56 protein-coding genes and 1 riboswitch (1 of these 57 running past the window's edge) are annotated in these 57,671 nt (G+C 45.3%); of the genes, 26 read left to right on the forward strand and 30 right to left on the reverse strand.

The genetic code is table 11. The features are described from left to right. On the forward strand, positions 1–192 hold a 192-nt coding region (locus ABIX36_RS03335), incomplete at its 5' end, for a hypothetical protein (RefSeq protein WP_348080744.1). 127 nt (positions 193–319) lie between these two features. On the opposite strand, the gene ABIX36_RS03340 is transcribed toward ABIX36_RS03335, so the two are convergent. From ABIX36_RS03340 to ABIX36_RS03355, 4 genes are all read right to left on the reverse strand, one after another. Continuing rightward, positions 320–2,056 carry a hypothetical protein gene (locus ABIX36_RS03340; RefSeq protein WP_348080745.1) on the reverse strand — a complete coding sequence of 579 codons (1,737 nt, stop codon included), beginning with the start codon at positions 2,054–2,056 and terminating at the stop codon, positions 320–322. A 20-nt stretch (positions 2,057–2,076) separates the two neighbouring features. Further along, positions 2,077–3,063 (reverse strand): FecR domain-containing protein, encoded by a 987-nt coding sequence (locus tag ABIX36_RS03345; RefSeq protein WP_348080746.1) that lies wholly within the window; start codon positions 3,061–3,063, stop codon positions 2,077–2,079. A 3-nt stretch (positions 3,064–3,066) separates the two neighbouring features. Next, complete coding sequence (locus ABIX36_RS03350) at positions 3,067–3,639, reverse strand: RNA polymerase sigma-70 factor (protein ID WP_348080747.1); 573 nt, start codon at positions 3,637–3,639, stop codon at positions 3,067–3,069. A gap of 162 nt (positions 3,640–3,801) precedes the next feature. Continuing rightward, positions 3,802–4,476, reverse strand: a complete 675-nt coding sequence (locus ABIX36_RS03355; protein WP_348080748.1) for a DUF6134 family protein — start codon at positions 4,474–4,476, stop codon at positions 3,802–3,804. 200 nt (positions 4,477–4,676) lie between these two features. Between ABIX36_RS03355 and ABIX36_RS03360 the strand changes: the two genes are divergently transcribed. From ABIX36_RS03360 to ABIX36_RS03375, 4 genes are all read left to right on the forward strand, one after another. Beyond that, positions 4,677–5,081 carry a BlaI/MecI/CopY family transcriptional regulator gene (locus tag ABIX36_RS03360; protein ID WP_348080749.1) on the forward strand — a complete coding sequence of 135 codons (405 nt, stop codon included), beginning with the start codon at positions 4,677–4,679 and terminating at the stop codon, positions 5,079–5,081. Between the two features lie 11 nt (positions 5,082–5,092). Then, positions 5,093–5,383: a hypothetical protein gene (locus ABIX36_RS03365; RefSeq protein WP_348080750.1), complete on the forward strand. Its 291-nt coding sequence runs from the start codon at positions 5,093–5,095 to the stop codon at positions 5,381–5,383. Then, the gene (locus ABIX36_RS03370) at positions 5,364–6,695 is read left to right on the forward strand and encodes a M56 family metallopeptidase (RefSeq protein ID WP_348080751.1); all 1,332 of its coding nucleotides are present in this window, start codon (positions 5,364–5,366) and stop codon (positions 6,693–6,695) included. Before ABIX36_RS03365 ends, ABIX36_RS03370 begins: the two co-directional genes overlap by 20 nt. A gap of 363 nt (positions 6,696–7,058) precedes the next feature. Then, positions 7,059–7,751, forward strand: a complete 693-nt coding sequence (locus ABIX36_RS03375) for a hypothetical protein (RefSeq protein ID WP_348080752.1) — start codon at positions 7,059–7,061, stop codon at positions 7,749–7,751. 50 nt (positions 7,752–7,801) lie between these two features. Here the strand turns inward: ABIX36_RS03375 and ABIX36_RS03380 are convergent, their stop codons facing one another. Beyond that, positions 7,802–8,614 (reverse strand): hypothetical protein, encoded by an 813-nt coding sequence (locus ABIX36_RS03380; RefSeq protein ID WP_348080753.1) that lies wholly within the window; start codon positions 8,612–8,614, stop codon positions 7,802–7,804. A 256-nt stretch (positions 8,615–8,870) separates the two neighbouring features. Here ABIX36_RS03380 and ABIX36_RS03385 point away from each other — a divergent pair, with 256 nt between their 5' ends. The 6 genes from ABIX36_RS03385 (at position 8,871) to ABIX36_RS03410 (ending at position 15,256) form a co-directional block, all read left to right on the forward strand. Further along, on the forward strand, positions 8,871–9,890 hold the full coding sequence (locus ABIX36_RS03385) for a sensor histidine kinase (protein ID WP_348080754.1): 1,020 nt from the start codon (positions 8,871–8,873) through the stop codon (positions 9,888–9,890). Beyond that, positions 9,887–10,600 carry a LytTR family DNA-binding domain-containing protein gene (locus ABIX36_RS03390; protein ID WP_348080755.1) on the forward strand — a complete coding sequence of 238 codons (714 nt, stop codon included), beginning with the start codon at positions 9,887–9,889 and terminating at the stop codon, positions 10,598–10,600. The genes ABIX36_RS03385 and ABIX36_RS03390 overlap by 4 nt, the downstream gene beginning before the upstream one ends. Positions 10,601–10,675: 75 nt before the next feature. After that, complete coding sequence (locus ABIX36_RS03395) at positions 10,676–11,656, forward strand: TIGR01212 family radical SAM protein (protein ID WP_348080756.1); 981 nt, start codon at positions 10,676–10,678, stop codon at positions 11,654–11,656. A gap of 157 nt (positions 11,657–11,813) precedes the next feature. Continuing rightward, on the forward strand, positions 11,814–13,028 hold the full coding sequence (locus ABIX36_RS03400; protein ID WP_348080757.1) for an acyltransferase: 1,215 nt from the start codon (positions 11,814–11,816) through the stop codon (positions 13,026–13,028). 32 nt (positions 13,029–13,060) lie between these two features. Beyond that, entirely contained in the window at positions 13,061–14,398 is a 1,338-nt protein-coding gene (locus tag ABIX36_RS03405) for an alpha/beta fold hydrolase (RefSeq protein WP_348080758.1), read from the forward strand. Between the two features lie 12 nt (positions 14,399–14,410). Beyond that, positions 14,411–15,256, forward strand: a complete 846-nt coding sequence (locus ABIX36_RS03410; protein ID WP_348080759.1) for a hypothetical protein — start codon at positions 14,411–14,413, stop codon at positions 15,254–15,256. Between the two features lie 61 nt (positions 15,257–15,317). Here ABIX36_RS03410 and ABIX36_RS03415 read toward each other — a convergent pair whose 3' ends face one another. From ABIX36_RS03415 to ABIX36_RS03450, 8 genes are all read right to left on the reverse strand, one after another. Then, on the reverse strand, positions 15,318–15,791 hold the full coding sequence (locus tag ABIX36_RS03415) for an SRPBCC family protein (protein WP_348080760.1): 474 nt from the start codon (positions 15,789–15,791) through the stop codon (positions 15,318–15,320). Positions 15,792–15,838: 47 nt separating this feature from the next. Beyond that, positions 15,839–16,675: a sulfurtransferase gene (locus tag ABIX36_RS03420; protein WP_348080761.1), complete on the reverse strand. Its 837-nt coding sequence runs from the start codon at positions 16,673–16,675 to the stop codon at positions 15,839–15,841. A gap of 157 nt (positions 16,676–16,832) precedes the next feature. After that, positions 16,833–17,306, reverse strand: a complete 474-nt coding sequence (locus tag ABIX36_RS03425) for a ribonuclease H-like YkuK family protein (protein ID WP_348080762.1) — start codon at positions 17,304–17,306, stop codon at positions 16,833–16,835. A gap of 752 nt (positions 17,307–18,058) precedes the next feature. Then, positions 18,059–18,997, reverse strand: coding sequence for a DUF4435 domain-containing protein (locus ABIX36_RS03430; RefSeq protein WP_348080763.1), 939 nt, complete (start codon positions 18,995–18,997; stop codon positions 18,059–18,061). Continuing rightward, a complete protein-coding gene (locus ABIX36_RS03435) occupies positions 18,990–19,928 on the reverse strand; it encodes an AAA family ATPase (RefSeq protein ID WP_348080764.1) in 939 nt (312 codons plus the stop codon). Before ABIX36_RS03435 ends, ABIX36_RS03430 begins: the two co-directional genes overlap by 8 nt. A 165-nt stretch (positions 19,929–20,093) precedes the next feature. Continuing rightward, positions 20,094–20,516: a 7-cyano-7-deazaguanine synthase gene (locus tag ABIX36_RS03440; RefSeq protein ID WP_348080765.1), complete on the reverse strand. Its 423-nt coding sequence runs from the start codon at positions 20,514–20,516 to the stop codon at positions 20,094–20,096. Continuing rightward, complete coding sequence (locus ABIX36_RS03445; protein WP_348080766.1) at positions 20,513–21,712, reverse strand: PfkB family carbohydrate kinase; 1,200 nt, start codon at positions 21,710–21,712, stop codon at positions 20,513–20,515. Before ABIX36_RS03445 ends, ABIX36_RS03440 begins: the two co-directional genes overlap by 4 nt. A 485-nt stretch (positions 21,713–22,197) precedes the next feature. Continuing rightward, the gene (locus ABIX36_RS03450) at positions 22,198–23,856 is read right to left on the reverse strand and encodes an SUMF1/EgtB/PvdO family nonheme iron enzyme (RefSeq protein WP_348080767.1); all 1,659 of its coding nucleotides are present in this window, start codon (positions 23,854–23,856) and stop codon (positions 22,198–22,200) included. A gap of 216 nt (positions 23,857–24,072) precedes the next feature. Here ABIX36_RS03450 and porV point away from each other — a divergent pair, with 216 nt between their 5' ends. Both porV and ispF read left to right on the forward strand, forming a co-directional pair. Further along, positions 24,073–25,239 (forward strand): type IX secretion system outer membrane channel protein PorV, encoded by a 1,167-nt coding sequence (gene porV, locus ABIX36_RS03455; RefSeq protein WP_348080768.1) that lies wholly within the window; start codon positions 24,073–24,075, stop codon positions 25,237–25,239. Between the two features lie 2 nt (positions 25,240–25,241). Continuing rightward, positions 25,242–25,724 carry a 2-C-methyl-D-erythritol 2,4-cyclodiphosphate synthase gene (gene ispF, locus ABIX36_RS03460; RefSeq protein ID WP_348080769.1) on the forward strand — a complete coding sequence of 161 codons (483 nt, stop codon included), beginning with the start codon at positions 25,242–25,244 and terminating at the stop codon, positions 25,722–25,724. Between the two features lie 131 nt (positions 25,725–25,855). Here ispF and ABIX36_RS03465 read toward each other — a convergent pair whose 3' ends face one another. The 9 genes from ABIX36_RS03465 to ABIX36_RS03505 all read right to left on the reverse strand — a co-directional run bounded on the left by ABIX36_RS03465 (position 25,856) and on the right by ABIX36_RS03505 (position 35,793). Then, entirely contained in the window at positions 25,856–29,218 is a 3,363-nt protein-coding gene (locus ABIX36_RS03465; protein ID WP_348080770.1) for a glycosyltransferase, read from the reverse strand. A gap of 39 nt (positions 29,219–29,257) precedes the next feature. After that, entirely contained in the window at positions 29,258–29,419 is a 162-nt protein-coding gene (locus tag ABIX36_RS03470; protein ID WP_348080771.1) for a FeoB-associated Cys-rich membrane protein, read from the reverse strand. Positions 29,420–29,493: 74 nt separating this feature from the next. Beyond that, positions 29,494–29,862: a glyoxalase superfamily protein gene (locus tag ABIX36_RS03475; protein ID WP_348080772.1), complete on the reverse strand. Its 369-nt coding sequence runs from the start codon at positions 29,860–29,862 to the stop codon at positions 29,494–29,496. Positions 29,863–29,878: 16 nt separating this feature from the next. Beyond that, entirely contained in the window at positions 29,879–31,072 is a 1,194-nt protein-coding gene (locus ABIX36_RS03480; RefSeq protein WP_348080773.1) for a hypothetical protein, read from the reverse strand. A gap of 221 nt (positions 31,073–31,293) precedes the next feature. Continuing rightward, on the reverse strand, positions 31,294–31,617 hold the full coding sequence (locus ABIX36_RS03485) for a GIY-YIG nuclease family protein (protein ID WP_348080774.1): 324 nt from the start codon (positions 31,615–31,617) through the stop codon (positions 31,294–31,296). Positions 31,618–31,679: 62 nt separating this feature from the next. Beyond that, positions 31,680–32,510, reverse strand: coding sequence for a GMP synthase (locus tag ABIX36_RS03490; protein ID WP_348080775.1), 831 nt, complete (start codon positions 32,508–32,510; stop codon positions 31,680–31,682). A gap of 100 nt (positions 32,511–32,610) precedes the next feature. Further along, positions 32,611–33,708: a carboxylate-amine ligase gene (locus ABIX36_RS03495; RefSeq protein WP_128535375.1), complete on the reverse strand. Its 1,098-nt coding sequence runs from the start codon at positions 33,706–33,708 to the stop codon at positions 32,611–32,613. A 198-nt stretch (positions 33,709–33,906) separates the two neighbouring features. Next, complete coding sequence (locus tag ABIX36_RS03500) at positions 33,907–34,959, reverse strand: hypothetical protein (RefSeq protein WP_348080776.1); 1,053 nt, start codon at positions 34,957–34,959, stop codon at positions 33,907–33,909. Positions 34,960–35,085: 126 nt separating this feature from the next. Next, a complete protein-coding gene (locus tag ABIX36_RS03505; RefSeq protein ID WP_348080777.1) occupies positions 35,086–35,793 on the reverse strand; it encodes an alpha/beta fold hydrolase in 708 nt (235 codons plus the stop codon). A 128-nt stretch (positions 35,794–35,921) separates the two neighbouring features. Between ABIX36_RS03505 and ABIX36_RS03510 the strand changes: the two genes are divergently transcribed. From ABIX36_RS03510 to ABIX36_RS03560, 11 genes are all read left to right on the forward strand, one after another. Further along, positions 35,922–36,734 (forward strand): alpha/beta hydrolase-fold protein, encoded by an 813-nt coding sequence (locus ABIX36_RS03510; protein ID WP_348080778.1) that lies wholly within the window; start codon positions 35,922–35,924, stop codon positions 36,732–36,734. A gap of 417 nt (positions 36,735–37,151) precedes the next feature. Then, positions 37,152–38,747 carry a PAS domain S-box protein gene (locus ABIX36_RS03515; RefSeq protein ID WP_348080779.1) on the forward strand — a complete coding sequence of 532 codons (1,596 nt, stop codon included), beginning with the start codon at positions 37,152–37,154 and terminating at the stop codon, positions 38,745–38,747. Between the two features lie 82 nt (positions 38,748–38,829). Continuing rightward, positions 38,830–39,294 (forward strand): hypothetical protein, encoded by a 465-nt coding sequence (locus ABIX36_RS03520; protein ID WP_348080780.1) that lies wholly within the window; start codon positions 38,830–38,832, stop codon positions 39,292–39,294. Between the two features lie 512 nt (positions 39,295–39,806). Further along, positions 39,807–41,618, forward strand: a complete 1,812-nt coding sequence (typA, locus tag ABIX36_RS03525; protein WP_348080781.1) for a translational GTPase TypA — start codon at positions 39,807–39,809, stop codon at positions 41,616–41,618. 225 nt (positions 41,619–41,843) lie between these two features. Further along, entirely contained in the window at positions 41,844–42,923 is a 1,080-nt protein-coding gene (locus tag ABIX36_RS03530; RefSeq protein ID WP_348080782.1) for an Ig-like domain-containing protein, read from the forward strand. A 149-nt stretch (positions 42,924–43,072) separates the two neighbouring features. Continuing rightward, positions 43,073–44,404: a flippase gene (locus ABIX36_RS03535; RefSeq protein ID WP_348080783.1), complete on the forward strand. Its 1,332-nt coding sequence runs from the start codon at positions 43,073–43,075 to the stop codon at positions 44,402–44,404. Then, complete coding sequence (locus tag ABIX36_RS03540) at positions 44,401–45,054, forward strand: FkbM family methyltransferase (protein ID WP_348080784.1); 654 nt, start codon at positions 44,401–44,403, stop codon at positions 45,052–45,054. Before ABIX36_RS03535 ends, ABIX36_RS03540 begins: the two co-directional genes overlap by 4 nt. Before the next feature lies 1 nt (position 45,055). Beyond that, entirely contained in the window at positions 45,056–45,829 is a 774-nt protein-coding gene (locus ABIX36_RS03545) for a class I SAM-dependent methyltransferase (RefSeq protein WP_348080785.1), read from the forward strand. A 44-nt stretch (positions 45,830–45,873) separates the two neighbouring features. Then, positions 45,874–46,794: a sugar transferase gene (locus ABIX36_RS03550; RefSeq protein ID WP_348080786.1), complete on the forward strand. Its 921-nt coding sequence runs from the start codon at positions 45,874–45,876 to the stop codon at positions 46,792–46,794. A gap of 240 nt (positions 46,795–47,034) precedes the next feature. Next, a complete protein-coding gene (locus tag ABIX36_RS03555) occupies positions 47,035–47,277 on the forward strand; it encodes a hypothetical protein (RefSeq protein WP_348080787.1) in 243 nt (80 codons plus the stop codon). A gap of 175 nt (positions 47,278–47,452) precedes the next feature. After that, positions 47,453–48,547, forward strand: a complete 1,095-nt coding sequence (locus ABIX36_RS03560; RefSeq protein ID WP_348080788.1) for an AI-2E family transporter — start codon at positions 47,453–47,455, stop codon at positions 48,545–48,547. A gap of 17 nt (positions 48,548–48,564) precedes the next feature. Here ABIX36_RS03560 and ABIX36_RS03565 read toward each other — a convergent pair whose 3' ends face one another. The 4 genes from ABIX36_RS03565 to ABIX36_RS03580 form a co-directional block, all read right to left on the reverse strand. Further along, on the reverse strand, positions 48,565–49,530 hold the full coding sequence (locus tag ABIX36_RS03565) for a hypothetical protein (RefSeq protein WP_348080789.1): 966 nt from the start codon (positions 49,528–49,530) through the stop codon (positions 48,565–48,567). Between the two features lie 95 nt (positions 49,531–49,625). Beyond that, complete coding sequence (recO, locus tag ABIX36_RS03570) at positions 49,626–50,351, reverse strand: DNA repair protein RecO (protein WP_348080790.1); 726 nt, start codon at positions 50,349–50,351, stop codon at positions 49,626–49,628. Further along, positions 50,341–50,709 (reverse strand): diacylglycerol kinase family protein, encoded by a 369-nt coding sequence (locus ABIX36_RS03575; protein ID WP_348080791.1) that lies wholly within the window; start codon positions 50,707–50,709, stop codon positions 50,341–50,343. The genes recO and ABIX36_RS03575 overlap by 11 nt, the downstream gene beginning before the upstream one ends. 332 nt (positions 50,710–51,041) lie before the next feature. Next, positions 51,042–51,245 (reverse strand): hypothetical protein, encoded by a 204-nt coding sequence (locus ABIX36_RS03580; protein ID WP_348080792.1) that lies wholly within the window; start codon positions 51,243–51,245, stop codon positions 51,042–51,044. 230 nt (positions 51,246–51,475) lie between these two features. Here ABIX36_RS03580 and ABIX36_RS03585 point away from each other — a divergent pair, with 230 nt between their 5' ends. Beyond that, positions 51,476–52,252 (forward strand): SDR family oxidoreductase, encoded by a 777-nt coding sequence (locus ABIX36_RS03585; protein ID WP_348080793.1) that lies wholly within the window; start codon positions 51,476–51,478, stop codon positions 52,250–52,252. 61 nt (positions 52,253–52,313) lie between these two features. Here the strand turns inward: ABIX36_RS03585 and ABIX36_RS03590 are convergent, their stop codons facing one another. Then, positions 52,314–52,529, reverse strand: coding sequence for a hypothetical protein (locus ABIX36_RS03590; protein WP_348080794.1), 216 nt, complete (start codon positions 52,527–52,529; stop codon positions 52,314–52,316). Between the two features lie 33 nt (positions 52,530–52,562). After that, positions 52,563–54,218: a M28 family metallopeptidase gene (locus ABIX36_RS03595; RefSeq protein ID WP_348080795.1), complete on the reverse strand. Its 1,656-nt coding sequence runs from the start codon at positions 54,216–54,218 to the stop codon at positions 52,563–52,565. A gap of 178 nt (positions 54,219–54,396) precedes the next feature. On the opposite strand from ABIX36_RS03595, the gene ABIX36_RS03600 reads away from it, so the two are divergent. Next, positions 54,397–55,686, forward strand: coding sequence for an HAD-IB family phosphatase (locus tag ABIX36_RS03600; protein ID WP_348080796.1), 1,290 nt, complete (start codon positions 54,397–54,399; stop codon positions 55,684–55,686). 78 nt (positions 55,687–55,764) lie between these two features. Here the strand turns inward: ABIX36_RS03600 and ABIX36_RS03605 are convergent, their stop codons facing one another. Next, positions 55,765–56,232 carry a universal stress protein gene (locus ABIX36_RS03605; RefSeq protein ID WP_348080797.1) on the reverse strand — a complete coding sequence of 156 codons (468 nt, stop codon included), beginning with the start codon at positions 56,230–56,232 and terminating at the stop codon, positions 55,765–55,767. Between the two features lie 67 nt (positions 56,233–56,299). Beyond that, on the reverse strand, positions 56,300–57,637 hold the full coding sequence (locus ABIX36_RS03610; RefSeq protein WP_348080798.1) for a voltage-gated chloride channel family protein: 1,338 nt from the start codon (positions 57,635–57,637) through the stop codon (positions 56,300–56,302). 24 nt (positions 57,638–57,661) lie between these two features. Beyond that, a riboswitch (Fluoride riboswitch) is annotated at positions 57,662–57,671 on the reverse strand; it runs 55 nt beyond the window's last position.

A 57,671-nucleotide genomic window follows, 5' to 3' on the forward strand; every position in this document is an offset into this window, starting at 1 on the left:
GTTACAGTACCTATGGCTAAAGTGAAGATGGTTGCTATGGTTAAAAATGTTGTTTTCATGATTCCTAATATTTTGATTGTGAGTGCTATTTGTGTTTTTCGTTTTATTAAATACACCCATATGACGCACCCATTTAGGAAACGTTACAGCGAAATACGGCCAATTAGACGTACGGCGGGATTACATCGGTGAACGGGTGAAATAGGTCGGCGAAAAGTGTTTGGAAAATGTGCGGATGTGCAGATTACAGATGTGCAGATGAAATTCAGCCATTGGAGATCAGCGTTTGAGCCGGAGTACCTGGTGCAGGTTGGCTTTTCTAAAATAAATTCAGTCCCACATTCCAGCCATAAAACCAATTGGCTCTTTTATTCGGGTTGAAATTGGGATGCAGGTCTTGCAGTAAGGCGTAACCCTTTACCGCATTATATTGCCCGGTATAGTACAGGTTTACCGATGGACCGCCAGTAAGCGCCAGGCTCTTGCTTAGCCTGATGTTAATATTCGCGTCGAAGCGGTTAAGCAGGTTGGTATAGTGCCAGGTACCCTGGTACAGGTAACGGCTGCTTAGCTCAGGATTAAAGTTGAGCCATTTATTCAGCCCCAGCACGGTACCAAAACCCATCCCCATCCCGTAAATTTTGGCGTTCTCATTCAGCCTCGCGCCTCCGCTATAAATGGTATAAAAATTATCACTGCCCGATTTTAGGGAAAGGTTGGCGTTCAGCGTTTCGTTAGCACCGAGGGTTACTTTATGATAACCGTTCCGCACAATATTAATGAGCCCTACGCTAAACCCTTTGGAGGTATCTGCAATATTGATCAGCCCCACCTGCAAGCCGCGCAGGTGCCTGGCATAGTTAAAAAGTCCGCCCAATTGAATGCCCTCAAACCTGCTGCCTGCTACGTTACCCAATCCGGCTAATTGGATCCCGCTTACATTGTTATTAGCAATATTCCCAAATGGCGCTAATTGTACGCCCCATACTTTGCCGCGCACATGGTTATAAAAGCTTAGCTGAAAACCGTGCAGGTTACGTTTTACGCTATTGTGCAGCAGAGCAAGCTGCACCGCGTTCACATTGCCCAGCACATTATTGTAAAGCCCGGCTATCTGTACCCCGCCAACATTGCCGCCCACAACGTTAAATACCCCCGCAAATTGAAAGCTACGCACATTGCCCTTATCCAGGTTAAATATTATGCCCAGCTCTGCGCCATCCACGCCGGCGTTGTAACCACCTACCGCGTTAAGGGAAACAGTGTTCATTATCTGCCCATTCATAGCACCATGGGTGCTTACATTGGGTATAGCCGATGCCTGGAATGGCGCGTTGGCTATCAACCCCTTCAGGTTTGCTGCCTGGACCTTTTGTTTGGTGGAAAGGAAGAGTTTACCAAAAGAGGTTGTTTCTATCCCTTCAGGGTCATCATTTAAAGCGTAGTACAAAACGCTTTTACCCGTCACTTTGGTAATATTAACATCCCGCAAAAAGGTAATTGTGGTGTCTTTATAAAATTCCTTGCTAATGGTGACCTGCAGTTGCATCCCCCCGTTTTTTAGCTTCAGTTCAAAAAAACCGTCGGCATCGGTCAAAGTGCTTTGCAGCAGGTTGCGTTCGTAAACGCTGGCGTTGGGCAGTTTTTTTCCGCTGGCCTCGTCTACAATAAAGCCGTTTATTACAAATTCTTCGCCTTCGGTTGCGGTTTTATGGCTGAGTAAATTCAGTTGCAAAGGCGCGTACCGCAGAATGATAAACTCTGCAGCCTCTTTATACTCAAAGCGGCGCGCAAGCAGGTGGTCAAGGACTTCTTTTATTGTCCAGTTGTCGGCATCCAGGCTTACCAGGCTATCCGCTTTCAGCAGGTTGCTGTTGTACGAGAAGTAAAACTTGCCCTTTTCCTCCATCGTTTTCAGCATAACACCCAGCGGCTTGCCTTTGATGTGGATGGAAATATTCCGGCTCAGCAACGATTGCGCAAATAGCCGCGGACTGATAGCCGAAAGCAAAACACAGGCAGTAACAATAAACAGCGAACGCTTAAATTGATGCATGGATAGGATTAAGAAATATATTATTTAAGGATGATCTGCCCGTTTTTCCGTTCTGCCGAGATCTTAAATGTTTCGCGAATAACCATCAGCACCTGCTCCAGCGACTGGTCTTTAAACACCGTAGTAATGGGCATTTTTTCTATTGCCTTATTACCTATTACAATGTTTGCACCATAAATGGCGTTCAGTGCCGGCACCAATTCGCTCAGCGGGGTTTGATCGCATACCAGCTCTTTATTTACATAATAGCTGTAGAGCTTTCCTTTTACGCTTTGTTTGGAGAAACCGGTTTTGCTGTTATCTATCTCGGTTTTCTCGCCGGGGTTAAGGTTGATGTTATTCTGTTTTTTTGCAACATTTACAATACCGGTAGCTACAATTACTTCGGTTTTACCATCCCTGCTTTTTATATTGAAAGACGTACCAACCACCCGAATGGTTACATCGTTCACCTTAATTATAAAAGGTTTTGTTTTATCGGGTGTAACGCTGAAAAACGCCTCGCCCTGCAAGCTAACGGCACGGGTATCCCCTTTAAATTTTTCAGGGTACGATAGCTGCGATCGCTTATTCATCGTTACAACGGAGCCATCGGCCAAAGTATCTGTCAATACCTTATCATTACTCGCCACCGTCACCAGGGCCGCTGGTTGGTTAAAATAATTCACCGCTAAATATCCAACGGTACAAATCACCATAATAGCTGCCGCAATGGTCAGCCAGTTTGTTTTTTTAGGTTGAAGTGCCACCACTTTTGCCTCGCCGTTATCGGGCGTCCGTTTAATGCGGTTTTGCAGGCGGTTGTAGGCGGCATCTTCATCAACGGTGCTGGTATTTGCCAGTTGCAGGCTTTCGTCCCAGATCCTTTTTAACTGATTAAAATGAGCCAGGTTTACCTCATCGGCAGCCAACCATTCTTCCACCTCAGCGGTTTCGGCAGGCGTAGCTTCGCCAAGCAAGTGTTTCACCAGCAGATCATCGCTTATATGATTATTGCTCTTACTCATCTGTTAGCGGTTTATCCATATCAAAAATAGCAGCGTTAAAAATTCGGCCAGTTTTAGGCGCATCAGCTTCAGGGCCTTACCCATTTGGTTCTCAATGGTTTTTACCGAGAGCCCCATCTGGTCGGCAATTTGCTGATACCTTAATTGTTCAAACCGGCTCAGCTGAAAAATGATGCGGCATTGTTGCGGCAATTCGTTCATCGCCTGCCGGATGTGCCGTTCCAACTCATTGGCCATTATTTTTTTTGCTGAGTGGTCTTCCTGCTGTTCCATTTGCCCGGTATAATACACCTCAAAGTTGGCCTTCACTTTTTGGTGCTTTAAGTAGTTTAAACTCTCGTTATGCACCGACCGGTACAGGTAAGCTTTTAAAGAACCATCTGTTTTCAGCTGTTCTCGCTTTTCCCAAATGCGGCAAAAAACGTTCTGCACCACCTCCTCGGCCAGCTCATCATCTTTCATAAAAGTGTAGGCGTAGGCGTGCAGGCTTTTAAAATGGTCTTTAAATACCCTTTCAAATACCTTCTCGCTGCCCTGTTTTAGTAAAGTTATAACCGTGCTGTCGCTGTATTCCACCCTTAGCGGCTTATTATATGCGCTAAATATAGTGGGTTTTGTCTGAATCAGAATTTACAGAATCAAAGAATGAACAGAATTTATTGTCAAAGTGTTATCGCGTTCGCAAAAGGCTATTCTGAAAATCCTCTAATTCTGTAAATTCTGATTCAGACACTCTTCCTACGCCAACTGGATCTGAATCGTATAAAGCGAATGATGAATATCCACCTTGCTGCAAATGCCGTTGGCGTAGGTGTAATAATTATAGCTGCCATCCGGCAGATCGATCCGGTAAACGTGACTGCCGGTTTGCTTCACCTTTAAAAACTGCTGAAAATTATCCGAGTATACCTGCGCGTTATCGGCGGGTTCATGAGTATATAGCAGCATCAGGTTGGCGCTTATATCTTTTTGCTTAACGCTACCACTCTTACCTTCAGCTAAGGTTTGATAGGCATTGCCTATGGCAGTGGTTTGGCGGTTGGCTTTTTCTTTGCCATTCACGTTACGTAATACATGCGAGCTAACCAGCCTGCCGTTTTGGAAAGACGACTCCTCGTTGCAATTCACCCTGATGCTAAAAATGAAGCGCATTTTTACTTCAGATATCATTCTTAAATAAAGGTTCTCGCCGCTGCGTTTCTGGTACAGATCAAGGTGACCAACAACTTTACCGCTGTGCAACACATTGTATTTTGTAGTTTGCTCCTGCGCAAAGGTTGGCGCGGATAATGCCAGCAGCAGCATTAAAACTGCGGCGGTTTTTATGGTGCCCGTATTCCTGTTGGCCCGGTAACGGCTTAGTGCCGGTATGGCGTATTTCTTAACCAGCCATGTAATTAATGCTATCATCATTATGTGTATGTTTTGCTTTTATACACGTAGTACAATGATGGAAGGGTTTACCCCTATTGCCCTCTCAAATTTAACAGGATTTAGGGATTAAGAGATTGGACAGGATAAATTTCCTTACAGTCAACGAGCAAGATTTAAAAAAATAAAATTATTTTACCTTAACTATTGCAACGTACGTTTTCAATGCATACCTTTGGTTTATGATGTTGTTTAAGAAAGATAAACCCGCTGATAGCTTACCAACAAAAACCGAAATGGATGTGCTGCAAATACTTTGGCAGGATGGCCCTTCAACGGTGCGTTTTGTGCACGATAAGCTGAACGAGCAAAAAGAAGCGGTGATATATACCTCTACCCTGAAGCTGATGCAGGTGATGAAGGAAAAAGGTATGTTGGAGCGCGACGAAACCAACATGAAACACATTTACAGCGCCGCGCTGGAAGAAGACAAAGTGAAAGGCAACATGCTGGGCCGCTTTGTAGATTCGATGTACAATGGCTCGGCAAGCAGCCTGATGGTTGCACTATTGGGTAACGATAAAACATCAGAAGAAGAATTGCAGAAAATAAAAGAGTTGCTTAACAAAATGGACAAAGCCAAATAATACCCATCACCATGCACCTGCTTACACTCATCACCACCAACCGCGTTATCCAGGCATTTAGCTGGATGCTTATCCACTCGCTATGGCAGGGCTTGCTGCTGGCGATGGTTACCGCGCTGGTTTTGATGGCCACCCGCAAGGCAAGCGCGGCTGTAAGGTACAACCTGGTGCTTGCACAGTTCGCGCTTTTTATAGGGACGTGTGTTTACACCTTTATATGTGTTTGGAACCAGGAGACAGCAGAGGGACTTACGCAGGAGCTTACAGGCAAATTAGCGGCGGATGCTACCCTTATTGTTTAATATCGATACCCAAGGCATCAGGCGGTTTGGCTATGCCTGTATCAGCTACTTTACCGTGAACGCGCCTATGGTGGTGCTGGTTTGGTTTATCCTGTTCCTGTTCCGGTCGGTAAAGTTTATGGGTGGGCTGGTTTTTATTCAAAGGGCCAGGCACCGCGATATTGCTGTACCTAATGCCTACTGGCAGCAGCGCATGGCGATACTTTGCGAAAAACTGCAGTTAAAACGAGCAGTACAATTGCTGGAATCGGGCTATGTAAAAGTGCCTTTTGTAATAGGCCATTTAAAGCCGGTGATACTGATGCCAATGGGCTTGTTGGCAGGGTTTCCACCCGAACAGATAGAGGCTGTACTACTGCACGAACTGGCACACATCCGCCGGAACGATTACGTGGTGAACTTTTTGCAAGCCATCGCCGAAACGGTGTTCTTTTTTAACCCGGGGCTGATGTGGATCTCGTCTCTCCTGCGGGATGAGCGCGAAAACTGCTGCGACGACATTGCCCTGGCGCAAACCAAAAACAAGCGGGAATTTGTACAGGCGCTCATCAGCTTTAAAGAATACTCGCTGTATGGCGCGGGTTACCAGGTGGCATTCCCCGGTAAAAAGAACCATTTATTACAACGGGTGAGCCGAATTTTGCAAAACCAAAACAAGGCCCTGGGCACTGCCGAAAAGGTTTTCTTTATGGCGGGTGTGTTGATCCTGTCGGCAATGGTGGCAACAGCGGCTATTACACAAATCGGGGGGATCGCTCATCGCGAAGCAAAACCAAAAATGGAAGTTACACAGCAGGCTGTTCAACCGAAAAATGCAGTATCGGAGCCAGTAAGCATCGTTAAGAAAGAAGATAAGAACAAAGCAAAAGAGCCGCTTCCTCTCATTCAAAAAACTGAACCTGCGGCTTTTGATAATGCAATGGTATCGGCCAAAGAAAAAGCAGATATGGAAATCGTTTTAAAGCAAAAGTATGCTTCTGAACTGGCTAAGATGGAAGCAGACCGCGCTAAGGAAGTTTACGATAGAGCCTTATATGAGAGCCAATCAAACACCAGCACACCCACAAAACAAAAGGACCAGGCCGAACTTGACCAACTGCAAGCCAAACGCGATAAAGAACAAGCCGAACGCGATATGAAGCAGGCCGCTATTGACCAGGCACAGGCAGCCAAAGACCAGATACAGGCCAAACGCGACCAGGAGCAAGCCATCCGGGATCAGCAACAGGCCGGTAAAGACCAGCAACAAGCCAAAAAAGACCAGCAACGAGTACAGCAAAATCAAAAAAACAACGTTAGCGTTCAACTGTAAACACAACACCGCTAAAACTTTAGCGTGGGGAAAGCGCGCCCTGCCCTGTAGAAATAGCACTTAATAAATCCAACCGGCACCGCATTTTTTAAAACTTACCAATGGTGAGGCGGAATTGTATTGCCCAATTTTCAACCTTTAGATCAAATAAAATGAAAACCAAATTTTTAAAACATGGCCTGTTATTGGCCGCAATGGCCGCAACTACCCTAAGCTATGGGCAGGCGAAGAAAAAAACCGTTCGCGATAATTCGCCTAACAGCAATTACATGACCCCCCCCCCGCACCAACGGGCAAGAGGTAGAGGAGTTTCGCACCAACTGGAATGGTGTGGTTTACAAAGCAAAATTTGTGAACGATAAAATGACGGAGCTTTATATAGATGGCGAACAGATCCCCGCCGCCAAATGGGGCGATTACAGCGCCGTGCTCACCAAAATAAAGGAGCAGATAAAGCGGGATAAAATCCAGGCTAAGAAAGACCAGGAACAGGCCGCCCGTGACATGGTGCAAGCCAAACGCGACCAGGAGCAAGCCGGTCGTGACCAGCTGCAGGCTAAGCGCGATGCGGAACAAGCGCAAAAAGACGCCTTACAAGCCAAACGTGATGCCGAGCAGGCACAAAGAGACCAGGCCGGTGCAGGCGATGCACAAGTACAAGCCAAACGCGATCAGGAACGTGCACAGCTTGACCAATTACAGGCGAAAAAAGACCAGGAGCAGGCAGCAAAAGATATGGTGCAGGCAAAACGCGACCAGGAGCAAGCCGCCAAAGACCAGATCCAGGCTAAAAAGGATCAGGAACAAGCGCGTCAGGATCAACTGCTGATGAAAGCTTTAATTGGCGACCTGGTGAAGGATAAAGTGATAGGTAGTGAAAAGAGCCTGCACGACCTCACCCTCAACACGGAGGAGATGACCGTGAACGGCAAAAAACAGCCTGAAGCTGTTTTTACGAAGTATAAAGAGAAGTACAAACGCTTCACACATCTTAACTTCAGCTATGGTAATGCTGATGGAGTGCGTACTTACCAGGGTTTGCATATTAGCAATTGAGATTAAACTAATTCACCACAGCGTCATTGCTATGACGGGCTGATTATTTTTTACTTGCCAAACTTTGTTAAAACGTTAACTGCGGCTGCGGGCATTTTTACTTTGTAGCGGTACATGCCGGCGAAGTTGTCCTCCTCTTTTAAAAACTCGTGGTTCTTTTTGCTTATCCAGAAGGTTTCGGTAGCGTGGCGGCCAGCGTTATCGCTTTCATTGAACAAGATCCAGCAATCAACCTTTTGGTTATCGTAGGTGGTTATTATTTCGCTGCCGGTCACTTTGTAGATGATGTACTCAGGTTTGCTGTAGCCTGCATCGTAAAAGTTGATGGCGAACGTTTTACCGGCAGCCAAAGGCAGCATCTCAAAGGTTTCCATATCCAGGTTCCAGTTGTAGCAGGGAGCAGTAAAATCCAGCGAGAAGGTTTTGGCGGTGTTTACCGCCACGGTATCGGCCCCCACAATTTTTTGATTGCTCCAGTTGAAAGATTTGTTTTTACCGTTTACGGTTTCCGAATGGTAGATGGGCGAAAAGTCGCTTGCCTTGTTTATCGAGTATACGGTACGGTAACTGGCGGTATCTCCACCATACCAATGTTGGTTGGTAACAAATATCTTTTGCCCGTTTTGGGTTTCTACTTTAGTATCGCGCAGCCAAAGCCAAAACCGCATTACTTTAGGGCTTTTTGGGTTTTGGAAATAAACCATGTACTGGCGCAAGCCCGGTTTCAGGCTGGCGGTGTTCAGGCGGTTATCTTTCAGACGAATAGTATCTACCTGTTGTGCCAGCGTATATTTCGGCTGTGCCGATAAAAATAAAGTAAGCAGGCTAATTAAAATTGCAGGTATGGTGCAGTTGGTTTTCATGTTATTGAATTGTTAATGGTTTTAAGTTTTTCATTTATCAAGGGCGAATTTGTGCCTCTGCAAAAGCATTCCGAAAACGTTTCAACCCTATGCCCACTATATTTAGCGTTTGGCTTGCTCAATTCAACAGGTGGTAAAACAGCGGCCTAAACCGCCAATTGATGTAAGCGTTGATAAAACAACCCTTTCTATTGAATAAATAAGGCCCGGCGTTTAAAACTATCGCGGGGCACCAAAAAGCTTTGTATTTTTAAACATGAAATTATTCTCTGGTAAGCTTACCGCCATCCAGTTGCAGCAGGCCGTTTGGGTATCTGTTTTTGTGGTGATCATGCTCTCCCTGCTGCCGATGGACCCATTTGGGCAGGCGTTTGCTTATGCTGTTATATACACCGCTTTTTACGCGGCTATTATTTATGGTAACATCCTTTGGCTTTTCCCACGACTTTACCAAAAAGGGCGCTTTGTATGGTATGTGCTGGCGGTTATTGTATTCCTTTTTGCGGTGGGCATCATCCGGGGCTTTATTACGCTTACGGTTTACAATACCTTCTTTGCCCCCAAGCCCACGGCGATGACATTTAAAGTATTGGCGAGTTTTATTGTAGGCGGCATACTCATCTTCCTGCTCAGCTTTATCTTCCGCATTGCGATAGCTTATTTCGATCTGAAGCGGCAATCGGAAGAGATGCTCGCCCAAAAAACACAGGCCGAGCTTAACCTGCTGAAATCGCAGGTGCAGCCGCATTTCCTCTTCAACACGTTGAATAATATTTATTACGAAGCTTATTTGGAGGCGCCACGCACGGCGGGGCTGATAGAGCAGCTATCCAACATCATGCGCTATTTTGTGGATGAAAGCCCAAAACAGGTGGTATCCATCGGTACCGAGGTCCAGTTTATCGAGAACTACATCGAGCTGGAAAAGATCCGTATCCGGTACGATATCAGCATTAATTTTACAAAAGAATGCGATGCCGCCAAGAGCATCCCACCTATGCTGCTGATGGCTTTTGTAGAAAATGTTTTTAAGCACGGCATTGATAAATCAAGCGTGGATAACAGGATAAACCTCGCGCTGATACAAGAAAACGGCAGGCTGCTGTTTACGGTGGAAAACACCATACCCGATGTACCTTTAAACCCAAACTCTACCGGCTCGGGTATCGGGAATTTACGTAAGCGGCTCATCCTGCTGTACCGGGATGATTTTGAGCTATCCACACAAAATAATGGCGATATTTACCATGCCCACTTAAACATCCCGCTGAAATGAACCTGAGGTGCATCATTATAGACGACGAGCCAAATGCCGTGAACCTGCTGGAGGTGCTCATTGGGCAAACTACCCAGTGGCAGCTTTTAGGTAAATGCTACAATGCTTTAGAGGCGATAGAATTTTTAAAAAAGCACACTGTAGATTTCATTTTCCTGGACATCAATATGCCACACCTTACGGGGATGGAACTGGCGGGACTGTTGCCAAAGGACACCAAAATTGTGTTCACCACTGCCTATGCCGAGCACGCCGCCGAAAGCTACGCCTACCAAACCATTGATTACCTGCTTAAACCCATCACCCTTAAACGCTTTGTAGCCGCCACTCAAAAAATTGAAGCCAGTTTCGACAAACAGCCGCCTTCTACGGAGACAACCACCGCCAAACCGGAGGCCGACTACTTCTTTTTTAAATCCGGCAAAACACTGCGTAAGATCTTACTGGACGAAGTGCTCTACTTCGAGAGCGAAAAAGAATACGTTCGCCTGGTAACCGGCATCGAAGAACTGCTGATATACCGCCGCTTAAAGGATATTGAAGAGCAACTGCCGCAGCCTTTTGTACGGGTGCATAACTCTTACATTGTAAATACTCGCTTGCTTAACAAGATCCAGGATAACCACATTTACATCGGCACCAAACAGATCCCCGTAAGCGACAAATTCCGCGAAGGTTTTATGGAGATGATACGGCAGCGGATATTTTAGCCAAGTTACCCTCTTAGCAGGAGACTGTAAGCAGTGCTTAAATCGGTATAATCTAAAATGATTACCTTTGCACTAATGCAATCAGTATCAGAAATACAATCGGTGCCATCAGCTTTAAAATCGGTGGAATCCCCGTGGGAGAAGGGCTATAACAATTATGGCCCATGGCTTAAAGAGAAGTACAAAGGGCATCGTGTGTTTAAGGTTATTGTAGATGGCGGCTTTACCTGTCCCAACCGCGATGGCAGCAAAGGCTACGGCGGCTGCACCTATTGCAATGTAGATTCATTCACGCCATCTGTTAGTCGCAATGCCCCAACCGTGCGCGAGCAGGTGATACAGGGTATGGAACGCGCCCGCAAGGGCAACAAGGCCGATAAATTCATCATCTACTTTCAGCCGAATACCAATACTTATGCCCCGGCACATTATTTAAAAATGATGTATGACGAAGCGTTAAGCTACGGTACCGAGGATATTGTGGGCCTGAGCGTGGGTACCCGCCCGGATTGCATCGATGCCGAAAAAATAGCCTTACTGGAAAGTTATACCGATAGGTTTGATGTAGACCTGGAGATGGGCATGGAAAGCATTTACGATGAAACGCTTAACCAGATCAACCGCGGCTGCAGCCACGATGAATTGCTGAAAGCACTAAAACTTACCGAGAACACCAAACTGGATGTTTGCGTACATACCATCTTCGGTTTCCCATGGGAAAGCCACGAGATGATGCTGAAGTATGCCGACGAGATCAATCGCCACGCGCAGATAAAATTCGTAAAATTCCATCACCTGCATATTGTGGAAGGCAGCGTAATGGGCGTAAAATACAAACGCGAGCCATTTAAGCTTTTTGGGCTGGATGAGTACGCCGAATTTTTATGTGAGCTATTACCACGCGTTCGCCCCGATATCATTATTCAGCGCCTCTTCGGCCTCAGCGACCGCGAACTACTCATAGCCCCTAACTGGGGACTGAAAAAAAGCGAGATCCAATATTACATCGACCAAAAGATATTAAGCAAAGGCATCGTCCAAGGCTCGGCACTTTAAACCCTTTCTTCCAATTTGTCATCATCCAATGCAAACATAGGATGACAAAGTTTATTTTCTGTTAAGCCACAATCTACCGGCGTTTTACTCCTTGGCTCAAATTTTGCACATCCTCCGATATTAAAATTATCTTTAGAGACGAAAAAACTGATCCGTTTTGGCGCAAAAACCTTTACTTAACTATATTCCGGCTCTAACGGGGGTACGCGCACTGGCCGCATACCTCGTTTTTATATCTCATTACGCCTACGCGTTTGATGAGAACTTTCCCCATGCTGTGCAACGTTTTCTTAGCGAATTCCACATTGGGGTAACTATCTTCTTCACGCTTTCGGGTTTTTTAATTGCTTTCCGGTATTTCGATAGCTTCGAATTAAGCAGCGCTTGGTTTAAACAATACCTTAAAAATCGGGTTGCGCGCATCTACCCCATGTATTTTTTGCTTACCCTGGCGGCTTTCGTTTCCTTCTATTTTACGCACGATGAAAAAGTGACCAACGGTTTCGCCAGCCCCATAGGTCTATTCCTGATGCATATCACTTTTGTCCGCGGTTTTTTTGATCAGCTTAAATTCACAGGCATAGCCCAGGGCTGGAGTTTAACGGTAGAAGAATGCTTTTACTTTTCAGCACCGTTTATCTTCTACTTCGCGCAGCGTTACCGTAAGTTTTACATACAGCCCCTTATTATTACAGGCATAGGCGCGTTACTGGTACTTATCTTCCGCGATGTAAACTGCTATGGTTTCTTCGGCAATTTTACGTTTATGATGCTGTACACCTTTTTGGGGCGTTGTTTTGAGTTTTTTGTGGGGATACAACTGGCGCTTATTGTCCGCAAAAAAACGCTGGACGGCAGCAGCAAACAAAAATTCACCTACCTGGGTTTTGCATTGATATTTGCCTGTGTATGGTTGATGAGCATCCTGCCTATACCAAAAGGCAAAATTGCGGGGCTGCATCATCCGATGGGTATTATCACCAATAATTACCTTTTGTCGGTAAGTATCGCGCTATTCTTTTATGGCTTGCTTACCGAGACTAGTATCTTAAAAAAGATTTTATCAAATAAATTTATTGAGTTGCTGGGCAAAAGTTCGTATATATTTTACCTCATTCATTTGGGCTGGATGTATGATGGCCTGCATTTTAGCTTCAACTGGCTTAACGACCGGGTGTTCGAGCTTTACGATAAATGGGGCGTTGACTGGAACTCGCCTTTTCAATACGATAATTTAAATGTGCTGTACGCTTTTATCATCCTCAACGGGGTGTCTATTTTGTTGTTTAAACTCATAGAAGAACCGCTAAACCACTACATTCGCCAGTCCGATTTTTTGATCAGGAACAAAAAGCGCGCAGCATCCGTATAAAACAAGGCTTTAAAAAAAGAGAACAAATAAAAATGCAATTACTACGAAGTTTTAAATTTTATGTTGTTACCGCAAGCATCATCCTCGCCGGCTGCTATAGTACTTTCGCACAGGACGATAAGGAGGAAGAGGGTGAAGTATTTATAGAGGTGAAACCGGGCTCTAAAAACGCCCTTTTTAAAGGCGACGATAACATTGAGTTTAAGCTAAAGGTAAAAAGCACCTACAAAAATAACCAGGACGGCAAACTGACCTATAATGTACTGAGCGACGATTTCAGGCAGCTATCAACCAATAGCATGCCCGTGCACCTCATCAAAAATTCATCAGAAACGTACAGTGTTTTGCTACCTAAGCGCATCCCGGGTTTTTACCGCGTGCACTTTATGCTTAACCTTACCACTTATGACGATACGGTAAAACGCGTGTTCGGCATCGACCCCGAAAAAATAAAAACCGCCCTGCACAAACCTGCCGATTTTGACGCGTTTTGGAAAGGGACCGTCGATACTTTAAAGAGCATTAAGCCGGAGTTTAAGTTCACCGAGGATAAAAAGAAATCGACCAAGGAAAAAGTTGTTTACCTGGCCGAAATGAAATCCTGGGAAGGTATCACCATCCGTGGCTGGCTAACCGTGCCGAAGGGCGGCAAAAACTATCCTGTTTTGTACCGTGTGCCGGGCTATACCATTGAGATGAAGCCCGATTATGATAAAGAGGATTTCGCGGTATTTACCATCAACGTACGCGGGAACGGTAACAGCCGGGATGTGATAGCGCCTGATTATAAGCAATACAATTTAGTGAATATAGAAAGCCGTGATAAGTACATTTACCGCGGCGCTTATATGGATTGCCTGCGCGGAGTAGATTTTATTGCCGCCAATGCGTCTAAGCTGCGCCTCAACGCCGAAAAGATAGTGGTGGAGGGCGGTAGCCAGGGCGGGGGACTTGCCGTGTTTGTGGCCGCTATGGATAAGCGTGTAAAGCTTTGCACCTTCCAGGTACCGCTATACGCAGATATGCACGACTCTTACGCTATTGGCAGCTCGTACCCTACTGATACCTGGCCAACGCTGGTTTTTCACGATTACATAAAAAAACACGCGGGCTTTAGCAAAGAAAAACTGCTTGCCGTTTGGGATTATTACGACCCGCAAAACTTTGCCGACAAAGTAAAATGCAAAGTATTGATGGGCATAGGCCTCCTTGATGAATTTTGCCCCCCGCGATGCAGCTTTGGCATGTTTAACAAGTTTGCCAGTACCAGTAACGAATATTTTGTTGTTGCAGATAAAGCGCACGAGGTTAACTTTACATACTTTACATTTCAATATTACTGGCTGAAGGAAGATTTCAGGATGCCGTAAACAGCACATACCATGAAAAGAATTTACATAGTTTGTTTATTACTGGTTATCATCGGCTCGGCCCGGCAGCAGGCTTTTGCAGGCTGGCCTATTGGCAAATACCGCAATATTGTGGTGCCATCCTTTAACTACTACACCTCTAAAGATGTATATAACTCCAGCGGTAAAAAGGTAAAACCTGCGGGGAATAGTTCGTTCACCAGTTACGCTTACGGATTGTATGTTGGCTACGGTATCACCCGCCGCTTAGATCTGATCGTAAACGTTTTGGCGCCCGATCAAAACAGCCAGTTTACCACCGCCGCCGGTACCACCTATCAGCAAAGTTTTGGCTTTGGCGATATACAGGCAGGCCTAAGTTATGCGCTTGTTAATTTTGATTATAAGGCGTACTTCTCGGTACAGGTATCTGGTATAGCGCCGCTATATAAACATGACGAGGATGTGCTCGACCTGGGTTACGGCGTTTTTGGTTCCGAAGTAAAGTTTATGTACACCGGCAGCTTTAATAAAAACTTTTTGCGCGGCTGCTATTTTAACGTAGAAGCAGGTTACCGCCGTTACTTTGATAAGCAGGGACCAAATGTTATCGTATACTCGGCTTTGTTAGGCATTCCCATCAACAAAAAGAACCAGGTAAGCTTTGAAATTGGCGGTCAGAATTCATCCAGCTCCAACAAATCTTTCAGTCAGAATTTAAGCGTGAACCGCGATTTCGCTTTCACTAAGGGCGCTGTAAATGTGGGGCATACTTTTACACGCCGTATTTCGGTTTTCGCAAGTGGATTCTACACCTTTATGGGCAGGAATGCAGGCGTAGGCTACGGCGGTGCGCTGCAGGCGGTGCTAAAAATATAATTTGTGGATTACACTGATTAGGAATCGATTATACAGATTTTAACAATACCAACGATTTTACCTACCCCGTGTATTTCCCAAATATTTCTTCCACGGTTTTCACCCTGAATTCAAACACTTTTCTAATTTTTTTGCGCACTAAAACAGCGTTGGTTAGCCGGCCAATTACGCCAAAGGGTATGGCGTAATGCAGCAGATCGGTCATTTCTACGCCGCCGGGGATCTCTTTAAAATGGTGCTGGTGATGCCATAAAGCGTAAGGACCAAAGCGCTGCTCGTCCACAAAGTATTTACCGGGTTCTACATGTGTTATTTCGGTCATCCAGTTGAGTTTAATACCCAACAGGGGCGATACCTTGTAGGTGATGATCATCCCCGGATACATTTTGCCATCGCCATTATAATCACTGGTTACCACAAAGTTCATTTCGGGCGGGGTAATTTTTGCGAGGTTATGCGGCGACGAAAAAAAATCCCATGCCTCATCTAAACTGATGGGCAAATTTTGCTTAAGCTTTAAAACGTATGTTTTCACAATGGAGATTAACGCATTTTAGTTTGCCCCGGTTTTACGTTCGGTAATTATTGCTCCGTTGTGGCAATCGGCAGATCCCTGCGGCTCCATTCACTCCACGACCCTACGTAGAGCTTTGGTCCGGTAATGCCCGCATGTTCCATCCCAAGCAGCGTATGACAGGCTGTAACGCCCGATCCACAATGCACAATCACATTCTGCGGCTTTACATCGCCAATGGTGTCTTTATAAAGCGATTCGAGGGCTTTAGAGGTGAGGTATTTCCCCTCCGGCGACATGCTGGTACTGTAAAACAAATTCACTGCGCCGGGTATATGCCCCGCAACAAGGTCAAGCGGCTCGGTGATGCCTTGGTAGCGCACGCCCTCGCGCACATCTATCACCACCCGGTTATCGTCCTTAGCGGCTTTCTTTACTTCTTCTATATCAACCGTGTTGGTGTACTCGGCAGCAATAGGGTAGGTTTCCACCGCAGCGTTCTGGTATTCGCCGGTGGTTAACTGTATCCCGGCATCAGTGGCGGCTTTTAAACCGCCGTTTATCACCTGCACGTTTGTGTGCCCTATCGAACGCAGCATCCACCAGAGGCGCGCTCCGCCCATGGCAGCGGCTTTATCATCGTAAACTATTACATGGCTGTCGGGCGTAACACCCCAGCGGGCCAGTGTTTCGGCAAAATCTTCGAGGGCTGGCAAGGGATGGCGGCCACCGTTGGCGGCATTTTCAGGATGGCTGGCCAGGTCGGCATCCAAGCCGGCGAAAACGGCTTTGGGCAGGTGTCCGGCAAGATAGCGGTCATGTGCATCGGCACCTCCGCGTACATCAATTAATATGGCTGAGCCATCCAGGATATGAGGATCGGTAATTTCAATAAGCGGCGACATAGGCTATGTATTTGTAGCCCAAATATAGAAGTTAGCTTCGAGAATCAAGACGCGAGATCCAAGAATCAATCAAGAGGCAAGAAACAAGAGACAAGAACCAAGACAAGATACACCCGCAGAAACTATTCACTACTCACCACTCACTACTCACCCCCCCTTATTGCACCATCTTATTGGCACAGCAGGAACTGGCGAACGCTTCCGGCTTGGCTTTGAACACGAAACCCATGCTCATGATGTAGCCCATGGCTTCGTGCAGGGCCTGGTTGCTTTTAAACATCGGGTTGGTGTTAATGTCGGCGTGTACTTCCAGCTCTACCTCGTATAGGTCCAGCAGGTCGCAAAGTTGGTAGGCAATGTCTATGGATTTTTGCACCTCGTTAAGCATCCGTTCTTTGATGGTCATCTTTTGGGAGGTACGCTCCTGGTGGATGAACATAAACGCGCCGCGTGCCTCACGAATGAAAACAATAACCGTAGCAAAATCGGTAACGGTACCTTTTACCTGCGAATCGGTACCGATGCATACTTTTAATTTGTTGCCGAGGGCGGTTTCGCGCTCTATGGCAGCCTCTACTTCTTCTAAAATGGGGGTTTGAATGATCTCTCCGCTAAATTTTTTCCAGGCCATAAAAATATTTTTAGATGATTTTTAGTACTGACCTTTTTACGGTCTATAAAAATAAGCGATTAACTATTGCTTAAACGTTACGAACCGGTAATTTATTTGTTAACATTTTACTGAATATTAACACGTTAGGGGATGTGAGGATGTGCAGATTTCAGATGTGCAGATTTCAGATGAGTCATTGAGCCATTGGGTATGTCGCGATTGTTAGGGCTGCTTCTCTACACTACCGAATCCCCAAAAAGTGTTCACGAGCCACACAGTGAACATCGTGAACACTTTTAAGTTCCTTATAATCAATTACTTGAAAAATACCGATTGGTGACAAAATCGTGTCACCACTGCTGTTGGGTGCTATATTTGCACTCGTTGGGGCAAAGCCGCCCGGCATTGTTAAGCACGAGTAGCCCGGTGCTTTGCCCAACGCGGATACTCGCGCCAAGATTGGGGTAGTCTTCCGCTTTGCCTTACGCGCATGCTCGCGCCAGGATGGGGGGGGGTTCATGGTTGATGGTTCGTAGTTCATAGTACGATTGCACAGGAAGAGGAAATGTTGAGTGGAAGTGCGGTTGGAGTGGTGGTGTTCTCCTTTCTTGAATCTTGTTTCTTAAGTCTTGAATCTAAATATGGGCGTTGCCTGCGGCCGGGCTATACGTTGCAACTCCTCATTCCGCCCCGCTGATAGAAGCGGTGCTTCATTCCGGGGTTTCCACTGCTATCCCTAACGCGGGGGGGCACTTGAGAGAATTGAAATTTTAATTTCTGATTCTTTTAATGTAATCAATTAAATTAGATGGAGTAACCGCATAGCTATTTAAAAGTACTGGCAAAGACGAATATTCAAATTCAAATTTATTATGATATTCCTTTGATAATAGTCCATTATTTTTAGTGGCAACGAGAACTTTAAACTGCTTAAAAAAACTGTTAAGAAACTTCATTTGAAACTTCCCTCGAAATACTGCCCTTTTATTACAGGTGCCAAATTCAGTCACTTTCTTTTTAACAACTGCAATATCTACGACACCGATACACGAAAAAAGTTGTTCTATATTTACCAAACTAGATGTATTGGCAATCGGTTTAATTGAAGACAAATCTCCTTTTACTATATTGTCTAAACTAGTATTCATAGTACTATCTATTTTTAAACGCTTATTCACTATACCCCGTTCGCGTAAATCTGCGTAAGAGGACAGCCATGCATTTAGAAGTAGCGTTGTTTGATTAAACTCATTCAAAAGGTTGTTATATATACTCAAACATGTTTTCAAGTCCCATGAGTCTCTTTCTACACCAAAGCAATCAATTAGAACTTCAACAATCGCTATATCTTCCAAATAAAAATTTTCAATACTATAGCAAGGTGTCTCGTAAATTTCGGGGTTATTGATAGGTTGGTCAAAATCCAAATCTATAAAGAAGCCCGTTCTACACAATGAATAAACTTCATTTTTTTTAATAAGATAGTATGTCTCTTTAACATTCCACTTTCCGGAACAATTAAACTCATAGAAATTTGCCGGAATAATAAAGTTATATATTCGTGGTTTAAAATATATCAAATCATCCTGCCCCTCAAAAAAACAAAAAAGTGCTTGAGGGTTCTTTTTGTGAGCCAAGATGAATTTTGTATAAGCCACTACTGGGTTGGCGACAGCAGCAAGCATACTATTAATTAATTGTTCAGGCATTAGGCCGCTTACTTATATAAATATCCAGCCCCTCGGCATACTTCGTTAAGTCATTCGAGAAAATGAATGGAGAATGGGTAATGGCAAATAAAAAACTACAGTTTTGCGACGAAATTATGTCAGGCAGTAATTTACTTTGCCAAGCAATTGATAACGACATTTCGGGTTCGTCAATAAGTAAAATCAAATCGTTCCTTTTTGAAAAGTAGAATTTCGAAAAAATATTAATTATTTGTTTTTCACCTGACGATAAATATTGTAAATCTATTTTTTCATTGTTGTTGGTATTAATTATTTCAAGTCCCGTTTGGTCTGAATTCATAAATCTTGTTTCTTCGAGATAAGCATTACAAATTTCCTTAAAGCTTACTAAGTTATCCGTTCCGATGTTCTCAAGAAACATTTCCTTTAAGCTATTCATATTAAACTCCATTACTGTTTCGCGGAGAATTTCTTTCGTTTCCTTATCAAATAGTTTTCTATTTAAAAAGGAAGAAAGATCATTTCTGTATTTATAACTTAACAATGGAGATAGTTGCTGGTGAATATTTCGAAAAATAGGGAAGTATACGACACGATTTTTAAATAAATTATCAAGAGTCAGTTCGATATTTTCAAATTTTCCGATTATGCATTTATCTGTATAATTTTTCGTTTCTTCAAGATACTCGACATAAATATGTAATTCACTTTGAGAGAATTCTATTAATTCACTTTCAAGTTCTAATTCTATAAAATCGAAAACAATTTCATCCATTGAACCCCATTTTCTGGTGAGTAGATAATAAAACACATCTAGTATTGTGGTTTTACCTAACCCATTTTCTCCAACTAGTATCTTATATGGTTCTTTAAAAATTACGTTAACGTTTCTATAGTTTTTAAGTCCGATTATTTGAAATCGCTTTATTTGAGACATGTCGTTACTCATGATTTAATTCGTTGATAACTTCTAGATATTTTCGACAACCGTTGCATACTCCGCAGGGGTCGTTGCTTGTATGACATGAATGTCCCCAGTATAAGAGCCTTTCTGGAATTTCAGATTTTCTAATTAATTCTATTGTTGTGAGATAAATGGCAGGGACCATAATTTCTATCCCCCCTCTTGCATAGATACCGCGTTATTGAAATTATTAAAAAACTCCATGGTGCCGTCAACAAACCTATTATCTGTTTTAACTGCACCAAAAAGCAAGTGTTTAGTTTTGTAGTGGATTAGCTTCATGCACGCCAAAGTTATGAGCAGCTGATTTCTATAAGGCCACCACTCCGGTATTTCAGAAATAGACTTATTCCCTGTTGGACACATTTCCCCACTTCCTAGTGAGCTACAGTCTATTTCAATTATTTCATGCCTTAAACTAAGTTCCTTACAAATTTTAGCGCTAACTTCAATTTCTTTTTCGGCAGTTTTCTGGCCATAATTTACGGTAATTGCCACAGAAATATCTTTTCGATACCAATATGTTAACGCAAGTGAATCAAGCCCACCCGATAAAAGAATTGCTTTTTTCATTCCTTGAAAGCTTCCCAAACTGTTTTATAAATTAGAGTTGAAAAGTCGCTTTCGATAATACAGTTAGTGCCTTTTAGCATAGTTAAAGACTCCTCTTGTTCGTTCTCTGAAAAAACAATAATTGATTTCTTTAAAGCTACGGCGTATCCAATTTCAAACATGGTTCCTGAATCTAAACCATCTGCTATTGCCACTAGGAGGTCGCATCTTTCTATTGCGTTTATATCTTGAGGAACAACTTTCTGCGCGTCACCTAACCCAACATCATGATACGGTGAAAACACTTCAAAGCCGAAATTAATTAACTGAAGACGAAATTGCTCTACCAGCCACCGTTGAGCCATGTTAAAAAATGGACCGGCTAAGTAAATTTTCTTTTTAACTGTGGAGTTATTATAAAACTCTTTAAACCTCGATTTATCTATAAAGTCTGGTATAGGTAACGCTAACGTCTCTGTGTAATAAGCGGTGGCTAAAGACGCCTTTAATGCGCACTCTTCAATTGGAAGTTTGTTAATCAAATAATTAAACCCAAATGTCGCTGTATAAATATCACCTGTCCCAATTGGCCAGACTCGCTTCGTTTTGTATAGAGGAATAAATACATCATCCTTGTCCTTTTGAATTAGTAACGCGCCATTCGTCCCCATTTTTATAATTGCGGCATTCACCTTTTCTATATTAAAAAGATGAGTCTTAATTTTTGACAGGTCAGAAAAGCCAGTAAAAGTTTTAACTTCTGTGAAGTTCGCAACCCAAATTAACTCATCTGTTTCAGAGCCGTTCTGCCAAAACGACTGTGGATTAATTGGTGATTGTGGATCGTATACTACTTTTTTTGCCAACACCTTCTTATTGCCCTCAACCATTCCAAATTGAATAATTAATTCCCCTTCTATTGTCGGGGGAATTTCGTCTTTTATTTCAGTTTGGGAATAACTTGGGTTAGCTAAGGGATAATCATAATTGAATAATGTTGTGAACGGAACAATTGTGGCTTCAACTTCAGCTTTTAATGCATTTGTTATACTTAATAAAAGCTCGTAGTCATCTTTACCGACATCAGTATTAAACACAATTTCAGCCGCCCCCTCACATAACGTGTGAACCGCTCTTAAACCAGAACCATATAATTCGTTCCATGCTGGATCTCTACAGATCTCGTAATATGTGCCACCAACTATATTTAAAGTCATAGTTCATTTTCGTGTAATACCGTTATCGCGCATTTGGCCCCATCGACGCTCCTTACCTTTGCGTAAAACACATTCCCCTTCACGATGCAATTAATTAACTTATTTAAATTAGAATGTATAATTGTACCGGCAATTTGCCCATCAATTATAACTACACAAGTAGTTCTAGTGGGAGACAAAATTACTTCCAGTAACATCCCGGGTCGAATATTCACTATTACATCCTCCTTTGGAGACGATAATTGAGTATTAAACTTCAACTCTTCACAAGGAATTTCCTTATTGTGCGAAGACCTTCCGCCTCCACCATTTCCACTACCGCCCATGCTATGTTAAATTTAGGTTTAATTCTGGTTTTTAAAGCTATCATTAAAAAGTCTATTCTACAACCCGTAAAAACACCTGGTTTTTTTTTTCGTGTCTCCCAACAAAAAAAGCCGCTACTTTTCAGTAACGGCTCATATCATTCAAAAAGCTGGTTCTTGTTATCTCGCCTTGTAGGGCTTTGCCTTTTTAACTGGCAGGTGTGGCTTGCCTTCGGGGTGGATCTCCGGGGCGCCTACCATGGTCATGGCGCAACGGAAACCAACTTCGGCGCTGCTTTCGTCCTCGTCCATAAAGCGGCGGGTTGCAGGGTTCATCCAGTAGGCCAGGTCGTTCCACGAGCCACCTTTAAAGATCTTAGAGTGGTCGTTAACCAAGGTGGTTGTACCGTATAATACGGTGTTCACCGAGTCGCTTGCACCACGGAAATCGGGGTTGTAAGCTTTACCACTGTATTTAATAGAGTTTGGCGTAGTTGGCGGTACGGTAGCACCTGTGGCTGGTACAGTACCAGCGGCAGTACCGTTATTAAGGCCTTGCTGCTGCGCTATCATTTCGCTGTATTTTAATTTTTTGTTCGATTTGGCAGGGTCCTTAATAGGGCGGCCGTATTTATCCTTAGCGTAAAGCCCTTTAACCGGGTCGGCCAGGCGTTTATTGGTAAATTCGTTACCACGGAAAGGGTTAAAATCTTCCACCTCTTCAAACGAAGTTTGGCGGTAGGTATCGGCAACCCATTCGTTTACGTTACCTGCCATGTTGTACAAGCCAAAATCATTCGGCTCGTAAGAACGCACGGGTGCTGTAATATCCGCCTTATCATTCAGGCCACCGCCAACACCCGCGTTATCGCCGGCGCCGCGTTTAAAGTTGGCCAGGATCAACCCACGGGTTTTACGGTTTGGTGAGCGTACACCCAGGCCGTTCCATGGGTAAATTTTACCATCATTAATATTCTCAAATTCGGTGTTACCGGCAAGCGATAAAGCCGCGTACTCCCACTCTGCCTCCGAAGGCAGGCGGTAGCCTTGTTTCAAAATACCGTCCTCTATACGTACCGGCCTGCGCGGGCCACCTTTGGCAGTACCCGGGGCAGCGTTAGGGTTTATATCTTTCGGCATGTTCTTGCCGTCAACTCCCGCACCTTTTATTTGTCCGTTCAGGTAAATATCTGTGTTAAAGGGCTCCTTTAAGCCACCTTGCGCACCTGCGGCAGGCGCTGCGCCTTTTTTACCGCCACCTGCTGCTTGTTTCCAGCTTGTCATGTAATCATTTTCGCGCAGGATGTTTTCGTTGGTACGGTCTGTACGCCAGATGCAATAATCTTGTGCCTGGTCCCAGGTAACACCCACAACCGGGTAATCCTGAAACGCCGGGTGGCGAAGGTAATTTTCTACGTAAGGCTCGTTGTAAGACAGCGGTTTACGCCATACCAGGGTATCTGGCAGGGCATTGTAATATAATTCGCCATCGTTAGGGAAGGTAATATTTATCCAGTGCAGGTAATCCAGCCAATCCTGGTTGCTTACCTCAGTTTCGTCCATATAAAAAGATGGAACGGTAACCCTGCGGCGCACGTTATTATAATCGTAGGTAACGTCCTGGTCGGCGCTTCCGCCTAATACAAAAGTACCGCCTTCAATTGGCACCAAACCCGGGCCAGGTGTAGGGTGAGTTTGCTTAAACCGCAGATAACCACCGTTATTCCTGTTGTTGTAAGTCATCCCCGTCTTTTGTGATTGTGGAGGTTTACTGCAGCTGCTTAGCAATGTGCCAAAACCCAACAACACTAAAGCAGTATTAGTAAAAAGTGCTTTCATACTTTGCAAAATATCTATTTGGAGGTAAATTTAATAAAAATGAATAATAAAATAGCCTATTGGGTACCAATTTAAAAAAACTGCTACACCCGTAACCCTGTTAAACGGATTATTTATTATTGAGTTACAATAATTTGATGTATTATTGGTTCTAACCTCAAAATTAAACGATAGTCCGGTTTTATTATTTTAAATATTAGAACTAAATTGCACACAATGAAGTATAGCTATACTAAAATTGCTCTATATATCTTGTTGACAATTCCCGCTGCCGCATCAGCGCAGACCAGTACAAACGGAAGCGTTAATGCTATATCCACAGCGGTACCATTTCTTAATATTACACCCGATTCGCGCTCAGGTGCCATGGGCGATGCCGGCGTTGCACTTTCGCCGGATGTAAACGCGAATTACTGGAACCCCGCAAAGCTGGCCTTCATGGAAAACAACGACGATATCTCTTTATCGTACAGCCCATGGTTGCGCCATTTGGTGCCCGATGTTAGTTTGGCTTACTTAGCCTACGCGCATAAGCTGGATGACCGCAACACCTTCGGTGCATCGTTAAGGTATTTTAATTTGGGCAGCATCCAACTGATAGACGATAATCAGAACGAACAGGGCACTTATAAACCCAGCGAACTCTCTATCGACGGTTCTTTTGCGCGAAAATTCGGCAACAACCTTTCATTGGGGCTAACACTGCGTTATATTTACTCCAACTTTTCTAACGGTGCCTTCGTTTCGGGCGGAAGTACCGCGCAGAACAAAGCCGGTAACGCCATATCCGCAGGGGTGTCGGTATACTACAAAAAAGATTACGGTGATAGCTCTGTATTTGCCTTTGGCGGGCACATCTCCAACATAGGCTCAAAAATTGCTTACAGCGATGGTGGCACAAAATACTTTTTACCGACCAATTTAAAGCTGGGCGTTGCCAACACCTGGCGACTGGACGGCGCAAGCAAATTCACGGTTACGTTTGATATCAACAAGCTTTTAGTGCCCACACCACCCATCCGCGATGCCAACGGCAATATTACCTCCGGCAAGGATGACAATGTTTCGGTACCGGCAGGGTTCTTTCAATCCTTTGGTGATGCACCGGGCGGTTTTAGCGAGGAGCTGAAAGAAATTTCTTTTTCGCCCGGCGTAGAGTACTGGTATAACGATCTGGTAGCGCTGCGTGCCGGATATTTTTACGAAAACCCAAACAAAGGTAACAGGCACTACGCCACCTTCGGTGTTGGCTTAAAGTACCAGATATTTAATTTCGATTTTTCTTACCTGGCAGCCAGCCAGCAAAACAGCCCTTTGGCCAATACCCTCCGCTTCACTTTATCGGCAAGCTTTGGCGGCACAGGCAACAGCAGCATCAAATAATAATGGCTAAAATAAAAGTTGGTTTTGGATTCGACGTCCATCAATTAAAACAACAGCACCCCTTTATTTTGGGCGGTGTAAACCTGGAACATACCAGTGGTGCCTTTGGCCACTCAGACGCGGATGTACTGCTCCACGCTATTTGCGACGCGCTTTTAGGCGCTGCCAACCTGCGCGATATCGGTTTCCATTTTTCTAATAAAGACGACCGCTGGAAAGGTATCAGCAGCTTAATTTTACTGCAACACGTGGTAGCTCTGCTGGCCGAAAAAAACTGGCAGATAGGCAACATCGACGCCATGGTATGCCTGGAAGCACCGAAGATAAACCCTCACATCCCCACTATGCAGGCCAATATTGCCAAAGCAGCGGGGATTGATGTGGATGATATTTCCATTAAAGCAACCACCAACGAAACGCTGGGTTTTATTGGTAGAGAAGAGGGCGTTGTAGCTTATGCGGTTTGTTTGATTGAGAAGATTTGATGTGCAGATTCCAAATGTGCAGATATGCAGATGAGAAAAACCATGCAGATGTGCAAATGAGAACTGCTAACTACTTAATCGCGATAGCGGGCTTCATCTGCACATCTGAAATTTGCACATCTGCACATCTCCTATTCCTCTCCTATCAGGTCTTCTTTTTTGATGGTTACCGTACCGGTGCGCTTTAGCACCCCCCAACCACTCAGTTCGCCTTTTAAGGCCTTGCGGATTGCCTTAAACAGGATATAATACATCAGCTGGCGCCAGATGAAGCGCTGCGGAATAATGTAAATAAGCTTTTTGTAGCTTTCTTTCTCCATCTTGAAAGCGATAATAGCCACCAGGAAATCTATTAAAACAAACAGCACGTAGTAAATTATTATCTTCTCCGGCTTGTCGCCCAGTAGGCCGAAGATCATCATCAGATCGGCCAGGGGCGAGAACAAGGGCAGCACTATCTGGAAGATGAGGATATTTGGCATCCCTACCATCCCGAAGAATTTATATTTTTTGTTGAACAGCGCGTCGCGATTTTTCCAGAAGCTTTGGATCACCCCAAAACTCCAGCGGAAGCGTTGCTTAAGCAGCATATTCAGCGTTTCGGGTGCTTCAGTGTAGGCAACGGCCTCGGCGCTGTTCCTAACGATATAGCCCAATTTGAGGATGCGCATGGTGAGGTCACAATCTTCGGCCAGGGTATCGTAAGTAAAGCCGCCTGCCTCAAATATCGCCTTTTTGCTAAACGCGCCAATGGCACCCGGAACAACCGTGATGCTGTTGATAAGATCGAACGCGCGCCGGTCCATATTTTGGGCGGTAATATATTCTATCGACTGCCAGCGGGTGATGATATTGGTTTCGTTAGCCACCTTAACGGTACCGGCAACCGCGCCGATCTCTTCATCGGTAAAATACGCCATCAGCTGGTAAATAGCATCGCTACGCAGTTGGGTATCGGCATCTATGCAAACCACGTAATCGTAATTAGCGTGCGATATACCAAAGTTAAGCGCCGATGCCTTGCCACCGTTTGGCTTGGTTAAAACACGAACCAGGGGATGGTTTTCGTAAGCCGCTTTCACTACCTCAAAGGTATTATCCTTAGATCCATCGTCTATAAATATCACCTCAAAGTTGGGATACTCCAATTTTAGCAAACTATCTATAGTGGCGGCAGCGGTAACTTCTTCGTTATAAGCCGGCACTATGATACTTACCGCCGGTAGTTTGGCCGTTGGGTCTACCCTTTCCTTCTTATCTTCAAAAAACTGCCTTACGGCCAGGATGCCTATCAGGATAATGCGCCCGATAGCGAGGAATATCGCCGACAGGAACAGGTAAAAAATAAATTTATTCCCGAGGAAAAACCCTACAATAACCACATCGTAAAACCTGCCCCAAACGGTTTTATCGTCCGAGGTGGGCATAGGCATCAGGTCGTCTTTAGATTTATCCAACACATCGGCAATGGTTGTAAACTGGTAGCCGTGGCTTTTAAAATAATGAATGATGGCAGGCAGGGCCTTTACGGTTTCCTCGCGGGTATCACCACCGGCATCGTGCAGCAGTATCATGGAGCCATTATCTTTTTGCTTGATGGTACGGGCAATGATGCTATCGGCGGTTACACCGGGCTGCCAGTCCCATGGGTCGATAGATTCGCCGATGGTGATATAGCTTTGCCTGCGGCTTTCGGCCACCGGTATAACTTCTGCTAAAGTTTGCGGCTCGGCATCGGCATTAAACGGCGGACGGAATAGGATGGTACTGCGCCCCGTAACCGATTCTATCAGCTTGCGGGTAGCGTTTAGTTCCAGGTTCACCCTTTCGATACTAATGGTAGAAATATCGGGGTGGAAGAAGGTGTGGTTGCCTATCTCATAACCTTCATCATAAATACGTTTCAGGATGGGGATGTTCTTCTCGGCCATCGAGCCTACAATAAAGAACGACGCTGGTACTTTCTCGCGTTTCAGGATATCCAGGATGCGCGGGGTGAAATCCGGGTCGGGGCCATCATCAAATGTTAATACTACTTTCCCAGGTTTAAGCCCGTACCTGCGGATAACATATTTGGTTGGCAGTTTAATGTAGGTTTGGTTGGTGATGGTGAAGTTTTTAGGGTCCATCTTCACATCAATTTTACCAGTATCGGGTGTGGTGATCAGATCCAGTACCTCACCGCCTTCGCCGGCGTAATCAATCTTATCATTTAAGCCTACTGTGTTAAAGTGCCTGATATCGATCCCCGTTTTATTAAGCGAATCGATAGAAAGATTTTTTTGGAAGAACGACCATAGGCGCGGATCCTCGGCACCGAGTCGCCAAAGCGCTACCCCACCCGTAGACCAATCATCGGCCATGCGGATGATGTTGAAGTTGGTAACCGCATCTGTAAAGTACACGATGTGGTTAAAGCCATCGTTACCCAAATAGTTATAATGCAGGTTGGCAGATACCGGGTCGAAGATGATCTTGCTCTTTTTTTGCACAGCGGTACTGATGGCCTGCTGATAACCGGCAGACACACCTATGCTGTTCTCGGGCCAATCGTACCCGCCCGCTGCAATGGTAAAGATCACCTTTTCGCTGGGGATAATGGAGCATACCTCATCCAGGATCTCTTCGGCCCAGTGCTGGTTACTTATTTCGCCAGCATTGCTACCATCGTAATGCTGGTCTATAGCCATCACGAAGATAAAATCGTTTACGTGCTGTAACCGTTTAAGGTCATAAGCTTCGTCTTCGGGTACTACGTTTTGGGTAACCAGTAAGCCGTTGGCGTGCAGGGTAGCGTACAGTTCGTTTTGGAAAGCTATGTAGTTTTTGCCGTTGCGATCCTTCACGTCATCCAGATCTACGTTTACACCCTGGAACTTGTAAAAATTGAGTTTGGCAACAATGCTGTTGATAAATGCGGTACGCAGTTTTTTATTACCGAAGATGTGTTCCACTTCGTCTACATCGTAACCGCCTTTGGTATTATCGTAATTGGATAGTGTTACCAGTATTTGCTTTTTATATTTTTTATTGAGGTTGATGAGGCCGGTATCTAGTACGGTTTTCAGCGTATCTGCTTTTTGGCTGAACCCAAAACCTTCGGTAACCACCATATCCAGCCTGTGCATATGAAGCAACAGCGAATTGTAGGCCTGTGGCTCCCATGGGCGGTAGAACGCAGCGTTTATACGATTGGCATTGTTGGGGTGTTTAGCCTGATGCTGGCGGCGGGCACGGGCAATTTGCTCAATCACCGCTTTCTCTACCTTAAAGTCTTTATAGCGTTTTGATTTTTTTAGCGCCTCCAGGTCCTCCTTGGAGATCTTTTTAGGGGCAGGATCAAGGTTGGGTAAAATAGGATACTCGGTAGAAGTAACTGTTATGGCTGCTGCTACGGCGCCAAATAAAAATACAATTAAAATTATACGGCTAAGCCATTTAAAGCGGTTCCACCTGCCGGGGTTATCAGCCTGAAAGACCTGTTTGTTGGACATGAAGAGTATTTAATACGATTAGGTTATGGTTGGACAAAATTACCTGCCTTGTTTTTGCGGTTCGATGGCAGAAAAATCCACCCCGCACTTACAATTGCCTCCGCAACTTTTTTTGGCGAATAAGCTTTTATACATAATACGCCCCACGTAAAAAACCGCAGCTGCAAATAAAAGAATGATTATGATCGTTTGTACGTTCATGATGCAAAATTAATACAATTCTAATACGTACAGAAAATTAAAAAAGTATAAAGTTTAGTATCAACTGTTAAACGCTAATCAATATCAATACAAGTAAAGGTAAGCCGGTTGCCAAAAGGGTCGCCTACTTGCATGGTGATTGCCTTTGGGTCCCAGGAGGCTTTTTCCAACCCGGGATTATAATACTTATACTTTTTTCCCTTCAATTGTTTGTGGTATTCGCGCAGGCCCTTAAAGTCCTCAATATGTATCCTGCCGCCGGGTGTGCAATCGCCGTAATGTTCGGTTAAATGCAATACGATGCCTTGGAACGACACCTGCAAATAAATGGGCGAGCCATCGGGCTTGTGTTCCCAATCGATGGTAAAACCAAGCCAATCCACATAAAACTCAATGGCTTTATCGTAGTCGAATATCCTAAAAATGGGCCTTGCTATAGCCATAAGTCAACCTGTTAAATTATTTATGCATGAAAGCTACCGTACCGCCCACCCAGTCAAAATCTTTATTATACCGTACCCCTATCATTTTGCCTTTGCTTAACCGGGAAAGGTTTATGGCAAGGGTTGGTTTTTCGTCGCCATCGGGCCAGAGGTATAGCAGCCTTATCTCCACCTTCACGCCCATATCCGGCGACTCCAGCACGGGTTCGTAGTGCACCTTTTCCTGCAGGATCCAGTTCTGTGGGTCGGATATTTTTTCGATATCGCCATCCATAATGTCGATAATAACGCCCTGCCCGGCAAAGCTGAACAGTGGTTTCAGCACGTAGTTTTGCAGGTCTTGGGGTAATTTCTTCACCTCGTGCAAAAACTGTGTTTTGGGGATATAATCGCCCTCCAAAAAAGGCATGGTGAATTTGCTGATGCGGTAAAACCAGTTGGGATGCGCTATCCATTCCACATCCAGCGGCTGGCGGATATCCACCACCTTGTTAAAGATATCCGGGTCACCTTCTATCTCATCAAATATCAGGCGGTTGTAGATGCGTTTGATGCGTTTCTTTTCCTCGCCATGCATGTAGAAAAGCTGGTTGCCCTCCTGTATCAGGTCAGACAGCGAAACTACAGGTGTACCGATGTAGCCTTCGGTAATATAAAAATCAACGGCGGTTTTTTGGGTTGGGGCATTCACGTCCATCAACACTACTTCATCTGGCTGGTGAGGGCCGAGGATGGTTTTTTTGAGCAGATCGAGGTAGCTTGCTTTATCAAGCCCGTTAAAATAAATAGTTTGGTTGCCGGGGATATGGAAAGTATGCCTGTAATTCTCTGCCAGGTGCACCTGGAATCCGTACAGCGAGGGGAAACCCTGCATTTCTATCAGTTTGGGTACGATGTTACCTGCCGCATCTTTACAAACCCCAAAATCCAGCGCGATAAAGTGGGAATGACTGTTCTCGTTTGCTACCCGCCATTGTTCTGGTATCGCGCGCTCTGTTATCGCTTTAAAATCGGGTTTTAAGATAGTGGCTACAATCTCCTCGCCCGCCTGCAAAAGTTTATCCCTAAAATCGTCCGTCAAAAAAACCGGCGTCTCCGCAATGCGAAACTCTATGGGGTTTTTGAGACCGGCATTAAGCGACAGTAAAAACTCCGCGTACTTTTCTTCGGTAAAGTTTTGGTTGTAGGTGCTTCTGATGGATGGGTTCATGATCTGTGAGTTTATACTAACTTTAACCTAATTTGTCATCCTGAGCGACAGCGAAGGATCTGATAACGAACTATGCTAACGGCCACGCATATCGCGGTTTAACAAGCCCTTTTATCTATTTTGTCATCCTGAGCAACAGCGAAGGATCTATTAACGAACTGTGCAAACGGCCATGCAAGTCGGCGAATAGACGCTTCGCTATCGCTCAGCACGACAAGATTTTAACCGGTAAACACCGGCGGCCAATCCATTATGTCACTATTTAAGAGACGCCAACCCGGATTTTCTTGTTCTATTAGCTTATTTTTTTTCGCCCTCGTCCAGCCTTTAATTTCTTTTTCTCGTTCTATCGCGTGGTTTACGTACTGATGTCGTTCGTAATACAGCAGATAAAAACATTTATATTTAGATGTAAAGCTATCCTTTTGGTCCGTGCCGAAGTAATGCTCGTACAATCGTTTTTCTAAGCCATTTGTTACACCTGTATATAATACTGTTTTGTTATAGTTTGTCAGGATATAGGTGTAAAAATTATACTGTCGCATTACATGGTTGTTACTGGGCGGCGATTAGATCCTTCGCTGTCGCTCAGGATGGCAAATTTAACTTACACCTCCACTCCCAATATCGCCTCATCCAAAAAGTTAGGGATGATGGTGCTTTGGGTATGGGCAATTTTATCCGGGTCGTCTAACCGCCGGAGCATTTCCTTGTATTTGGCTTCGCCGTGCTCGTTTATTACCTCTTCTTTTTTCTCCTCGCGCAGCAGCATGGTTTTAATGCCAATCGGGTCTGCCTCGGGGTGAAACTGGGTAGCAATAAAATAATCGTTAAAACGGATGGCCATCATGGCCCGCGGCAGATCAACATGCGGTCGTTCTTTTTCCAGCGCGAGCAGTTTCATGCCCAACTGTTCAAACCGTGCCATATCCGGGTTGATCACCTGCCAGCTGCGCGAATCTACCGTGTAGAAGGGATCGTACAGGTTCTCAAAAACCTGGTCCTGCTTGCCCTCTTCGGTTAAATGCACCGGTAAGATCCCGAAAGACGGTGAACGGCGTAGCCCTATCTCGCCCAACCCGTATTTACGGCACATCAACTGGAACGAGTGGCATACAAAAAACACATGTTTTTTATTGGGGCTATCGCTATTGTTATGAGCTTCCAGTTTATCAATCAGCCTGAAGTATTTTTTCTCCCACTCCGTGCCTTCGCTATCTATCGGACTGCCCGGCCCCCCGCTTGATATGTAGGCATCAAAGTTTGTGCCCGGCATCTGCGCTTTGCGGCGCACATCAAAAATTTCGTAACTCAAATTAAGGCCATGCTTCGCCTTATAGCGCTCCAGTATCTCCCGGAAACCACGCATCCCCTCGTTCGTAATACCATCATACAAGTCCAGTATGGCAATCTTTATTTCCGGTTTATCTGTGTTCATTTTTCTCTTGTAATGAAGCCTCACCCTGCCCTCTCCAAGGGAGAGGGTTCTAAAATTATTTTTCTCAAGTCCTCTCCTTTGGAGAGGATTAGGTGAGGCTTTATATCCCCTTCAACGTTTGCGACGTAATATAATCCACAACGTCTTCAAAGTTATTGTTTTGATTGTAAACAGCCAACTGCCTGTCGGCGCCTGTACCGTTCTCCAGGATCTTGTGCACGTATTGCAGATCGTCGCGGCAACCCAGGTCATCCACCACATCGTCAATAAAATCAAGCAGTTCCAGTATCAGGGCGCGGGTGTTCACCTCCAGCTCTTTACCAAAATCTATCATTTTACCGTCGATACCGTAACGTGCGGCCCGCCATTTATTTTCGTTAATAAGCGCCCGGTTGTAGGTGATGAACTTCATATTGCTCAACCTCAATTTGTACAGCTTGGCGCAAATACACTGGAAAAGTGCCGTAAAGGTCATGGTCTCGTCTATCAGCATGGGGCAATCGCACACGCGGAACTCGATGGTTTGGAAAAATGGGTGAACCCGCAGGTCCCACCAGATCTTTTTGGCGTTATCTATACAGTTGGTTTTCACCAGCAGCTTTACGTAGTTGTCGTAATCCTCAATACTGGCAAAATAATCCGGGATGCCCGTCCTCGGGAACTTATCAAACACCTTGGTACGGAAGGATTTATACCCCGTATTTCTCCCCTCCCAAAACGGCGAGTTGGTGCTTAGCGCATAAACGTGCGGCAGAAAATACCGCGCCTGGTTGGCAATATGGATGGCCATATCTCTCGACTGGATCCCCACATGCACATGCAGCCCGAAAATAAGGTTAGAACGTGCCGCTTCCTGCAACTCATCCACTATCTCAAAATACCGCGGATGGTCGGTTATCAGCTGGTGCTGCCAGTGCGAAAAGGGGTGTGTGCCTGCCGCGCCAATGCGCAGCCCAATATCGCCGGCTAACTGGGCCACCGTTCCACGCAGTTTGGTCACCTCTTTGCGTGCCTCTTCGGTATTGCGGCAAATATGGGTACCCACTTCCACAACCGCCTGGTGCATCTCGGCCTTTACTTGGTCCTCATGGATCTTCTGCGCAGCATCCACAATTTTTTGCTCATGCGATTTTAGCTCCCTGCTCACAGGGTCAATCACCATAAACTCTTCTTCAACACCTAAGGTGAACTCGTTCATAATTGGTTAGGGTTTGGTTTACCTAATTTGGTTTTTTCTTTTGTCTTTCATCCTTAATCAAATAAGGGCGTTGCCTTCGGCCGGGCTTTCCGCTCATACTGCGCAGGCCTTAGCCACAAGGCTGGTATCCGCTGCAATCCCTAACGCGGGCATTTCGGTTAGAGACGCAAAATATTGCGTCTCTACGTCCATCCTAATTTATTTCTTCGCCGCTTTTTTAGGCGCTGCCGCTTTCTTTGCCCTCGGCTCTGCTATAGTTGCTACCGTAACATCTGCCTTGGCTGCTTTTGCCGACGCGATAAGCGGTTTGCCTGCTGCGCCGGTCTTCACATATTCGCCCCAGGTAAGGTTATCGCGGTCGTCTTTTTGGGCTTTGGCACGCTCTATGGCGTAGCTTGCGGCGGTTTCTACCACCCACTCAAAGTTGTCCTGGCCCACGCTGGTTACTTCGGCATCGGGTGCAGGGTTGCAGAAGTCGATAGCGTAAGGTATGCCATCGCGTACCGCAAATTCTACGGTATTAAAATCGTAACCTAAGTATTGGTTTAGTTGTAAAACGTATTTGGTGATGGTATCCAGCATGGCTTTTGCAGCAGGTGCTTTGCCATGCTCATAGCGCAAGTGATGCGGGTTGCGTGGCTCGTACTGCATTATGCGCACGTGCTTGCCGCCAATGCAATAACAGCGGAAGTAATCATCGAAAATAATCTCTTCCTGCAATAGCATTACCAGTTGCTTGGTTTGGGCGAATTTCTCCCAAAGGTCTTCCTTGTCGCTAATTTTGTACACATCACGCCAGCCGCCGCCGTCGAAGGGTTTCATGTATGCCGGGAAACCTACGTAATCAAATATCGCGTCCCAATCCAGCGGGAAGGCCAGGTTACGGAAGGAACGGTCGGTAGTGCTGTCCGGGTGATCTTTGGAGGGTAGCAGTACCGTTTTGGGTACCGGTACGCCAAGTTTTACGGCAAGGGCGTTGTTAAAAAATTTCTCGTCGGCACTCCACCAAAAGGGGTTGTTGATAACCGCCGTGCCGGTGATGGCGGCGTTTTTTAGCGATGCACGGTAAAAAGGCACGTCTTGCGAGATCCGGTCTACAATTACCGAGTAGCCCAGTGGTTCGCCCTGTAATATTTTATCAATGCGTACAAATTCGGCAGAGATGTTTTTCTCTCCCTTCTCGTTGATCTTGTCAACAAATGCCTGCGGAAACGAATTTTCCTGCCCGAATAAGATGCCTATTTTTTTCATGGTGATGTGGTTAAAATCCTAAAGCCTAATTTCTAAATCCAAATGAGAAGAAACGCTAAGCCTATTATCTATATTCTAAAAAGGGGCTCGCTTCCTGTCTCAAATCTCATATCTAACGTCTCAAATCTATTTAATGGTAGATAAATAATGCGGAAACATCTCCCGCCATACCGGCCAGTCGTGGTTGGCGAAGGGTCGGATGTCCAGCCAATGGTTAATGTTCTTGGCCTTCAAAATGTTTGACATTTCGATATTATAATCCTTACACATATCATGTTCCGACGTGCCCAGGATGATGTTCATCTTCCAAAGCCACTCGTTATTGCTGCCCGGCACAAAATCTACCGGATTGTTGTAATACACGTTCTCATCGTGGTGACCATCGGTAAACATCTTAATATCAAAAGCGCCGCCCATGGTAAACAGGTGCGCCACTTTCTCGGGGTGTTTAAACGCGAAGTTTGCCGCATGGTAACCGCCAAAGCTGCAACCGGCCATTGCCACCCGTTGCACGCCGGTTTCGTGCTGTGCCCAGGGGATCAGCTCATCTGTCAGCATTTTATCGTACCACGCGTAGTTGCGGGCACGGTCGGCCGGGTGGATGCCTTTGTCGTACCAGCTGCGGTCGTCAATGGTATCGGGGCAGTAGATCTTCACCAGCCCTTCATCTACAAACCAACGCGCGGCATCTATCAGCCCAAAATCTTTATTCTGATGGAAACGCCCCCGGGTGGTAGGGAAAAGGATAACCGGGTACCCCCTGTCGCCAAAAACCAGCATTTCCAGGTCGGTATTCAGGTTTGGCGAATGCCAGCGGTGATATTGTTCGGTCAAAGCGTTTCGTTTAAGATGGTAAGATAGCAGTATCGCGTGTAAATGTCAACACTACGCCAAATAATTCTGTTTTAGTTAATTAATAAAAGTATTAGCCTATTTTTGTACCCTTTATTATTAATTTAAACATGTACACATATAGTACAGCTATTGAAATGGCCATAAACGCACAGGAACTCACCATCACATCAACCGTACTCGAACGCGAAGTTACCTGTACCCTCCTAATGCCCGATAACGCCGGGATTGAACCCCTGCACCTTTTACTGCTTAACGACGGGCAGGAAATAGAAAATTTAACGCTTACCCATACTTTAGAGAATCTATACGACCGCAATTGCCTTAAACCCGTGCTCATAGTAGCCATACACGCCGGCGACGATCGCATACAGGAATACGGCATTGCCGGCCAGCCCGACTATAAAAAACGTGGCAGCAAGGCCAATCTCTACACCCAGTTCATCGTTACCGAACTACTGCCCGAGATCCACAAAGCAACCGACATTGAGCATTTTGAAAGTACCGCCTTCGCGGGATTTTCGCTTGGGGGCTTAACTGCTATGGATATCGCCTGGAACAACCCCGAACTGTTTGATAAGGTTGGCGCATTCTCCGCATCGTTTTGGTGGAGAAGCAAAGACCTCAGCAAAGGTTACACCGAAGCCGACCGCCTGATGCACGCCCAAATTGCCGCCACCGAAGGCAAACCTGCCCTCAAATTCTGGCTGCAAACCGGCACCAAAGACGAAACCGCCGACCGCAACAAAAACGGCATTATCGACTCGATAGACGATGCCATAGACATCATTAAAGCACTGGAAGCCAAAGGCTACACCCGCCCCGCCGACATCCAATACCTCGAAGTAGTAGGCGGCAGCCACGATACCGAAACCTGGGGAAAAGCCATGCCCAAATTTTTGCAATGGGCGTTTGGGAAGTAAGGAATGAGGAAGATTTGAGATGTGAGACAAAGCTCTCCAAGGCACCCAGTTTTATTTTATGGACGGGTTGGACACCCGCCATTTTCCACTACAAAAATTTGCACTTTTTTTTAAATGTGGCCAAAACGAGGCACTATCAGCATCAAACCCTCAGTTTAGCATCTCTTTTTACCCCTGCTCGGGGCTAAATATCGGTAAAAGTGCTTAAAAGTGCTTTTATTATCCTTTTACAACTTTATTTCCTGAATTTTATTTTTCGGAAAACTTATTTAAAATAGGTAAGTTAGTATGGTACTGTTAACCAATATTTTATCCTGCGGCTTTTTATATTCCCCTAAAAATATAAAGCGCCGGGGATAATTTTTTTGCCGCTAACATTTACGCTAATAACCTGCTCTTATCTTAAATATTTTGTCGATGTATCTACCCTTAAAACTAAAAGCCGTTGCGTATACAGGTTTAATAAGTGTTGTTATTGGCTTTATCGTAATTATTGGGTGGGTGTTTAATATCCTCTCTTTCCAAACTATTATCCCGGCCTACGCCTCCATGAAGTTTAACACGGCGTTGGGTTTTATTTTATTGGGATGCATCTTGCTTCTTACACAGTTTCGTGTCACCAGGTACAATACGGCGCTTTCTGTTTTTTTGTCAATACTCGTAATGGCTATAGGGCTTATATCGATGTTGCAAACCTTGTTTCATTTTACCCTGGGTATCGATCAGTTTTTTATTACCGATCATCCGTCCATAAACCTCCATCGCCCTAATCCAGGCCGCATGTCGGTAAATACCGCTGCTTGCTTTATTTTGTTGGGATTGGCCTTTGTGGGTTTCAGTTTCAAACACCGCTTTATCCATCTGTTTGCCCAGTACCTGCTTACCTTTGTAACGGCCATTTCTGCCGTTGCACTAATAGGTTATTTATATGGGTTTTCGTTATTTTATAATGTAAATTATGCAGGTGCTATGGCCATCCATACGGCCCTTTTATTTTTAGTTATATCTATCACAGCCTCTTTATTACATCCCGAGATTGGCGTAACCGGGCTTTTTACGGGTACACGCGTAGGCAATAAGGCAGCACGGCGGTTATTGTTCCAATTTGTTTTTATTGGCGTGGTGTTTGGCGCGTTTCGGATGGAGTCGCGTCACCTTAAACTGTTCTCGTTTAACGGTGGGCTGGCTGTGCTTATTATTTGTTTTTTGTGTGCGGGGCTGGCCCTGGCATGGTACCTGGTAAACTGGCTAAACGCGCTCGACCATAGTCGTCACCAGGCCGAACAAGAGGTGGCAGTGATTAACAGGGAACTTGAAAAAAGGGTTAGGGAACGCTCGGCAAAGCTTAATAACCTATTGGTTAAATTCAGAGAGAGCGAATCAAAGTTTAAGGCGGCTTTCGAGCATTCGGCTATAGGTATGGCCCTCGTGTCGCTGAAAGGGAGATGGCTGCAGGTAAACAAAACGCTTTGTAACATGGTGGGGTACAAAGAGCAGGAATTGCTTTCCATGTCGTTTTTGGATATTGCGCACCCCGATGACCATAACGAATACACTACCCTTGCCGATGATATACTAAAGGAAGAGAACCGCACCGGCAGGATAGAAAGGCGTTATATATGTAAGGATGGCGCGGTTGTGTGGATATCTGTAAACGTAGCAACGGTGACCGACAAGAGGGGTGGCCCGGTATATTTTGTAAGCCAGTTTGAAGATATAACCGAAAGGAAAAACGCAGAAGTGAGCTTAAAAACGGCTTATTGCGAAATAAAGAAGCACATGCACAATATAGAAAATATTGCCTGGAAACAATCGCACCTTATCCGCAGCCCGCTTGCCAACCTTAAGGGCCTCACCACTATATTATTGGAAAACCCGGCAGACGGTGAAACTTTGCTTTACATAAAAAATGAGCTGGACAGGCTGGATAAAGTGATCATAGAAATGGCGGAGGATGCCGCCGGCCGCGGTGTTAAAAAAATCATTGCCCGCAACCGGTCCTTTAAGCGATAGGCTGCCCCCCTTACCTCCCGCGTAACGAAAGAAAATCATCGGTTTTAAAATATGTTGGCTTTTCGTTCGTCAGCATAAGAGTATGTACAACCTAATTCTTCCGCTCCATTCTGTTGTTCGCTGGCTGGTATTGGTTACCCTGCTGATGGCTGTTTACAGGGGCTATCAGGGCTGGCTGGGCAAAAAAGCATATAGTAAGTTCGATGACAACCTGAGGCAGACCACCGTTTCCATCATCCATATGCAGTTTGTATTGGGCGTGTGGCTCTATGCCATTAGCCCCATCACCACTTGGTTCATTCACCATTTTAGCGAAGGCCTGCGCCTGCGCGAGATCCGTTTCTTTGGCATGGAGCACATCACCATGATGTTCATTGCCGTGACGATCATCACCGTTGGGTCGTCAAAAGCCAAACGGCATATTACGGACCATGATAAATTCCGTACGCAGGCTATCTGGTTTACCATCGGTTTGCTGGTGATATTGAGCTCTATACCATGGGCTTTTTCGCCGTTGGTACATCGGCCTTGGGTGAGGGGGTTTTAGCCTCCCACCAACCGCGGTAGGATTGCAGCGGATACCGGCAACAGTTCCGCTCCTGCGGACGGACGGACAAACCTAAACCCGATAGTACGGAAAGCCCGCTTCTATCAGCGGCTTGGAGGGATAGCGGGGCTACCGTTGCCGAAGTGCTACTGCAACTGCTTTACACTACAGCGTCATTATAAGGCACGAAGCAATCTCCCGATAGGCGGGTAGGCCATGCAAGGTGGAGATGCAAAGTTTGGAGATTGCTTCGTGCCTCGCAATGACGGGTTGGGGATTGGACTCGCGTTGCATGTTCAGCTTAGCATATTTGAACCCCCCATGAGGTTGCCGCGCTATTGCTCGCAACAACTGGGTTTGGTAGTTTATTTCATGTTAAATGTTACTGCATAGTACGTTAACCCTAAGTAATCTCGCTGTAATTTATTCATCTACATTACTATTCACTTGCAAACGCTTTAAAATACCATATATTAAGCGTACCTTTGCGCCAAATTTAGAGGCCGCATTTTATGCAAAAAATAAGAAATATAGCGATCATCGCACACGTTGACCACGGTAAAACCACATTGGTTGACAAAATTTTACACAGTTGCGCTATCTTCCGTGATGGGCAGGAAACTGGTGAATTAATATTGGATAACAACGACCTGGAACGCGAACGTGGGATCACCATCGTATCGAAAAACGTTTCGGTGATGTACAAAGATGTTAAAATCAACATTATTGATACCCCTGGTCACGCCGACTTTGGCGGTGAGGTTGAACGTGTATTGAAAATGGCCGATGGCGTGTTATTACTTTGCGATGCATTTGAAGGCGCTATGCCTCAAACACGCTTTGTAACCCAAAAGGCTTTGGCTCTCGGCTTAAAACCAATTGTGGTTGTAAACAAAGTGGATAAAGAAAACTGCCGCCCGGAAGAGGTTTACGAGCAGATCTTCGAACTTTTCTTCAACCTTGAGGCTACCGAAGACCAGCTGGATTTCCCGGTTATCTACGGTTCATCTAAACAAGGCTGGATGAGCACCGACTGGAAAAAACCTACCGAAGATATTTTCCCGTTGATGGATTGCATCCTGGCGAACATCCCGCCTGCACCTGTTAACGAAGGTACTTTACAAATGCAGATCACTTCGTTAGATTATTCATCTTTCGTTGGTCGTATTGCAGTAGGCCGTGTTGCCCGTGGTACTATTAAAGAAAACATGCCGGTATCGTTGGTAAAACGCGATGGTACTATCCAAAAATCGCGTATTAAAGAATTATACACCTTTGAAGGCTTAGGTAAGGTTAAAGCTACCTCTGTTGCCGCTGGTGATATTTGTGCTGTTGTTGGTATTGAAGGTTTTGACATTGGTGATACCATTGCCGATTTTGACAAACCGGAGCAACTGGCCGTTATTAAAATTGACGAGCCTACCATGAACATGCTGTTCACCATTAACACTTCACCGTTTTTTGGTAAAGAAGGCAAGTTTGTAACATCACGCCACTTGCGCGATCGTTTATACAAAGAGATGGAAAAAAACCTGGCGCTTAAGGTTGTTGAGACCGAATCACCAGATTCTTACTTAGTATACGGCCGTGGTATCCTCCATTTATCGGTATTGATCGAGACCATGCGTCGCGAAGGTTACGAATTGCAGGTTGGCCAGCCACAGGTAATCATCAAAGAAATTGATGGTGTTAAATGCGAGCCGGTTGAAACCCTGATTGTTGATGTACCGGGTGAAGTTGCAGGTAAAGTTATTGAGCTGGTTACACAGCGCAAAGGCGATCTGTTGATAATGGAGCCAAAAGGCGACTTACAGCACTTAGAATTTGATATCCCTGCACGTGGCATCATCGGCTTACGTAACAACGTATTAACGGCAACCGGTGGCGAGGCTATTATGGCTCACCGCTTTAAAGCATACGAGCCTTGGAAAGGCCAGATTCCTGGTCGTTTAAATGGTGTATTGGTATCTATGGATACCGGTAAAACCACTGCTTTCGCTATTGATAAATTACAGGATCGTGGCAGGTTCCACATTGACCCGGGAACTGATGTTTACGAAGGACAGGTTTTAGGTGAGCACATCCGCGATAACGATTTGGTTATTAACTTAACCAAAGGCAAGCAGTTAACCAACATGCGTGCATCTGGTAGCGATACCAACGTGCGTATTGCACCTGCTATTAAATTCTCTCTGGAGGAGTCGATGGAGTACATCCAGGCCGACGAATACATCGAGGTAACCCCTCAAAGTATCCGTATGCGTAAGATCTACCTTAACGAAAACGAAAGAAGGATCAACGCTAAAAAATTCCAGGCTCAGTAATTTAGAGAATGGAGAATAGTGAGTTGTGAGTAGTTCTAACTCGGCTATATATATTAAGGAAAGGCTGTCATTTATTTGACGGCCTTTTTTTGTTTAGCGGGGCTGATTTTGTCCGCTCGCTGTCTATTTTGTCCCGCTCTGGTTTGCGGACGAACGACACTGTTATTGCGTCATTATCAGATAATAGTGTTATATTAGTACCGCTAAACTTTATCCTTTAGATAGATGAAAAAAATATTACTCATAGCAATTACAATAGCATTTTGTGCAAGTGCCTGCGTGAAGGAACTGGTGGTTAACCCCGACCAATCTGTTGAATTAACCCTGGATACCGTGTTTGCAACGGTAGGCCAGTCACAACAAATAGTACCATTAAATTATAGCCCCGAGCAACTCAACTGGCAATCGGCAGATACCGCTATTGTTTCGGTATCGGCAAATGGATTGGCCAAAGCAAAAAAAGTAGGGCAATCTGTAATAACTGTTAGCACTAAAAACAATAAAAGTAAGGCAACCTGTTTGGTAATTGTTAAAGCGGCAGTAGTACTTCCACCTGTAACACCTATTGATACACCTGCTACGCCTGGCAATATAAGGCAAATTCCCGGTTTGGCAAGCGATGTGGGCATTGGTGCTGATAGTTCTATTTATGTAATTGGCACCGATGATGTGTCGCCTACGGGCGGCTTCGGCATTTATAAAGTTGTTGGCGGCGTTATGGTAAAACTACCCGACTGCGCCGGCGTAAGGATAGCGGTAGCGCCCAATGGTACACCGTGGGTAGTAAACAAATCGCACCTGATATACCGCAAAACCGCTACCGACCTTTGGGAATTGATGCCGGGCACTGCGAATGATATAGGCATTGGGGCAGACGGTTCGGTATTTATTATTGGCACTAATGATGTTTCGCCTACGGGTGGCTATAATATTATGAAATGGAACGGCACCAACTGGGATAATCTGCCAAATTGCGCCGGCACCCGCATTACCGTGGCTCCCGATGGTACGCCATGGGTGGTAAATAAATCGCACCTGGTATACCGCAAAACCGCTACCGAATTATGGGAAGTTGTAGGTGGTGTGGAAGCAAATGACATTGCCTGGTGTGCATTTACAAATATCGTTAACGTTACCGGAAAAGATACCGGCACCGCGGCGTCTTCGCCAATTTATCAATATGCACATGATACAACCTGGTACATTCATCCAGATGGTGCTTACGGGGAAAGCATTGCGATGACACCACACGGGCTTCCTGTTTGGGTTGATAAACAGCACCGCCTGTTTATGATGACGTTGTAAGTTAGAGATTAGTTATAATTATCCAATATTGCCAAAGGCATCCTTTAAGGGGGTGCCTTTTTGCTTACACAAAATGGCTGATCGCTAACCAAAACAACTACTCTCTAATCCCCGGCCTCTAATCTCTAATTACTATCTTTGCGCAAACTATGCGTATACCCGCCATTAAAGGATTCGACCAGCAGGCTTTAGAAAAGTATTTTAAAAATACAGGCTGGCTTTTAATTGCCCGCGTAGGCAGCATGGTGGTTAAGTTTGTAATTAACAGTGTACTGCTCTCTCGCTATTTAAGTACCGAGCAATTTGGTATTTTAAATTACCCTATGGCCATTGTCACCTTCACCATGGCAATTGCCGCGCTGGGGCTCGATGGCTTTATCACCCGCGAATTATTGAACCACCCCGAACGTAAGGATACCTTACTGGGTACCGCCTTTTGGATGCGCCTAACAGCCGGGCTATTCACGTTGCCTTTAGTATATGGTGTTTACTTACTGCTAACCCTTGCCAAACCGCTGGAAACACCTTTCAGCTACGTATTTATTGTAGCCTGCTCCTCCGCACTGCAATCGGTAAATATTATCGATAGCTTTTTTCAATCGAAGGTTCAGGGCAAAAACATCATGTATGTGCAGGTGTCGGGCAATATTATCTCCGCGCTCATTAAACTGTTGTTTATCATTCTAAAGCTGCCGCTGATATGGTTTGTGTATTCCTTGTTGTTTGATACCGCCTTGTTAGCTTTGGGCTATATCATCCTCTACAAAAAAAGTGGCAATCACTTAAGCGGCTGGCGGTATGATAAGCGCATAACGGGCTACCTGCTTAAACATTCCTGGCCTTTAGCATTCTCTGCCATATTGGTTACCATTTACATGAAGATAGACCAGGTGATGATACCCATGTTTACCAAGGCCAGCGAACTGGGTATTTATATGACCGCCGCCAGCCTGAGCGAAAACTGGTACTTCATCCCCGTAGCTATTGTTACCTCGGTGTTCCCAGCCCTTATCCATGCCCGCAAAACCGACCCGGAGCGCTATCACAAAAGGCTGCAAAACCTCTACGACCTGATGGTGATCCTGAGCGTGGGCATAGCTGTTGTCATGAGTCTCGGCTCCACTTTAATATATCACCTATTGTTTAAACCGGCTTACTGGCCCGCCGCGCCTGTACTATCCGTACACGTATGGGCTGGCATATTTGTATTTTTGGGCAGCGCGAGCGGCCAATATTTAATTGCCGAAGGCTACTTTAAGCTCTCTATGCTGCGCACGGGTATAGGCGCAATTGTAAACATCGTACTCAATATTTTCTTCATCCCGGCTTATGGCATCATCGGGGCGGCCTATGCTACATTGGTGGCCTATGCTGTAGCTACGTTTTTTATTGTACTGATACCAAAAACAAGGCAACAAGGATTGATGATGTTTAAATCATTATTTTTAATTTCACTGTTTCAAAAAATAACCAGGCGTTGAGCACATTTTCAGCATTAATAAAAGTATTAACAAACCCCAGGCACTTGCGGGCATTGTTGTCGTTCGATAAAAAGGGGTACCTTGATGATATCGGTTGGTTCAAAGCTTTTGATAGCAAATCACCGGTAGACCAGGATGGCAAACCCATTCCCTGGGTAACCTACTCATTTATCGATTTTATAAAAGAGCGCCTTACCAAGCAGCACAGCGTGTTTGAGTTCGGCTCGGGCAACTCTACTTTTTTTTACGCCAAATATGCGGGTAAGGTGGTTTCTGTTGAGCACGATAAAGACTGGCTGAACAAGATCAACCAATCTGATAAAAAAACCAAAAACTCGGAGATGATCTATTGCGAGTTACACCGCGATGGCGATTACTGCCGCATGCCGGTTAAACTGGATAAAAAGTTTGACATCATTATTGTTGACGGCCGCGACAGGGTAAATTGCTGCAAGCAATCTGTTGGCGCGTTAAGCCCAACCGGCATAGTAGTGTTGGATGATTCGGAACGCGAATCGTACAAGGCGGGGGTTGATTTTTTAACCGACCAGGGCTTTAAGCATTTGCCGTTTAGCGGCATATCGCCGGGCTTATTCTACCGCAAATCAACGTCTGTATTTTACAAAACCGATAATTGCCTGGGCATATAATATGGCAGAAGAAAAACTGAGCGGCAACGTAAAAACCGCTTACGACGAATTTTACCAAAAGCACGATGAGGCCTGGCGTATGCTGGGTGCCAAATACAAAGCACAACACATTGTTGATGTTTGCGCGGGCAAAAGCTTCGGCAAAGTGCTGGAAGTTGGGGCAGGTGACGGCAGTATATTGAAATACCTGTCTGACCAAAACTTCGCCCCCGAATACCATGCGGTAGAAATATCTGATAGTGGCGTAGCACATATTAAATCGAGAGATATAAAAGGGTTAAGATCGGTACAGGAATTTGACGGCTATAAGTTGCCGTTTGAGGATAATAGTTTCGACCTCATCATCCTTTCGCATGTGTTGGAGCATGTGGAGCATGAGCGCCTGTTGCTGCGCGAAATGAAGCGTGTTGCCAGTCATTTTGCGATAGAGGTACCGTTGGACTATAAAGCGGGTGTAGATAAGCGCATAAAGCATTTCCTGGCGTATGGGCACATTAATGTGTACACCCCAACCAGCCTGCGCTATTTGTTAATGACGGAAGGTTACGAGGTGGAAAAGGACCTAACATCGATGATTGAGCCGGAGGTGACGAGGTTTAACACCTACATTAACCAAAAGAAACCGAAGAGCCTGGTTACCAACTTAAAAATAGCAGCCGAATACACGGTAAAAAATACCCTAAGCAAAATCGGTGGCGAAAAGGCAACCGAACGCTACGCCAATGCCTACACCGTACTTTGCAAAAAAACAGATAAACAAGCCGATATTTTTTAATAAGTCCGGCTAATCACTAATTCACTCATTCAATAACTCACTAATTGACCCCTCCCGCTCCCATAGCGCTTTTTGCATATAACCGGCCCGGTCATACCCGCCGCACCATAGAAGCTTTGCAAAAGAATTTGCTGGCGGCAGAATCGCGCATGTTTATTTTTTGTGATGGTGCCAAAACAGAGGCAGACAACGCGGCAGTGGAGCAAGTGAAGCAAATAGCGCATGCAACAAGCGGTTTTCTATCTGTAAAAGTCATTGAGCGCAAGCAAAATCTGGGGCTTGCTAATTCCATCATCAGCGGGGTTACACAATTGGTTAAAGAGTATGGTACTGCCATCGTTTTTGAAGATGACCTTATCTCCTCCCCCCACACGCTGCAATATTTTAACGATGCACTGGAGCGCTACGCATCCGAGGAAAAAGTAATGCACATCAGCGCCTACATGCTGCCCATAGCGCTTGATAACCTTACAGAAACGTTCTTTTTCCGCGCGGCATTCAGCTGGGGCTGGGCAACCTGGGCAAGGGCATGGGACAATTTTGAGCCCGATGTAGATAAGCTGATGCAGCAATTTGATAAAGAAAAAACAAGCCAGTTTTCCATAGAGCATACGATGAACTTTTGGAAACAGATGCTGGATTTTAAAGCCGGGAGAAACAACTCCTGGGCAATTCGTTGGTATGCTTCTGTTTTTTTAAAGCAGGGTTTAACACTAAATCCACTGCATTCCCTGGTGCATAACATCGGGCACGATGGCAGCGGAACGCACTCTAACATAGAAAACACCTACCAGGTACAAATAGCGCAAAAACGAGTAAAATATTTCCCCAATGTTATCAAGGAGGATAAAAAAGCCTACGAAGCCATTAAACATTTTCTTAAAAACCGAAAAGGGAGCTTGTTTAACCGGGGATTACAGTTTCTTAAACAGCTGAAAGGCAAATACCTGCGTAAAAACGGCTGATTTTTACAATATGTTAATAGATATCGCGCTTGTTAATAAATATTTTTCAAAAAAATTAGTCTGCTAAATCTATAGACATTATATTTGTGCGTTATTAAACCAATTATAAACCAATCGTTCTTTATGATTTAATAATAAGATCAGTAAAAAGCAAAAAAAGAGAGAGCCCCACAGGTTCTCTCTTTTCGTTTTTAGAAACATGATGAAGCTTTTTGTGTTATACCTACAAACAGCTAAACCATGATTGACGAGAAAGACACCCACCCTGCAGATAAAGACGGTAAATACGAGTTTATTATCCATTACTCGGGCCGCGAGGTTCCATGTACAGTAGTTAAGGAACAAAACAAGCTCACCGTTTGCATAGAAGACAATATCAGCTCCGAACTCACCTTAAGTGACGATGGCACACTGGTACAAACCGGCGGCACCGACCTGGCCGATTCGGCAGTCGAATTTATTAAGAAAAGAATTATAGGATAATCTGCAAATGCTGCACAGAGGTTTGCCAACAGTTTACCGGGCAGATCTTTGTGCAAGTTGTAGAGCTTATTTTGATAGCGGTGGTTAACAGACCGCTGCAATATAGCGCTATCGCGGCATTCGTGCTTATTTAAAGCGCTGGTTAAACTCATCGTCTCACCCATACCAAGCCCGCATGGCCACACCCCACCTCGACCGGACCCTCCGCATATTACTGATCTTCGTGTTGGTTTTTGGCATTCTTTACCTGGGCGCCCCTGTGTTTATTCCACTTACTTTTGGTGCTGTGCTGGCCATGCTGCTGCTCCCGGTTTGCCATTGGCTACAGCGACTTGGGCTGAATAATGGTTTTGCTTCTGTTTTAAGTTTGATTGCTTTATTATTATTGGTAAGCGGCCTTATCCTCTTGTTGGAAATTCAACTGAGCGACATAGCGCAGGATCTTTCTAAAATACAGCAACGGGTAAATGGCCTCATAGCACACACCAAAGATTATGTACAGCAAACCTTCGGCATTTCGCGCAGCGAACAGCAAAAGATGATCAAAGAGCAACAGGGCGACAGCATGGGCAAAGCCGCAGGAATGATCACTACGCTGGTGGGTTCTTTTGCCGGCATTTTAATAGATACCGTTTTGGTGTTGGTTTATACCTTTTTGTTCATTTATTTCAGGGCTCATTTCAAAAGCTTTATTCTGCGGATACTTAGCCGCCAAAACCGCGAAACCGCGAAAGACGTGCTGCAAAACGCAAGCACCGTAACACAGCAATACCTGGGCGGCCTTGGTTTAATGATTGTGATGCTATGGGTGATGTATGGCATAGGATTTAGCATTGCGGGGGTGCAAAACGCCCTGTTTTTTGCTGTGCTCTGCGGTATACTGGAACTGGTACCTTTTGCCGGTAATATTACCGGCACCTCCATCACCGTGCTCATGGCTTTGGCTCAAAGCAGCGATACAAGGATAGTTATCGGCGTTATCATCACTTATGGCTGCGTACAACTGGTGCAAACCTATATCCTCGAACCATTGGTAGTGGGCGACCGGCTCAACATTAACCCGCTGTTCACCATTCTTATTATTGTGGTGGGCGAGGCTCTTTGGGGTATCGCCGGTATGATACTCGCTGTACCGCTCCTTGGCATCTTCAAAATTGTATGCGATAACAGCGAACCCTTAAAAGACATCGGTTACCTTATCGGCCCTCCCAAAGAAAAAAAGGGCGAGGAAGGGAGCTTTATTACGAGGCTGTTTAAAAGCAACAAGTAACCCTGCCAATATTATTCTTACCGCGAAGCTATGCCATTATTATTCCCGGCTACCCCCTTTACATGCAGCGATATTAAACTGGCGTGCTTCATGCCAAGCGTTTCCCCCGGGATATTACGAAGGTATTGCTTTATGTAACTGTTCATGATAGCTGTGGACTTAAGGATATAATTATCCCGGTATGTCCCCTCAGGGAAAGCGGTGAGTGGTTCACCGTAATACATTTTGCCTGCTTTATCTACGTACACCGAAAAGGAATAATCAAAATCTCCGTAAGCTTTATTGATCGTAATACCGTATTCGGGGTTCATATAGTCGGCAGAGGTATTATTATTATTCAGCGCCAGATCGGCTACGGTTTTGAACTTGTGAACGGCCACCCGTGGGCTTTTGCTAATGAGTTGTACAGGTTGCTGGGCAGCAAAGCTGTTTTTCATATCCAGGTTTGCCTTAGCTACCAGTTGCATTACAAATAGTGTATCCTGCGTTTTATAATGCTGCAGCGTGGCGGCGGTAGTATGTAACTTATCGGTAATGTAGTTATCGGCATAAAATTTCATAAAAACTTTGGCGCCGCCTACGTCAAGGCTGTCGTTTTTTGCGAGGAGTAATTCAAACACCAAACTATCCTTACTCATTTGCCGCATCTTCAGAAACGAGTGGTTTGTGTAGATCACCGAATCGAAGCCGAGTGCCAGCGGGAAATTAAGAAAGGCCTTTTTAACCGGGCTAAACAACGCCACCGAATCGGCTGATACAAAACGCAGCCGCCAATCGGGGTTTAAGTGGTAGCCGTATTCGTTAAACGACAAACCGTTTTGCTGGGTGCGCGAGACTTCGGTGTAGGTGATACCCTGTATAGTTTTAAAGGATATTTGCTTTTTATTGGCCCTTAAATTTGGGTTGCTTTTACAGCCGGCAATCGCCAGACTTGCTAAAAAGAGCAGTGCACCAGTTTTTATCGGTATTGTTTTTAAAGGCATATGTGTAATTGTGCCTGTAAGATAATGATAGAAAACGAATTATAGAAACTACTATTGTAATGTACAGTGTTAAAAATCCGAAATCCGAAATCACCTTACCCCAGTACTTCCTCCAGCACTTCGTGCGATTTGATGTACCCGAAGCCCTCTATATGCATGGCATAATACTCCAGCAGTTTACTGATGAGGTAGCGGCGCTCGTCGTTACCCAGTTTAATGTCCTCTATTTTACCAAAACCGCTTTGCAGCAGGGCTTCAAAATTTTTGGTGTGCGGCGGCGAGAGGTAAGATAAGCTATCGGGGCGGTAATTGCTGAACACGCCGTTCTTCATATCAAAATAATTAGCGCCTGATGCACCTTCGCTATGCGGATAGAACCCTAAATAGCGCGTTAGCTGGATAAGAAACACAAGGTGAAAGTTGGCAAGCCCGCGCGTAGCATTATCCAGCCATTCTATGGCATTGAAGATAAAATCGAAGATGTTCTCATCCGGTGTTTGCTGCTTTACGGCTTTGTACAGCACCTCGTTTAAAAACATGGCGAGGCAGCTTTTTATGATATCATACGGGATACTTAGCAGCACGGGCGAATTTTTGAGCTCGGCAATGCGCTGGATATTACCGGCGGCTTTGTGATACACCACCATATCTACCAGGTGCAGCGGCTGCAGCATGTTGCGGCTTATTTTTGCCTTTGGCTTTTTTACCCCGTTGATGAGGTAGGATTGCAGCCCGAATTTTTCGGTAAAGATCTGTGCTACTACGCTGCTTTCGCTGTAATCGGTAGTTTTAAAAACGATGCCGCGGGTTTTATGCAGCATAACCCAAAAGCAATAGAATTTTTGGCAGGAAGATGATAACGCCCGTTATAAGCGCGAAGAACGCTACAACCAATACCGCAGCCGCGCTGATGTCTTTTACATGCCCTGCAAGTTTGTTATAACCCGGTGATACCAGGTCGGTTAGGGTTTCTATACCGGTGTTGAGCAATTCGGTAAGCAGCACCATGGCAATACAAAGCAGGATCCAGTTCCATTCGGCGGTGCTGATGTGCAGATAAAAGCTTAAGCCAATAACCAGCAGGGCAGCAAACACATGCACCCTAAAGTTTATTTGAGTAGCAAAGGCGTATTTTAAACCATTAAAGGCAAAGCCAAACCCGCGGATAAATTTTTTCATTACCTGTTAAGATACGCAAATCTGCACAAATTAATTTACTGGTAGCGTAAAGTAAGCATAGCATCATTTGCCGTTTGCACGGTTAGCGCCATAGAACTATGTATGGCGGTTGCATTATGCGATAATAAACTTCCAGCAGTTCATCACTACTAAAGCCGGGGGCGTTACTCATTTAAGTTGGTAAGGGATATATAACCAAAAGCTATAATTAATGAATGGTAATACCTGCCGAACGAGGCTTTCGTTTGGTTGTATTAGCCGGAAAAAATAGTTCTTATTTAGGGGATAATGCTGTAAATATAGTATACTTTGGGTAACAATAAAAAATGTTGTTATGACACTTTTTTCTTACCTGTCAATTCATCTTTTAGCAGTAAAACGAAGCTGATGCAACCAGCCAGGCCAAAACCACCCGATGCCCCTCTTAATATATCAAACAAAAGCGGATTTTTAGGGGCAGGCACCAAAAGTACAATTGCAAACAACAGTATGGAGACAGCAAGAAGCAAGATGGTACGGGTAACCTGATTTTTCATTGGCGAAAGATATTAATTTTTCGCGACAAGCTTCGACACCACGCTTTCCGAAGGCAGGAGAAAAGTGTTGTTGCATCGGTATCCCCTAATATCTGTTGAAGAGCGGCCCAAACAGGTCCTCTATTTAATATTCGCGTCGAGCCAGGCAATAATTACCACCAAAATAATGATATTTTATTGATAATTAAAGGGATGCGCAGAATGCGTAAAATAACTATCATTGCATACTTATGGATCTGAAGCTGCACAACAAAGTAGCCCTGGTACTTGCGGCAAGCAAGGGGCTGGGCAAAGCAATTGCCACTACCTTATCTGCCGAGGGTGCGATAGTAGTTATAGGCTCGCGCGATAAAACTGAACTGGATAACACCGCTGCCGAAATAACAAAGCTTACCGGCAACCGGGTGCTGGCCTTAACCGTTGATGTATCTGACCCTGGCGAAATAGCCGCCTTTATTAAACAGGCTGCAGAAACTTTTGGCCGGATTGATATTTTGCTGAACAATGCCGGCGGCCCGCCATTTGATAAATTTGAAAACTTTGATGATGAACAATGGCACCAGGCTTTTAACCTCAACCTGATGAGTGTGGCCCGTACCAGCAAACTGGTATTGCCCTATATGAAACAAACCGGGAGCGGGCGCATTATTAATATCATCAGCGGTTCGGTAAAGGCGGTGCTGGCCGGCTCGGTACTATCCACCACCATGCGGATGGGTGTGGTGGGGATGGCCAAACTGATGGCCGATGAGTTTGGGCCTTACAACATAACCGTTAATAACGTTTCGCCGGGTTTAATACTTACCGACCGGATAAAGCACACCCTACCTAAAGATGTTGATACAGAACAGGCCATGAAGGAGAAAGCCAAAAGCATCCCGCTTGGCCGCATAGGAGAGCCGGCGGAACTCGCCGCGCTGGTAGCCTTTTTGGCATCTGAGCAGGCAAGCTACATTAGCGGGCAAACCATACAGGTGGACGGTGGTGCAAGCAGGGCGATATATTAAATGAACACGAATTTCACGAATGGGGCGAATTGCACGAATTTGATTTGCAATATCCTACAAATTATTGCACCGCCTGCCCTCGCTTTTCCTGGCGAAGTTTGGTACCAAAAGTAAGCACGCCCAAAAACGCGCCAAAAGCAATGCCGCCCGAAAATCCCTGAATAAAATCGGTTTGTTTACCCGCCTGGAAATAGCCCAAGAAATTACTTGCAATAAATACAACAGCCGCCACTATGGTGGCAGCTATTGCTAAATAAAATCTTGTCCTTGTAGTCATATCTAATTTACTTAGTAAGTATAATCCCAACCATTACTTTCCCATTGATTTTTCGCGTATCGCTTTAAATTCCGAGCCGGGTTTCCATCCGGGGAAGGTAGTTTCGCCCGCAAGCTTAACGCCAAGCTGATACATCAGGTACGTGGTTTGTGCCATACCGAGGGTGTTCATGCTATCGCTGTAATTGTCCGATGGTTGATGGTAGCGCTGGTCGTTGTACTCTTTGGCTTGCTCCACTCCGTATGCTTCGCCTTTTGCTACGGAGTTTGCGCCATTATGCAGATCTAAAGCGGGTACGCCCACCTTTGCAAAATTAAAATGATCCGATCGGTAGTAACTGCCCGAGCCCGGGGTTTTATCGCCCACAACCTCCCAGCCATTTGGCTTGGTAAGGGCAACTACGTAGTCGTCCAAATCATTTTGTCCTTTACCTGTGATGGCAAAATCGCTGGTTTCGCCAAAATCGGATAGTGCATCGATGTTCAGGTCGGCAACGGTTTTATTTAATGGGTAAACAGGGTGCGTGCCATAATATTCCGATCCTAAAAGGCCCTGCTCCTCGGCCGTAACCGCCAGGAACACAATGGAGCGCTTCGGCTTGTCCTTTGCCTGCGTAAACTTTTTGGCAACGGCTAAAATAGCCGCCACACCGCTGGCGTTATCAACGGCACCGTTGTAAATACTATCGCCTTTTATCGCCGGCATTTTCACCCCAAAATGATCCCAGTGAGCCGTGTATAAGATGTATTCGCCCGGCGTGGTGCTGCCCTTAAGCGTAGCTATCACATTATGCGAGGTAGAATACTTTAGTTTGTTTTTTAAGGTAACAGATACCGAGCTATTCAGCGGTACCCCCTTAAAATCTTTTTTGCGGGCATAAGCGCGCATATCTTCGGTAATACCGGCACCGGCAAGCAGTTTTTTGGCTGTCTCCTCGCTTAACCAACCTTCTACCTTACAACGGTTCATGTGCTTATCGGCCTGGGTTAAGTATAATTTAGACCCAGTGAAGCTGTTTTGGATCACCTGCCAGCCGTAGCTCGCCGGCTCGGTTTGATGGACGATGAGCACACCTGCAGCACCCTGCCGGGCGGCTTCTTCATACTTGTAAGTCCAGCGACCATAATAGGTCATGGTATCGCCTTTAAATAGTTTTTCGGGGGCTTTAAAGCCGGGGTCGTTCACCAGCACCACAACGGTTTTTCCCTTTACATCCAGCCCAGCGTAGTCGTTCCACTTATATTCGGGTGCTACAATGCCATACCCCGCAAAAACAAGCGGGGAGTTTTTTAGTTCCAGCGATGGCAGTTCCTGGCGGGTAGCGGCAACAAAATCGATGGTGTTTTTTACATCAATAGCTGCTTTACCGGTTATCTGCATGGTTGGCGCGGCGGCGGGGCCAATCTCCACCATAGGCACATCCTGGTAATAGCTGCCGTTATTGCCCGGCGCTAAGCCTAATTTTTTAAACTGGGATGATATATACGCGATAGTTTTATCCTCACCAGCCGTAAATGGCTTACGGCCCAGCAACGAATCGTTAGCCAAAACAGCTATGTGTTGTTTAATGTCGGCAGCCAGGGCTGTATCTGTGGCGGTGGCGGTTTCCTTCTTTTTATCGGGTGAACAGCTTGCCAAAACAGCGGTGAAACCGGTAATGGCAATAAGAGCGATGGATTTGATCTTCATGGATTTGTGGCCTGTTTAAAAATCAAATATATAAAAGGGGCAGATTGTTTGCTTGTATTATATTTGATAGAAAAGGCAAGAGCGCAGGTTATTAACACTGTGGGTAAATAACCTTTTTTGCCGATGCCTCCTTCAAGCAAAAATTCGCACATTTGCACTTCAGCAGATTTGCACTCCCATGGACCAATATTTCATTATAGATTTTGATAGCACTTTTACCCAGGTAGAAGCCCTTGACGAACTTGCCCGCATTTCCCTTAAAAACCATCCCGACCGGGAAGCTATTTACAAACAGATAGAGGACCTCACCAACGCTTCGATGGAAGGACGCTTATCCTTCACCGAAAGTTTGCAGGCAAGGGTGAAGCTTTTGTGCGCTAACCGCGACCATTTAAAGCAGCTGATCACACATCTGAAGAAGAAGGTATCCACCTCTTTTTCGCGCAACACCATTTTCTTTAAAAACCACCAGGATGAGGTCCTTATCGTATCCGGCGGCTTTAAAGAGTTTATCATCCCGGTAGTTACCGAGTATCATATCAAAAAAGAAAACATCTACGCCAATACTTTTGAGTTTGACGAAGAAGGCAATATTATAGGTTACGACCGCAGCAACCCTCTCTCGCAGGAAGGTGGTAAAGTAAAATTACTGAAAGAACTTAACCTGCCGGGCGAGATCTTTGGTATAGGTGATGGTTATTCTGATTTCCAGCTGAAGGAATCGGGCATGATCAAAAAATTCTTCGCTTTTACGGAGAATATCGAACGCAAATCGGTAGCCGAAAAAGCCGACCATATTACTCCGAGTTTTGATGAGTTTTTGTACATCAACAAACTGCCGAGGGCCATATCTTACCCAAAAAACCGCATCAAGTGTTTGGTAGTGGGTAATATTGATGATGAAGCATTAGCACAAATGAAACGCGAAGGCTACAACCTGCGCCATAAAGATGTTATTGAAGAGAAGTACCTGGAAGAAGCCGGTGTTTTGTTTTGCGACGAAGAAAACCAGCCAACACCGGAGCAGATCCAAAACGCGGGCCGCTTAAAAGTGATCGGTTGTTTCGGCAGGATAGGCCGCAAATTATCAGAAGCCGCCTGTGATGCAGGCATCATCGTATTCGACGACCCGAAAGATAACCCCCGCAATTCGGATTTTATCCCCAAGAGGGTTATCGCGTTTATGAACGAGGGTCGTACGCACATGAGCTGCAACTTTCCTGATCTGCAGCCGCCGCGTAACAACAACGCGCACCGCTTAATTCACATCCACAAGAACATTCCCGGTATCCTCGCTAAAATAAATGAGGTATTTGCCCGCCACAACATCAACATAGTAGGCGAGTTTTTGGTGACCAACAGCCAAATAGGTTACGTTATAACCGATGTAGCCACGGGCTACGAAGCCGGCGTATTAAACGAGTTGAAAGCTATTGAACACACGATAAAGTTTAGGCTGCTTTATTAAGAGAGTTCATGGATGATAGTTAATGGTTCATAGTGAATAGCAAGACTTCCGCAGCTACTATGAACCATTAACTATCATCTATGAACTAAGTGGAACTACAAGTACCGGTATATGTGAATTGCGTACCACGCTTTCTGCTACGCTGCCCATCAGCAAGCGGTCGATGCCGGTTCTGCTATGTGTCCCTATCACAATCAAATCTGCTTTAAACTCTTTGCTGCAATGCAGTATCCCATCGGCGGTTGAGCCGTATTCATTAAAGTGGGTAACCTGCAGGTCGCCGGCATATTTTTTTATGGTGCGGTTAACGATGTTATCACTTAGATCTTCCTGGATGTTTAGCAACTCCACCTCATTCACACCCGAATCCTGGAAAGGCAGCCCCGTAATGGTATCGTTGCTGGTTACCGGTGTTACCATGGGCTCTACAATATGCACCAGCCCAACATGGGCGTTAAAAGTTTTGGCGAGATCGAAACCATAAGAGGCGGCGTACTCGGCAAATTTGCTATCGTCTATACCGATAAGGATCTTGTTAATATGCATGTTGGAAGGGTTTTGGTATCCCTTAATAAACAATTTACAGGCGATATGTTTTGTAGAAATGCAGGTGTTATAATTTATATTTTGCCAGCATTCTATGCAGGTACTTAGGTTTGGCCGCCTCGCCCGCGGGCAATTTGGCATGAGCCACCCGCTGTGCGGGATAAATGCCGCCCTCGCCGCTAAAAAAGTAGGCTGTAAAACACGCCACCGCGAAAAACAGCGCGTACTCGCCGCCAAAAAGTTCTATCCCCATTATAGTACAAGCCAAAGGAGTATTGGTAGCGCCTGCAAATACCGCAATAAAGCCAAGTGCGGCAAATAGGCCAATAGGTGCATTCATCAGTTCGCCCAGCGTATTACCGAGCGTAGCGCCAATATAAAACAGGGGTGTAACCTCGCCGCCTTTAAAGCCAGTGCCTAAAGTTATGGCTGTATAGATCAACTTCCATAACCAGCTGAACGCCATACTGCCGCCATGCTGAAATGCCGATACTACAGTTACAGAACCGGAGTGCTCCGGGGTTACACCCAATCCCAAATAATCGGGCCTGCCCAATAAAAAGGTCAGGCCAATAATTACTAAACCACCGCAAACCGGGATCAGCCAGTTTACTTTTATCCATTTTAAAGAAAAACTTTTAACCAAATGTACGGCCTTGGCAAAGGCCATACTTACCAAACCGAAAATAGCCGCGGCAGCTATCACCTTTGCCAGCAGTATCAGGCTCACCGGCAAATGTTGCCCGTAGAGTACCTGCCCGGTATCAACAATATCTACGTGGTACAGGGTATGCTTAATACCCCATGCCGACACGGTGATATCCCCTATGAGCCCGGCGATGAGGCATGGTAGAAGCGCGGTATAATTAATGCGACCGATAGCGATAACTTCCAGCGCGAATATGGTACCCGTAAGCGGCGTGCCGAATACCGCGCCAAAACCTGCCGCCACGCCAGCGGTTAGAATGGTTTTTTTATCTGCCTCGTCCAGTTTAAAAATGCCGGCAAACAGGTTGGCCAGGCTGCCACCAATTTGTACGGCCGTACCCTCGCGCCCCGCAGAGCCGCCAAATAAGTGGGTAATAACCGTAGTAACTAAAATGAGTGGCGCCATCCGTTTGGGTACGCCCGCACCGGGCTGGTGAATCTCGTCGATAATGAGGTTATTGCCACGCTCGGCAGATTGCCCGTACCATTTGTAAAGCAGATGAATAACCACACCCGCCAGCGGCAGCAGAAACAGCAACCAGTTATGGCCGAACCTGAAAAGCGTGGCCCGGTTGAGCAACCAAAGAAACAGCGCCACCAAACTGCCTATAGCAATTGCAACAGGGGTTATAATAATAGCCCAGCGGATAAAATATTTTAAGAGATCAAGTTGATTGGAAAGGAATTTTTTAAACATAACCTACATGCAAATAAACAACTTATTTGGGTAG

The sequence above is a fragment of the Mucilaginibacter sp. genome (assembly GCF_039925265.1).
Lineage (GTDB): Bacteria > Bacteroidota > Bacteroidia > Sphingobacteriales > Sphingobacteriaceae > Mucilaginibacter.

Bases quoted from the DNA above. Each gene is read 5' to 3' on its own strand.
- ABIX36_RS03365 (WP_348080750.1), top strand. From the start codon at position 5,093: ATGCACCTGCTTACACTCATCACCACCAACCGCGTTATCCAGGCATTT.
- ABIX36_RS03340 (WP_348080745.1), bottom strand. From the start codon at position 2,056: ATGCATCAATTTAAGCGTTCGCTGTTTATTGTTACTGCCTGTGTTTTG.
- ispF (WP_348080769.1), top strand. From the start codon at position 25,242: ATGGCTAAAATAAAAGTTGGTTTTGGATTCGACGTCCATCAATTAAAA.
- ABIX36_RS03380 (WP_348080753.1), bottom strand. From the start codon at position 8,614: ATGAAAACCAACTGCACCATACCTGCAATTTTAATTAGCCTGCTTACT.
- ABIX36_RS03355 (WP_348080748.1), bottom strand. From the start codon at position 4,476: ATGATGATAGCATTAATTACATGGCTGGTTAAGAAATACGCCATACCG.
- ABIX36_RS03375 (WP_348080752.1), top strand. From the start codon at position 7,059: ATGACGGAGCTTTATATAGATGGCGAACAGATCCCCGCCGCCAAATGG.
- ABIX36_RS03485 (WP_348080774.1), bottom strand. From the start codon at position 31,617: ATGCGACAGTATAATTTTTACACCTATATCCTGACAAACTATAACAAA.
- ABIX36_RS03395 (WP_348080756.1), top strand. From the start codon at position 10,676: ATGCAATCAGTATCAGAAATACAATCGGTGCCATCAGCTTTAAAATCG.
- ABIX36_RS03360 (WP_348080749.1), top strand. From the start codon at position 4,677: ATGATGTTGTTTAAGAAAGATAAACCCGCTGATAGCTTACCAACAAAA.
- ABIX36_RS03490 (WP_348080775.1), bottom strand. From the start codon at position 32,510: ATGAACACAGATAAACCGGAAATAAAGATTGCCATACTGGACTTGTAT.
- ABIX36_RS03495 (WP_128535375.1), bottom strand. From the start codon at position 33,708: ATGAACGAGTTCACCTTAGGTGTTGAAGAAGAGTTTATGGTGATTGAC.
- ABIX36_RS03410 (WP_348080759.1), top strand. From the start codon at position 14,411: ATGAAAAGAATTTACATAGTTTGTTTATTACTGGTTATCATCGGCTCG.
- ABIX36_RS03585 (WP_348080793.1), top strand. From the start codon at position 51,476: ATGGATCTGAAGCTGCACAACAAAGTAGCCCTGGTACTTGCGGCAAGC.
- ABIX36_RS03520 (WP_348080780.1), top strand. From the start codon at position 38,830: ATGTACAACCTAATTCTTCCGCTCCATTCTGTTGTTCGCTGGCTGGTA.
- recO (WP_348080790.1), bottom strand. From the start codon at position 50,351: ATGCTGCATAAAACCCGCGGCATCGTTTTTAAAACTACCGATTACAGC.
- ABIX36_RS03470 (WP_348080771.1), bottom strand. From the start codon at position 29,419: ATGAACGTACAAACGATCATAATCATTCTTTTATTTGCAGCTGCGGTT.
- ABIX36_RS03390 (WP_348080755.1), top strand. From the start codon at position 9,887: ATGAACCTGAGGTGCATCATTATAGACGACGAGCCAAATGCCGTGAAC.
- ABIX36_RS03555 (WP_348080787.1), top strand. From the start codon at position 47,035: ATGATTGACGAGAAAGACACCCACCCTGCAGATAAAGACGGTAAATAC.
- ABIX36_RS03545 (WP_348080785.1), top strand. From the start codon at position 45,056: ATGGCAGAAGAAAAACTGAGCGGCAACGTAAAAACCGCTTACGACGAA.
- ABIX36_RS03605 (WP_348080797.1), bottom strand. From the start codon at position 56,232: ATGCATATTAACAAGATCCTTATCGGTATAGACGATAGCAAATTTGCC.
- ABIX36_RS03465 (WP_348080770.1), bottom strand. From the start codon at position 29,218: ATGTCCAACAAACAGGTCTTTCAGGCTGATAACCCCGGCAGGTGGAAC.
- ABIX36_RS03480 (WP_348080773.1), bottom strand. From the start codon at position 31,072: ATGAACCCATCCATCAGAAGCACCTACAACCAAAACTTTACCGAAGAA.
- ABIX36_RS03425 (WP_348080762.1), bottom strand. From the start codon at position 17,306: ATGGCCTGGAAAAAATTTAGCGGAGAGATCATTCAAACCCCCATTTTA.
- typA (WP_348080781.1), top strand. From the start codon at position 39,807: ATGCAAAAAATAAGAAATATAGCGATCATCGCACACGTTGACCACGGT.
- ABIX36_RS03435 (WP_348080764.1), bottom strand. From the start codon at position 19,928: ATGAGTAACGACATGTCTCAAATAAAGCGATTTCAAATAATCGGACTT.
- ABIX36_RS03510 (WP_348080778.1), top strand. From the start codon at position 35,922: ATGTACACATATAGTACAGCTATTGAAATGGCCATAAACGCACAGGAA.
- ABIX36_RS03385 (WP_348080754.1), top strand. From the start codon at position 8,871: ATGAAATTATTCTCTGGTAAGCTTACCGCCATCCAGTTGCAGCAGGCC.
- ABIX36_RS03575 (WP_348080791.1), bottom strand. From the start codon at position 50,709: ATGAAAAAATTTATCCGCGGGTTTGGCTTTGCCTTTAATGGTTTAAAA.
- ABIX36_RS03535 (WP_348080783.1), top strand. From the start codon at position 43,073: ATGCGTATACCCGCCATTAAAGGATTCGACCAGCAGGCTTTAGAAAAG.
- ABIX36_RS03610 (WP_348080798.1), bottom strand. From the start codon at position 57,637: ATGTTTAAAAAATTCCTTTCCAATCAACTTGATCTCTTAAAATATTTT.
- ABIX36_RS03450 (WP_348080767.1), bottom strand. From the start codon at position 23,856: ATGAAAGCACTTTTTACTAATACTGCTTTAGTGTTGTTGGGTTTTGGC.
- ABIX36_RS03600 (WP_348080796.1), top strand. From the start codon at position 54,397: ATGGACCAATATTTCATTATAGATTTTGATAGCACTTTTACCCAGGTA.
- ABIX36_RS03565 (WP_348080789.1), bottom strand. From the start codon at position 49,530: ATGCCTTTAAAAACAATACCGATAAAAACTGGTGCACTGCTCTTTTTA.
- ABIX36_RS03420 (WP_348080761.1), bottom strand. From the start codon at position 16,675: ATGTCGCCGCTTATTGAAATTACCGATCCTCATATCCTGGATGGCTCA.
- porV (WP_348080768.1), top strand. From the start codon at position 24,073: ATGAAGTATAGCTATACTAAAATTGCTCTATATATCTTGTTGACAATT.
- ABIX36_RS03530 (WP_348080782.1), top strand. From the start codon at position 41,844: ATGAAAAAAATATTACTCATAGCAATTACAATAGCATTTTGTGCAAGT.
- ABIX36_RS03445 (WP_348080766.1), bottom strand. From the start codon at position 21,712: ATGACTTTAAATATAGTTGGTGGCACATATTACGAGATCTGTAGAGAT.
- ABIX36_RS03595 (WP_348080795.1), bottom strand. From the start codon at position 54,218: ATGAAGATCAAATCCATCGCTCTTATTGCCATTACCGGTTTCACCGCT.
- ABIX36_RS03590 (WP_348080794.1), bottom strand. From the start codon at position 52,529: ATGACTACAAGGACAAGATTTTATTTAGCAATAGCTGCCACCATAGTG.
- ABIX36_RS03370 (WP_348080751.1), top strand. From the start codon at position 5,364: ATGCTACCCTTATTGTTTAATATCGATACCCAAGGCATCAGGCGGTTT.
- ABIX36_RS03580 (WP_348080792.1), bottom strand. From the start codon at position 51,245: ATGAAAAATCAGGTTACCCGTACCATCTTGCTTCTTGCTGTCTCCATA.
- ABIX36_RS03475 (WP_348080772.1), bottom strand. From the start codon at position 29,862: ATGGCTATAGCAAGGCCCATTTTTAGGATATTCGACTACGATAAAGCC.
- ABIX36_RS03405 (WP_348080758.1), top strand. From the start codon at position 13,061: ATGCAATTACTACGAAGTTTTAAATTTTATGTTGTTACCGCAAGCATC.
- ABIX36_RS03430 (WP_348080763.1), bottom strand. From the start codon at position 18,997: ATGCCTGAACAATTAATTAATAGTATGCTTGCTGCTGTCGCCAACCCA.
- ABIX36_RS03440 (WP_348080765.1), bottom strand. From the start codon at position 20,516: ATGAAAAAAGCAATTCTTTTATCGGGTGGGCTTGATTCACTTGCGTTA.
- ABIX36_RS03500 (WP_348080776.1), bottom strand. From the start codon at position 34,959: ATGAAAAAAATAGGCATCTTATTCGGGCAGGAAAATTCGTTTCCGCAG.
- ABIX36_RS03515 (WP_348080779.1), top strand. From the start codon at position 37,152: ATGTATCTACCCTTAAAACTAAAAGCCGTTGCGTATACAGGTTTAATA.
- ABIX36_RS03345 (WP_348080746.1), bottom strand. From the start codon at position 3,063: ATGAGTAAGAGCAATAATCATATAAGCGATGATCTGCTGGTGAAACAC.
- ABIX36_RS03560 (WP_348080788.1), top strand. From the start codon at position 47,453: ATGGCCACACCCCACCTCGACCGGACCCTCCGCATATTACTGATCTTC.